The sequence below is a fragment of the Streptacidiphilus sp. MAP12-16 genome, from assembly GCF_041262165.1.
Taxonomy (GTDB): Bacteria; Actinomycetota; Actinomycetes; order Streptomycetales; family Streptomycetaceae; genus Streptacidiphilus.
The window spans coordinates 115343-171834 of sequence record NZ_JBGCBY010000002.1 but is presented as its reverse complement, the minus strand read 5'-3'; the positions used below and the strand labels follow the sequence as shown (position 1 = coordinate 171834).

Annotated in this window: 51 protein-coding genes (1 of these 51 cut by a window edge); 26 read left to right on the top strand and 25 right to left on the bottom strand. The window is 69.4% G+C overall.

Annotated elements, in window-relative coordinates; genetic code table 11:
- Window positions 1-673, bottom strand: the 5' portion of a protein-coding gene (locus ABIA33_RS02800) for a glycoside hydrolase family 19 protein (protein ID WP_370076512.1). The gene continues 410 nt to the left of window position 1, outside the view; the window shows 673 of its 1083 coding nt (coding positions 1-673); the start codon lies at window positions 671-673; its stop codon lies off the left edge, out of view.
- 636 nt (window positions 674-1309) lie between these two features.
- On the opposite strand from ABIA33_RS02800, the gene ABIA33_RS02795 reads away from it, so the two are divergent.
- The 7 genes from ABIA33_RS02795 (at window position 1310) to ABIA33_RS02765 (ending at window position 8316) form a co-directional block, all read left to right on the top strand.
- Window positions 1310-2833 (top strand): sensor histidine kinase, encoded by a 1524-nt coding sequence (locus ABIA33_RS02795; protein WP_370076510.1) that lies wholly within the window; start codon window positions 1310-1312, stop codon window positions 2831-2833.
- Window positions 2830-3237, top strand: coding sequence for a roadblock/LC7 domain-containing protein (locus tag ABIA33_RS02790; protein WP_370076508.1), 408 nt, complete (start codon window positions 2830-2832; stop codon window positions 3235-3237). Before ABIA33_RS02795 ends, ABIA33_RS02790 begins: the two co-directional genes overlap by 4 nt.
- Window positions 3234-3608, top strand: a complete 375-nt coding sequence (locus ABIA33_RS02785) for a DUF742 domain-containing protein (protein WP_370076506.1) — start codon at window positions 3234-3236, stop codon at window positions 3606-3608. The genes ABIA33_RS02790 and ABIA33_RS02785 overlap by 4 nt, the downstream gene beginning before the upstream one ends.
- Window positions 3589-4212: an ATP/GTP-binding protein gene (locus ABIA33_RS02780; protein WP_370076504.1), complete on the top strand. Its 624-nt coding sequence runs from the start codon at window positions 3589-3591 to the stop codon at window positions 4210-4212. The genes ABIA33_RS02785 and ABIA33_RS02780 overlap by 20 nt, the downstream gene beginning before the upstream one ends.
- Window positions 4209-5633, top strand: a complete 1425-nt coding sequence (locus ABIA33_RS02775) for a cytochrome P450 (RefSeq protein ID WP_370076502.1) — start codon at window positions 4209-4211, stop codon at window positions 5631-5633. The genes ABIA33_RS02780 and ABIA33_RS02775 overlap by 4 nt, the downstream gene beginning before the upstream one ends.
- Window positions 5634-5728: 95 nt before the next feature.
- On the top strand, window positions 5729-6868 hold the full coding sequence (locus ABIA33_RS02770) for a selina-4(15),7(11)-diene synthase (protein ID WP_370076500.1): 1140 nt from the start codon (window positions 5729-5731) through the stop codon (window positions 6866-6868).
- 50 nt (window positions 6869-6918) lie between these two features.
- Window positions 6919-8316: a cytochrome P450 gene (locus ABIA33_RS02765; RefSeq protein WP_370076498.1), complete on the top strand. Its 1398-nt coding sequence runs from the start codon at window positions 6919-6921 to the stop codon at window positions 8314-8316.
- Window positions 8317-8395: 79 nt separating this feature from the next.
- Here ABIA33_RS02765 and ABIA33_RS02760 read toward each other — a convergent pair whose 3' ends face one another.
- Window positions 8396-12373 (bottom strand): S8 family serine peptidase, encoded by a 3978-nt coding sequence (locus ABIA33_RS02760; RefSeq protein WP_370076496.1) that lies wholly within the window; start codon window positions 12371-12373, stop codon window positions 8396-8398.
- Window positions 12374-12566: 193 nt separating this feature from the next.
- Between ABIA33_RS02760 and ABIA33_RS02755 the strand changes: the two genes are divergently transcribed.
- From ABIA33_RS02755 to ABIA33_RS02745, 3 genes are all read left to right on the top strand, one after another.
- Entirely contained in the window at window positions 12567-13541 is a 975-nt protein-coding gene (locus tag ABIA33_RS02755) for a helix-turn-helix domain-containing protein (protein ID WP_370076494.1), read from the top strand.
- A gap of 167 nt (window positions 13542-13708) precedes the next feature.
- Window positions 13709-14110, top strand: a complete 402-nt coding sequence (locus ABIA33_RS02750; protein ID WP_370076492.1) for a YciI family protein — start codon at window positions 13709-13711, stop codon at window positions 14108-14110.
- A gap of 18 nt (window positions 14111-14128) precedes the next feature.
- Window positions 14129-15403 (top strand): RNA polymerase sigma factor, encoded by a 1275-nt coding sequence (locus tag ABIA33_RS02745; RefSeq protein ID WP_370076490.1) that lies wholly within the window; start codon window positions 14129-14131, stop codon window positions 15401-15403.
- A gap of 26 nt (window positions 15404-15429) precedes the next feature.
- Here ABIA33_RS02745 and ABIA33_RS02740 read toward each other — a convergent pair whose 3' ends face one another.
- Window positions 15430-15816, bottom strand: coding sequence for an SgcJ/EcaC family oxidoreductase (locus tag ABIA33_RS02740; RefSeq protein WP_370076488.1), 387 nt, complete (start codon window positions 15814-15816; stop codon window positions 15430-15432).
- A gap of 142 nt (window positions 15817-15958) precedes the next feature.
- Between ABIA33_RS02740 and ABIA33_RS02735 the strand changes: the two genes are divergently transcribed.
- Entirely contained in the window at window positions 15959-16936 is a 978-nt protein-coding gene (locus ABIA33_RS02735; RefSeq protein WP_370076486.1) for a sigma-70 family RNA polymerase sigma factor, read from the top strand.
- Here ABIA33_RS02735 and ABIA33_RS02730 read toward each other — a convergent pair.
- Window positions 16917-17873, bottom strand: coding sequence for an AraC family transcriptional regulator (locus ABIA33_RS02730; RefSeq protein ID WP_370076484.1), 957 nt, complete (start codon window positions 17871-17873; stop codon window positions 16917-16919). The two genes, ABIA33_RS02735 and ABIA33_RS02730, sit on opposite strands and share 20 nt — an antisense overlap.
- Window positions 17874-17985: 112 nt before the next feature.
- Between ABIA33_RS02730 and ABIA33_RS02725 the strand changes: the two genes are divergently transcribed.
- Window positions 17986-18840 (top strand): NmrA family NAD(P)-binding protein, encoded by an 855-nt coding sequence (locus ABIA33_RS02725; protein ID WP_370076482.1) that lies wholly within the window; start codon window positions 17986-17988, stop codon window positions 18838-18840.
- Window positions 18837-19277, top strand: a complete 441-nt coding sequence (locus tag ABIA33_RS02720; RefSeq protein ID WP_370076480.1) for a nuclear transport factor 2 family protein — start codon at window positions 18837-18839, stop codon at window positions 19275-19277. The genes ABIA33_RS02725 and ABIA33_RS02720 overlap by 4 nt, the downstream gene beginning before the upstream one ends.
- A gap of 254 nt (window positions 19278-19531) precedes the next feature.
- Here ABIA33_RS02720 and ABIA33_RS02715 read toward each other — a convergent pair whose 3' ends face one another.
- Complete coding sequence (locus tag ABIA33_RS02715) at window positions 19532-21238, bottom strand: carbohydrate binding domain-containing protein (protein WP_370076478.1); 1707 nt, start codon at window positions 21236-21238, stop codon at window positions 19532-19534.
- A 278-nt stretch (window positions 21239-21516) separates the two neighbouring features.
- Between ABIA33_RS02715 and ABIA33_RS02710 the strand changes: the two genes are divergently transcribed.
- Window positions 21517-22368 (top strand): DUF72 domain-containing protein, encoded by an 852-nt coding sequence (locus ABIA33_RS02710; protein ID WP_370076476.1) that lies wholly within the window; start codon window positions 21517-21519, stop codon window positions 22366-22368.
- Between the two features lie 267 nt (window positions 22369-22635).
- Here ABIA33_RS02710 and ABIA33_RS02705 read toward each other — a convergent pair whose 3' ends face one another.
- Entirely contained in the window at window positions 22636-23571 is a 936-nt protein-coding gene (locus tag ABIA33_RS02705) for an SDR family oxidoreductase (RefSeq protein ID WP_370076474.1), read from the bottom strand.
- Between the two features lie 164 nt (window positions 23572-23735).
- Between ABIA33_RS02705 and ABIA33_RS02700 the strand changes: the two genes are divergently transcribed.
- Complete coding sequence (locus tag ABIA33_RS02700; protein ID WP_370076472.1) at window positions 23736-24302, top strand: TetR/AcrR family transcriptional regulator; 567 nt, start codon at window positions 23736-23738, stop codon at window positions 24300-24302.
- Between the two features lie 278 nt (window positions 24303-24580).
- On the opposite strand, the gene ABIA33_RS02695 is transcribed toward ABIA33_RS02700, so the two are convergent.
- Window positions 24581-24811, bottom strand: coding sequence for a hypothetical protein (locus tag ABIA33_RS02695; protein WP_370076470.1), 231 nt, complete (start codon window positions 24809-24811; stop codon window positions 24581-24583).
- A gap of 156 nt (window positions 24812-24967) precedes the next feature.
- Here ABIA33_RS02695 and ABIA33_RS02690 point away from each other — a divergent pair, with 156 nt between their 5' ends.
- The gene (locus tag ABIA33_RS02690; RefSeq protein WP_370076468.1) at window positions 24968-25261 is read left to right on the top strand and encodes a hypothetical protein; all 294 of its coding nucleotides are present in this window, start codon (window positions 24968-24970) and stop codon (window positions 25259-25261) included.
- A gap of 127 nt (window positions 25262-25388) precedes the next feature.
- On the opposite strand, the gene ABIA33_RS02685 is transcribed toward ABIA33_RS02690, so the two are convergent.
- Complete coding sequence (locus ABIA33_RS02685) at window positions 25389-26180, bottom strand: hypothetical protein (RefSeq protein WP_370076466.1); 792 nt, start codon at window positions 26178-26180, stop codon at window positions 25389-25391.
- 211 nt (window positions 26181-26391) lie between these two features.
- On the opposite strand from ABIA33_RS02685, the gene ABIA33_RS02680 reads away from it, so the two are divergent.
- Window positions 26392-27330 carry a MerR family transcriptional regulator gene (locus ABIA33_RS02680; protein ID WP_370076464.1) on the top strand — a complete coding sequence of 313 codons (939 nt, stop codon included), beginning with the start codon at window positions 26392-26394 and terminating at the stop codon, window positions 27328-27330.
- A 152-nt stretch (window positions 27331-27482) separates the two neighbouring features.
- On the opposite strand, the gene ABIA33_RS02675 is transcribed toward ABIA33_RS02680, so the two are convergent.
- From ABIA33_RS02675 to ABIA33_RS02665, 3 genes are all read right to left on the bottom strand, one after another.
- Window positions 27483-27881 (bottom strand): hypothetical protein, encoded by a 399-nt coding sequence (locus tag ABIA33_RS02675; RefSeq protein WP_370076462.1) that lies wholly within the window; start codon window positions 27879-27881, stop codon window positions 27483-27485.
- Between the two features lie 486 nt (window positions 27882-28367).
- Window positions 28368-29972, bottom strand: coding sequence for a D-alanyl-D-alanine carboxypeptidase/D-alanyl-D-alanine-endopeptidase (gene dacB / locus ABIA33_RS02670; protein WP_370076460.1), 1605 nt, complete (start codon window positions 29970-29972; stop codon window positions 28368-28370).
- Window positions 29973-30098: 126 nt separating this feature from the next.
- Window positions 30099-30308, bottom strand: a complete 210-nt coding sequence (locus tag ABIA33_RS02665) for a hypothetical protein (protein ID WP_370076458.1) — start codon at window positions 30306-30308, stop codon at window positions 30099-30101.
- A 333-nt stretch (window positions 30309-30641) separates the two neighbouring features.
- Here ABIA33_RS02665 and dacB (ABIA33_RS02660) point away from each other — a divergent pair, with 333 nt between their 5' ends.
- Complete coding sequence (gene dacB, locus ABIA33_RS02660; protein ID WP_370076456.1) at window positions 30642-32189, top strand: D-alanyl-D-alanine carboxypeptidase/D-alanyl-D-alanine-endopeptidase; 1548 nt, start codon at window positions 30642-30644, stop codon at window positions 32187-32189.
- Window positions 32190-32299: 110 nt separating this feature from the next.
- On the opposite strand, the gene ABIA33_RS02655 is transcribed toward dacB (ABIA33_RS02660), so the two are convergent.
- The 12 genes from ABIA33_RS02655 to ABIA33_RS02600 form a co-directional block, all read right to left on the bottom strand.
- Window positions 32300-32458: a thiazolylpeptide-type bacteriocin gene (locus ABIA33_RS02655; protein ID WP_370076454.1), complete on the bottom strand. Its 159-nt coding sequence runs from the start codon at window positions 32456-32458 to the stop codon at window positions 32300-32302.
- 192 nt (window positions 32459-32650) lie between these two features.
- Window positions 32651-32806: a thiazolylpeptide-type bacteriocin gene (locus ABIA33_RS02650; protein ID WP_370076452.1), complete on the bottom strand. Its 156-nt coding sequence runs from the start codon at window positions 32804-32806 to the stop codon at window positions 32651-32653.
- A 134-nt stretch (window positions 32807-32940) separates the two neighbouring features.
- Window positions 32941-33750 (bottom strand): ABC transporter permease, encoded by an 810-nt coding sequence (locus ABIA33_RS02645; protein ID WP_370076450.1) that lies wholly within the window; start codon window positions 33748-33750, stop codon window positions 32941-32943.
- Window positions 33747-34709, bottom strand: coding sequence for an ABC transporter ATP-binding protein (locus ABIA33_RS02640; protein ID WP_370076448.1), 963 nt, complete (start codon window positions 34707-34709; stop codon window positions 33747-33749). The genes ABIA33_RS02645 and ABIA33_RS02640 overlap by 4 nt, the downstream gene beginning before the upstream one ends.
- Window positions 34710-35000: 291 nt before the next feature.
- Window positions 35001-36974 carry a TOMM precursor leader peptide-binding protein gene (locus tag ABIA33_RS02635; protein WP_370076446.1) on the bottom strand — a complete coding sequence of 658 codons (1974 nt, stop codon included), beginning with the start codon at window positions 36972-36974 and terminating at the stop codon, window positions 35001-35003.
- The gene (locus tag ABIA33_RS02630) at window positions 36971-38203 is read right to left on the bottom strand and encodes a metalloprotease (RefSeq protein WP_370076444.1); all 1233 of its coding nucleotides are present in this window, start codon (window positions 38201-38203) and stop codon (window positions 36971-36973) included. Before ABIA33_RS02630 ends, ABIA33_RS02635 begins: the two co-directional genes overlap by 4 nt.
- The gene (locus tag ABIA33_RS02625) at window positions 38200-39258 is read right to left on the bottom strand and encodes a lantibiotic dehydratase C-terminal domain-containing protein (protein ID WP_370076442.1); all 1059 of its coding nucleotides are present in this window, start codon (window positions 39256-39258) and stop codon (window positions 38200-38202) included. The genes ABIA33_RS02630 and ABIA33_RS02625 overlap by 4 nt, the downstream gene beginning before the upstream one ends.
- A complete protein-coding gene (locus tag ABIA33_RS02620) occupies window positions 39255-42035 on the bottom strand; it encodes a lantibiotic dehydratase (protein ID WP_370076440.1) in 2781 nt (926 codons plus the stop codon). Before ABIA33_RS02620 ends, ABIA33_RS02625 begins: the two co-directional genes overlap by 4 nt.
- Before the next feature lie 37 nt (window positions 42036-42072).
- Window positions 42073-43665 carry a SagB family peptide dehydrogenase gene (locus ABIA33_RS02615; RefSeq protein WP_370076438.1) on the bottom strand — a complete coding sequence of 531 codons (1593 nt, stop codon included), beginning with the start codon at window positions 43663-43665 and terminating at the stop codon, window positions 42073-42075.
- 87 nt (window positions 43666-43752) lie between these two features.
- Entirely contained in the window at window positions 43753-45765 is a 2013-nt protein-coding gene (locus ABIA33_RS02610; RefSeq protein WP_370076436.1) for a TOMM precursor leader peptide-binding protein, read from the bottom strand.
- Window positions 45755-48067, bottom strand: a complete 2313-nt coding sequence (locus ABIA33_RS02605) for a TOMM precursor leader peptide-binding protein (protein WP_370076434.1) — start codon at window positions 48065-48067, stop codon at window positions 45755-45757. The genes ABIA33_RS02610 and ABIA33_RS02605 overlap by 11 nt, the downstream gene beginning before the upstream one ends.
- 5 nt (window positions 48068-48072) lie before the next feature.
- Window positions 48073-49104, bottom strand: coding sequence for a BTAD domain-containing putative transcriptional regulator (locus ABIA33_RS02600; RefSeq protein WP_370076432.1), 1032 nt, complete (start codon window positions 49102-49104; stop codon window positions 48073-48075).
- 149 nt (window positions 49105-49253) lie between these two features.
- Here ABIA33_RS02600 and ABIA33_RS02595 point away from each other — a divergent pair, with 149 nt between their 5' ends.
- The 7 genes from ABIA33_RS02595 (at window position 49254) to ABIA33_RS02565 (ending at window position 53254) form a co-directional block, all read left to right on the top strand.
- Window positions 49254-49697 (top strand): XRE family transcriptional regulator, encoded by a 444-nt coding sequence (locus ABIA33_RS02595; RefSeq protein ID WP_370076430.1) that lies wholly within the window; start codon window positions 49254-49256, stop codon window positions 49695-49697.
- Between the two features lie 16 nt (window positions 49698-49713).
- Window positions 49714-50244, top strand: coding sequence for a ParH-like protein (locus ABIA33_RS02590; protein ID WP_370076428.1), 531 nt, complete (start codon window positions 49714-49716; stop codon window positions 50242-50244).
- Window positions 50237-51472, top strand: a complete 1236-nt coding sequence (locus ABIA33_RS02585) for an MAB_1171c family putative transporter (protein ID WP_370076426.1) — start codon at window positions 50237-50239, stop codon at window positions 51470-51472. The genes ABIA33_RS02590 and ABIA33_RS02585 overlap by 8 nt, the downstream gene beginning before the upstream one ends.
- Before the next feature lie 565 nt (window positions 51473-52037).
- The gene (locus ABIA33_RS02580; RefSeq protein ID WP_370076424.1) at window positions 52038-52265 is read left to right on the top strand and encodes an AbrB/MazE/SpoVT family DNA-binding domain-containing protein; all 228 of its coding nucleotides are present in this window, start codon (window positions 52038-52040) and stop codon (window positions 52263-52265) included.
- 25 nt (window positions 52266-52290) lie between these two features.
- Window positions 52291-52701 (top strand): type II toxin-antitoxin system VapC family toxin, encoded by a 411-nt coding sequence (locus ABIA33_RS02575; protein ID WP_370076422.1) that lies wholly within the window; start codon window positions 52291-52293, stop codon window positions 52699-52701.
- 35 nt (window positions 52702-52736) lie between these two features.
- Window positions 52737-52934 carry a hypothetical protein gene (locus tag ABIA33_RS02570; RefSeq protein ID WP_370076420.1) on the top strand — a complete coding sequence of 66 codons (198 nt, stop codon included), beginning with the start codon at window positions 52737-52739 and terminating at the stop codon, window positions 52932-52934.
- Window positions 52931-53254: a hypothetical protein gene (locus tag ABIA33_RS02565; RefSeq protein WP_370076418.1), complete on the top strand. Its 324-nt coding sequence runs from the start codon at window positions 52931-52933 to the stop codon at window positions 53252-53254. Before ABIA33_RS02570 ends, ABIA33_RS02565 begins: the two co-directional genes overlap by 4 nt.
- Before the next feature lie 348 nt (window positions 53255-53602).
- Here ABIA33_RS02565 and ABIA33_RS02560 read toward each other — a convergent pair whose 3' ends face one another.
- Entirely contained in the window at window positions 53603-53878 is a 276-nt protein-coding gene (locus ABIA33_RS02560; RefSeq protein ID WP_370076416.1) for a hypothetical protein, read from the bottom strand.
- On the bottom strand, window positions 53875-54366 hold the full coding sequence (locus ABIA33_RS02555; RefSeq protein ID WP_370076414.1) for a thioredoxin family protein: 492 nt from the start codon (window positions 54364-54366) through the stop codon (window positions 53875-53877). Before ABIA33_RS02555 ends, ABIA33_RS02560 begins: the two co-directional genes overlap by 4 nt.
- A 932-nt stretch (window positions 54367-55298) precedes the next feature.
- On the opposite strand from ABIA33_RS02555, the gene ABIA33_RS02550 reads away from it, so the two are divergent.
- Window positions 55299-56423, top strand: coding sequence for an MFS transporter (locus tag ABIA33_RS02550; protein WP_370076913.1), 1125 nt, complete (start codon window positions 55299-55301; stop codon window positions 56421-56423).
- Window positions 56424-56492: the final 69 nt, after the last annotated feature.

The window sequence follows — 56492 nt, the reverse complement described above, 5'->3', positions numbered from 1 at the left end:
TGTTCTGCTCGACGATGTAGACCAGGCCGCCGGTCTCATGGCCGACGTTCGCCAGGAAGGCTGCTGCCTCCTGCGCCTGCACGGTGGCGCTGCCGGTCGTCGCGAACCCGGGGTACGCGCTGAGCGCGGCGGTCAGCCCCGCGTACGTGTAGAACGAGTTCCGATTCGGGAACATCTGGTCGAACTGGGCCTGGCTCACTACGAATCCACCCGATGAACCGCCGCCGCCCGTGCCACCAGCACAGGTGTAAGGGTCCCAGTACCAGGTGCTGATCGTCGGGTCGTAACCCGGGTTGTCGTGCGAGGCACGGTACAGATTGCCGTTCGAGTACTGGACGATGTCCCCGGCCACATAGGCATGGCCCGCGACCCAGGCGGGATACGTGCAGCCCGAACCCGTGCCGCCGCCACTGCCGCCGCCACTGCCGCCCGTGCAGGAGCCCTCGTCGGCCCAGACACCCACGGAGCCGCCCGGGGTGTCGCCCTGGGTCCACCATTTCGCCTGCCACTCATGCCCGTTGTACGAGGCGTCCATGCCGCCCGTGTACACCGCACCCGAGCTCCAACTCGCCGAGCAGGTCGTGGCCGACGCGGAGGCGACCGGCAGCGTCACGGCCAGCGCGCCGAAGAGCACCGCGACGGCCATGAGGGCGACGATGCGTAATCTGGACATGGATCACTCCTTTGTACGGCGTGGGGACCGCAACTCGGGGCAGTGGAGGGCTCGGCCGGGCGTGGACTCACCGTCCGGTCGCGGCGACTCGCGTAGGCGATGTCGCGATTGACATGTACCAGAACACAATCCGGACGATTGGTCTATACCAAGCCGGAATCCGAACCGGCGTCCGGTGCGCGGCGACAGCCAGGCCTGCGACTTAGACCGACCGGCAAATGGAGGGCGGCGTCGCGGGCCGATGGCTCTCGCCCAGACGGCTTCTCCTCAGTCGCCAGGGCTCCGCCATGGCTCCTTCGTCGGCACCGCCTGGACTCGGCCCTCGACCCGCTCCTTCTTCCACCCTCCATTTGCCGGTCGGTCTTAGGAGTTCTTGACCAACGGAACGTTAGGGCGGCATTTCCGGCACATGAACGGATCCGACGAGACGAAGCGCGCGCACTGAAGCGTTGTCGGGACACCGTCAGCGTGATCCGAAAAACCGCTATGCTGCTTCCGTCCAAGCGTGCTGCATCCATGACGCCAGGTCGGCTTGTCGCGCCCAGAACCCGGCTGCGTGGCACTGCCGGTCGGCCCATCAAGGCTGCCCTGATTCCGCTGGTCGTTCCACAACCATTCGATCGTTTGAGGACGCTGATGCTTCGTGCTGGATCGCCACCCGGAGGCCGGGGCTTGGCTCCCGTTCTCGTGTGGCTGCTTCCCACGGCAGTGATGGCGGGGGCTGCAGCCACCGCCGCATCGATGGTCGCCCCTGGGGCACGAACGGCGGTCGCCTGGTGCGGTGTTGCGGCGACCGCGCTGGTCGCCGTCGTCGCGGCCGAGGCTGCCAGGCGCGGGCGGGTGCTCGCGGGTCTGCGCAGCAGGACCGCGCAGCAGGAGGCCGACCTGGGGCTCCGTCTGGCCCAACAGGAGGCCCAGATGGTGCAGTTGGCCAAGGCTCTGCTACCCGAGGCGGTGGCACGGCTCCAGCAGGGTGAGTTCGTCGAGGACCTCCTGAAGGAGGCCGAGGCGGGTGCCGGCACGCTCACCCTCACCTCCGAGTTCCTGGCCGCCCGCCACGCGGTGCTGCGCTCGGTGCTGGAGGCCGTCGACGCGGAGGAGGGCATGCGCGAGTCCGCGCAGCGGGCGTTCGTGAACATCGCACGCCGCGTGCAGGCCATCGTCCACCGGCAGGCCCAAGACCTCCGGGAGATGGAGGACCGACACGGGAACGACCCCGCCGTCTTCGACGACCTGCTGCGCCTCGACCACGGCAACGCGCTCGTGGGCCGGCTCGCCGACAGCATCGCCGTCCTCGGGGGCGCCCGTCCTGGTCGGCAGTGGAGCAAGCCGGTTCCGCTGTACAGCGCGCTGCGCGGCGCCGTCTCGCGCATCCTGGACTACCAGCGCGTCGAGCTGCACCCGGTGTCCGAGGTCGCCGTCGTCGGACCTGCCGTCGAACCGTTGATCCACGCGCTTGCCGAGCTGCTCGACAACGCCACCCGCTACTCGCCGCCGCAGACCCGCGTCCACCTCACCGCCGTCGAGGTGCAGACCGGCATCGCCATCGAGATCGAGGACGGCGGCCTGAGCCTGAGCGAGGAGGGTCGGGCCAGGGCCGAGCGGATGCTGAAGGAGGCCCAGGCCGGGATCGACCTCAACGACCTCGGGGAGACGCCGCGGCTCGGTCTGGCCGTAGTCGGGCGCCTCGCGCAGTCGTACGGCTTCCAGGTATCGCTGCGGCCCTCCGCATACGGCGGCGTGCGCGCCGTGCTGATCGTGCCGCAGGACCTGATCACCACGGAGCCCGCGATCGGGCGGGCACATGGCATCGGCGCTTCCTCCGGTCCCCGCCTGGCCGCCCCCGCCGTCCCGGCGGCCGCTCGGTCGGCTGTCGGTCCGCGGCCGCCGGCAGCGGGGAAGGACGAGGATGCGGTGGCGAATGAGCGGGCCTCGAACGGGCTGCCGCAGCGCCGCCGCCACAACGTGGCCGCGGCCGCGCCGACGGGCTCCGTCCGGCCGGGTGCCGTCGCCGCTGCGAAGACCCCCGAGCCGGCCGAGGGGTCGGTGCAGCCCGGCCTGTGGTTGGCCGCCTTCCAGGGCGGTGTGAACGGCCAGGCGCCGAACACCGCTCCAGCCGGTCCCGGAAGTGACGAGTCGTCAGGTAAGGGTGAGCAGTGATTCAGCAGCGGGCCAACATGGACTGGATGCTCAAGGATCTGGCGGACAGCGTCCCGCAGACGCGCCATGTGGTGGTGCTGTCCTCCGACGGCCTGCGCATCGCCCAGTACGGAACCGACACCGACACCGCCGACCGCCTCGCCGCGGCCTGCGCGGGACTGCAGAGCCTGGCGGGCGCGGTCGCGACCGAATTCCCGCACGGCGACGGGCGAATGCGGCTGGTCGTGATCGAGATGGGTGGCGGCTTCTTCTACCTGATGGCGGCCGGTGCTCGGGCCTACCTGGCGGTGCTGGCCGACGAAGGAGTCGACGCCGGGCTGATGGGCCAGCGGATGCGGGATCTGGTGGCTCGCATCGGTGAGCATCTCAGCACGCCTCCGCGCCAGGGCGAGCAGGACGCATGAGTGGAACGGACCAGCAGTGGGACGAGGGCTACCCCGAGCGGCTCTATGTGATCACTCGCGGCCGCAGCGCGTTACGCGGGTCCACCGCATCCGAGCGGGCTGCTCTCGATCTGGTCACCCTCGTGGTCGCCCGCGCGGAGCCGGAACCGTCGATGCAGCCTGAGGATGCCGCGATCCTGCGGATGTGCCGCTCTCCGCTCTCGGTCGCCGAGATCTCCGCCTACTTGGGGCTGCCGATGAGTGTGACCACGGTCCTGCTCGCCGACCTGCTGGCCGACAAGCGGGTGGAGACACGCGCCCCCGTCCCCAAGGCTCTTCTTCCTGACCGTGCCCTGATTGAGGCGGTGATGCATGGACTTCAGAAGCTCTGACACGGCCGTCGGGCCGCGCAGCGAGGACCTACTGCCGTTGTCGGCCACCACCGCGGTCAAGGTGGTGATCGTGGGCGGCTTCGGGGTCGGCAAGACGACCCTGGTCGGTGCCGTAAGCGAGATCCGGCCGCTGACCACCGAAGAGACGATGACTCAGGCCGGGGCCGGCGTGGACGACATCGCCGGGGTCGAGGGCAAGACCGAGACCACAGTGGCCATGGACTTCGGCCGGATCAGTCTCAGCGACGAACTGGTGCTCTACCTCTTCGGCACGCCCGGTCAGCAACGCTTCTGGTTCCTGTGGAACGGCCTGTTCGACGGCGCGCTCGGCGCCGTGGTGCTGGTCGACACCCGCCGCCTTGAAGTCAGCTTCGATGTGATCGGCCGACTGGAGGAAAGCAGCGTGCCTTTCGTGGTCGCCGTCAACACCTTCCCGGAGTCTCCCTCCCACCCCATCGAGGAACTGCGGGCCGCACTGGACCTGCCCGACCAGGTGCCGATCGTGGCGTGTGACGCCCGCAGGCGCGAGTCCAGCCGGGACGTCCTGATGTCGCTGATGCGGTACCTCTACTCCCTCACCATGACCCCGCCGGAGAGACTGTGACCACCCCTCCACCTGCTGACGAAGCTCTCACTCCGCCGCCGGGTTGCCCTGCGCACGGCCTCGGCCCCGACGGCGTTCGCCGGCTGTACGGGCCGGAGGCCGAGGCAGATCCGAAGGGTCTGTACGAGAAGCTGCGCGCCGAGCACGGCGCGGTGGCGCCCGTCCTGCTGCACGGTGACCTGCCGGCCTGGCTGGTCCTGGGGCATCGGGAGAACCTGGACGTCGCTCGCACCCCCTCGCGGTTCTCCCGGGACTCCCGCCGCTGGACCGCGTTCCAGCAGAACCAGGTCTCGCCGGACTCGCCGCTGATGCCGATGGTTGCCTGGCAGCCCCTGTGCGTGTTCGCGGACGGCGAGGAGCACAAGCGGCTCCGCGGGGCCGTCACCGACAGCCTGGAGCTCTTTGACCGCCGTGGCCTCCGACGCCATGTCACCCGCTTCACCGACCAGCTGATCGACAACTTCGCCGCAGCCGGGACGGCCGACCTGGTCAGCCAGTTCGCGGAGCACCTGCCCATGCTCGTCATGACGCAGTTGCTGGGGATGCCCGAGGAGTACGGCCCCCGCCTGGTCGAGGCCGCCCGCGACCTGATGAAGGGCACCGAGACCGCCATCGCCAGCAACGACTTCGTCGTGGCGACCATGCGCCAGCTGGTGGAGCGCAAGCGCGCCGCGCCCGGTTCCGATCTGCCGTCGTGGCTGTTGCAGGCCGGACTCACCGACGACGAGGTGCTGGAGCATCTGCGGCTCATCCTCGTTGCCGCGAACGAGACCACCGTCAATCTGATCGCGGACACGCTGAGGATGGTGCTCACCGATCGCCGGTTCCGCGCGAATCTGTCCGGTGGGCACATGACCCTTCCCGATGCCCTGGACCAGGTGCTGTGGGATTCGCCGCCGCTCTCGGCGGTCCCGGGTCGATGGGCCACCGGCGACACCGAACTCGCCGGCCGCACGATCAAGGCGGGCGACATGCTGCTGCTCGGCCTGGCGGCGGGCAATGTCGACCCGCAGATCCGCCCAGACCTGACCGAGCCCCTGTACGGCAATCGCTCCCATCTTGCGTTCAGCAGCGGCCCGCACGAGTGCCCCGGCCAGGATGTCGGACGGGCCATCGCCGAAGCCGGCATCGACACGCTGCTGATGCGGCTCCCCGATCTGCAGTTGGCCGTCGAGGAGGACCAGTTGCGCTGGACCTCCGCGTGGCTGTCCCGTCATCTCGCTGAACTGCCAGTCGAGTTCACTCCGCGTCGGCCAAAGCCGAAGGGGATGTCAGCAGTTGCCGGTGTCTCCCACCAGGATCCGGTTCGGCCGCCCCGGCCGGAGTACGTCACGGCCGTCGAGCAGGTCGGCTCCCAACCCCGACGGCCCTGGTGGAACGCGCTCACGGCGAGGCTGCGGCGGCGGAAGTCCCCCACCTGATCGTCGCGCGGCCGCGGCTCCGGGGACGTGAGGCGTGTGACGCAACAGCTCGCCATTCCAGGCAGATTGAGCGCTGCTAGCTGACCGAGGTGACGATGGTGCATCAACTGACGACGGTTCCGCCGATATTCTCCCCCTTTCCTCCTGCCATTCACCCTTGCCATGAGGTGATCGACCGGCGGACTGCCGAGTGGGCAGCCATGTTCGGCATAGGTTCGGCTGAGCTGCGTAGTCAGCTCGTCACGCACAACATAGGGACGTTCGCCGCGCGGATCCTCCCCGGCGGGCGGGAGGAAGTCGTCGGGATACTCGCCGACTTCGTCCTGTGGCTTTTTGGCGTTGATGACGGCTGGTGCGAGGAAGGCGAGTTGGGGAGACGTCCGGGAGAACTCCTCGGTGTTCTCTCCAGGCTGCTTCGGGTGGCACAGAACCCGGAAGTGCCCATGCTTCTGGAGGATTCCCTTGCTCTGGGCCTGCGCGATCTGAGGCGCCGGATCTCCGAGTTCGGGACCGTCGGCCAGGTGGCACGATGGGTGGATGCCCTGCGTGAGTACTTCCTCTCCGTGGTGTGGGAAGCAGAGCATCGCGCTCGTGGAACCCTTCCTGACCTGAACGACTACACCCTCATGCGCATCTACGACGGCGCAACCTCGGTTGTCCCACCTCTGCTGGAAATGGGACACGGATACGAACTCCAGCCTCACGAACGGGATCAGACTCCGGTTCGCGCCGCGGCCGAGATGGCCTATTTCGTCATCTGCTGGGACAACGACCTGTTCTCCTACCACAAGGAGAGCAGGACCGGCCGGTACTTCCTCAACGTGATCCGGGTGCTGGAGAACTCACTCGGCATCACACCCGAGCAGGCCCTCTCCATGGCGATCGCCCAGCGCGACCGCGTCCTCTGCCTCTTCGTCCGCCTGTGCGACAGCCTGCGGACTCATGGCAGCCCGCAATTGCGGCAGTACCTCGACAGCCTCGAAACGTTCATCCGCGGCGCTCAGGACTGGGGCATCAGCTCTCTGCGCTACACCACCCCGGACGATCCGGCGGACCTCCCCGCGGCCTTCCGCGCGACACCCACCGACGACAGCCAGGAACCCTTGGGTATCCCGGCGATCTCCTGGTGGTGGGACCTCCTTCCCAAGGAGGACGGAACCCGCCCAACCCGGGAACCGGAGCACCGCTCAGCCCTCTACGCCCTGCCCGACGCCGCAGCGCTTCGCAGCGCCTAGTGGCTGCTCACGGGATAGCACCAGGTCCAGCAGAAGGAAAGGAGCACGGGGTGGCAGCTGTGCCGCAGTCGATCCCGCGCGCACTCGGAGGGCTCCCGTTCCTCGGCCATGTCTGGCCGTTGTGGCGCGATCCGCTGGGGTTCGTGAAATCCCTCAGAGACACGGGCGATCTGGTCCGGGTCGACCTGGGCACCCTGCCGGTCGTCTTCGTCAACAGCGCCGAACTGGCCCACGCGGTGATGGTCACCCACGGGCCCAGTTTCGAAAAGGGCAGGTTGTTCGACCGCATGCGCCCTCTGGTGGGCGATGGTCTGGCCACTGCCGGCGGCAAGGTCCACCGTCGGCACCGCAGACTGATGCAGCCTGCGTTCCACCAGGCGCGCATCGCCGGCTACTGCGACATCATGAGCGACCGGGCCAGGGACCTGGTCGACTCATGGGAGCCGGGGCAGCTCATCGCCGTGGAGCAGGTGATGGGCGAGTTCGCGGTCGGCACGCTGGCGGCGACCATGTTCTCGGCCGAGATCGGCCGTCCGGCCGTGGAAGCGGTCCGCCGGGACGTCCCGATCATCCTCAAGAACATGCTGCTTCGTGCGGTCTCTCCACAGATCCTGGACCGGCTGCCGATCCCTCCCAACCGCCGGTTCGACGCCGCCGCCGCGCGACTGCGTCAGGTCATCGACGATGTCATCGCTGCGACACGCCACGCCGGCGACACCGACCAGCCCGACTTGCTGTCGACGCTGCTGGCCGCCCGTGACGCGGACACCGGCGAGGCGCTGAGCGACACCGAGGTCAGGGATGAACTCGTCACGATTCTGTTCGCCGGAACCGAGACCACAGCCTCGACGCTGAGCTGGGCGTTCCACGAAATCGGGCGGCACCCCGAGGTCGAGGCGCGCCTGCTCGCCGAGGTCGACGCTGTGGTGGGCGATGAGCCCGTGCGCTTCGAGCATGTGGCCCAACTCGCCTACCTCCGCCGCGTGCTCGACGAGGTGATCCGTCTGCACGGAGTGACCCTGCTGATGCGCCGGGCAACCGAGCCCGTGGAACTGGGTGGGGTCACCCTCCCGGCGGGCACGGAAGTCGCCTTCAGTCTCTACGCTCTGCACCAGGACCCACGCCTCTACACGGAGCCGGAGCGCTTTGATCCCGACAGGTGGCTTCCGGAGCGGCGCGACGGCCTGCCCAGAGAGGCATTCGTCCCGTTCGGCTCAGGTGCCCGCAAGTGCATTGGCGACGCCTTCTCCTGGGCGGAGATCACCATCACGCTGGCCACTGTCCTGGCCCGATGGCGGCTGCGTCCCGTTCCCGGTCACACCACCCGGGAAGCCACCGCCGCCATGCCCCATCCCGACCACCTCCCTATGACGGTTGTCCCGCGAGACGGCCAGGATCCAGGTGTCGTCGCGGGCACGGGTGGGTCAGGGGTTCGCCGGAGAGGGTGAAGGGTCGCGCCGTGGTACGGGCAGGCAACCGCGGCGGGCAGCTGAACGGCCACCGGCGCAACCGCCGGTGGCCGAACAGTCAGTAGCTGAACTGCTGGATCTGCGCGTCGTTCGGGCCGTAGGTCCAGCCGGTCCGGGTCGACGGATCGAGCTGAATGGCGTTCTCCGACCCGCCGTGGCCGCCGATGGTGAAGCCGGTCAGGGTGCGGAGCACCGTGCCCGTCGTCAGGTCCACGATCACCAGCTGGCCGGTGGAGTTGTTGTCCGGGACCCACATCCCCGCGCCGAAGTACGCGGTGCCCTTGGGCGTCGCGTACGAGACCACGGCGATCTTGTGTGCGCCGTCCACGGCGAGGCCGACCGGCTTGCCAAGCCGTACGGTAATCCCGGCGCCTGCGGCGCCAGTGGTTTCGTCGAGCGAAGCGATGACGCCGGTGGGGACGATGTTCACGCTGATCGCCGTGGCCGAGAGGTTGTAGAGGGTGCCGGCGCCGTCCGAAGCGATGCCGTGGCTGCACTGCGAGGTGGAGCCGGCGGCCGTCACAGCCCTGGTGGCGAGGTCGATCCGGGCCACGGTGACGCTGCCGAGGCAGTTGAACGGTCCGGCGGCCTTGGCCAGGAGGACCTCGCCCGAGGAGGGGTCGACGCTGAGCAGGTCGTACATTCCGGCCGACACACCGGTCAGGTCGGCGGGGATGGGCTGCCCGGTGCTTCCGGTGCCGAGGTCGACCGGCAGCACCAGGTCCGCGCGGCCGGCGCCGCGCAGGAGCAGGGCGCCCCGGTCGTGGATGGTGTCCACCCGTCCGGTGATGTAGGTGTAGTCGGCCGCGGGCAGTGTGCTGGCGCCGACGAGCGTGTCGGTGGCGGTGTTCCAGGTCTCCACCCGTACGTCGCCGCCGGCGGTGGAGCGGTGCACCAGCAGGACCCGGCCGGCGGCGACGCCCAGTACCTTGTAGTCGGAACCGGCGCCCGGGTCCGAGGTGATGACGGCCCCGTAGCGGCCGGACGCGGTCGAGTAGTGCCGCACCTCGGTACCGCCGGAGGTCGTGGCGAGGGCCGCCACGGAGTCACTCCCGGCCGTGGCGAAGCTCAGCACCGTCGAACCGCCGGGGGCGAGCCCGTCGTCGAAGATCAGCGTGGACAGCGGGGACGCCTGGCCGACGACGTGCCCGTTCCGGTCCAGGGCGAGCACCCGCACCCCGTAGCTGTCCGAGCTGATCAGGCCCAGTGCCACCGGGTCCAGCCGCACCGATCCCGACCTGCCGGTCAGCACGCGGTGGACAACCGAGGAGCCGTCCACCCCGTCGTCGTCCAGGGCGGTGCCGTTGGCGTTGGTGAACGTGTTGAGCGAGCCGTGGAGGGTGGGGGCGGGCGCGGAGATCTCCACCTCGGCGGCGCGCACCCCGCGCACGGACCGTACGTCGTAGCGTAGTTCGAAGGTGGGGGCAGCGCGGGTGACCTCGATCGTGTGGCCCTCGACGCCGTTCGCCCCAGTGAGGGTCGGCGCGGCCGGGCGGTCCGCGGCGGTGCTGCCGGCCACCCGGATCGGCGCGAACTCCCCGTACGCCACTCGCGTCGGGATGCCGCCGAAGCCGGCCTGGGCGACGCCGATTCCGTAGATCCCGCCGCCGCCGTCGAAGGCGTCGGCCGGGATGGTGACGGTGCCCTTCGGCGAGGTCAGCGCCTGGTGCCAGGCAGGTGTGAAGATTGGCGCGAGCAGCGGGTTCCAGTGGCCGACGGTGGAGAGGACGAGCTGCGGCGACGAGGTACTCGCCACTCCGGTCAGGTCATAGGACACGGTGACGGGCTGCCCGGCCGCGACGGCTGCCGGGGCCTTGGGCGCGGCAGCCTCGGCATACGTGCCGTCGGTGGGACCGACCGCGAGGGTACGGGTGGCGGTGGCGCGGGTGCGGCCGTCGATTACGACCCGGTAGGTGACGGTGAGGCTCCGGTCGGCGGTGGCGATGACCGGGAGCCCGGCGGCGGTGAGGAGCTGAGTCGGCGTCACCCGTATCGCGGGCATGGTGGATCGGAACACCGTGGAGCCGATGGTGAGGGTGTACTCGGCATGGCCGGTGACACCGGTGACGTCCCCGGCGAAGGTGACCGGGCCGACCAGGCCCTCGCCGGTGCCGCCCGAGGCGCGGTTACCGAGGTCGATGCGGCCCGGGTCGGTGGTCTCCAGGAAGGCGCCGCCGAGGCCGCCGATGGTGACGCGGTGGGCGACGGACAGCCGGACGAGCGCGGGTCCCCCGGTGTCCCGGCCGAGCGCCTTCTGCACGGCGGCCGTGACGTCGATCTGAGGGCCGACGTGCAGGGCCCGGTCGATCTGCGCCGGGGTGGACACGCTGCGGCCGGTCTGCTCCAGGACGTCCCGGACCCGGGCGGGGGTCAGGTGGTGGCCGCCGAGTCGTCCGGCCTGGAGCACCACGGCCGCGGCGGCGGCGATCTCGGGTGCGGCGGCGGACGTACCGCCGTTGAGGGACACGTTCACGTCCTGCGGGGTGCCGTGGCCTGCGTGGGAGAAGGCGATGATGTTGTCACTTGGTGCGGAGAGGTCCACACGGCTGCCGAAGCCGGAAGAGAAGCCGCTGATCCTGGTCTCGGCGGTGGTGGCGTCGCCGCCCGGGCCGGCGGCCAGCGTGTCGTCCAGGGTGCTGCCGCCCGCGGCTATGGCGCCGCTGTCCGGCACCAGGGAGGGCGTGGTGGACTCCGCGTCGTCGTCGATGACGGTGGCCCGGCGGGAGTCGGTCGCGAGGTCGGTCGGGGTGCTGCCGCCGTCGGGGCCCACGGACGCCGGGGTGTAGAGGCGGGTGCCGTCGTTGGAGGAGATCGACACCACGATGCCGTCCCGCACGATGGACGCGACGACCGAGCGGATGAACGGATCGTCCTCCAGGTAGCGGCCCGGGAAGCCCGCGCTGTCGGTACCGAAGCCGAGGCTGGCGGTGATCACGTCGGGCCGGGGTGACTGCTGGGCGGCGGCCAGCAGCGCGCCCGCGATCTGGTCGGTGGTCGGCTGCTGCGGAACGACCAGACGGTAGTTCGAGCCCGGAGCTATGCCGAGCAGGTCGGTGTAGCCGCTACCGGTCGCCTCGGGACGTTGCCGGTCGTGGGTGAGCGGCGCCATCACGCTGAAGTCCAGCATGACTTCGCCGAGGGAGGCGTCCTGGTTCTCGGTGGAAGCGGCGCCGTCGAGACCGCCGGAGTCCTTCGCCACGTAGGTGGGGATCAGCGGCATCGACGGCAGGTCGAGGTAGCGCTGCCCGCCCTGGAGCACGGTCGTGGGGCCGTTGCCCTGCACGTACGTGTCGCCGGCGTCGGCCATCGACTGGTCGGTGAGGTCGCCGATCGACACGTTGGTGATGGTCTCGCCGGCACCGGGCTGCTGACCGTAGCGGCCCTGCAGCAGCGAGAACGCGCCGACCGCGTCCACGCCGCCCGCGTTGAGGAAGGCCTGCGAGGAATTGGTGAGGGCGTCGTTGGTGGGCACGGCACCCGACGGCGTCCCTACCGTGCGGGCCGTCTTCTTCGGGTACGCGCTCTGCGCCGTCGCCGGCAGCGGCATGGCCCCGGTGTTCATGGTGTTCACATAGCGGTCGGGCTCGGCGTAGGCGATGCCCGGCGTGCCCTGCAGGGCACGGGCCACGGCCGCCGAGTCCCGCTGGGTGGTCTGCACGACGTAGCTGCGGTCCAGTCCGGGGGCGGACTGCCGTACCAGCGGGTGCAGTGAAGTGGCGCCCACCGTACGGAACTTGGCATCGAGGGCGGGGCTGCTGGTGTGCGGAGCGCGGGCCGCCAGGCGGGTACCGGGCAGGAGCCGGCCGGTGACGGAGGTGCCCTGATCGAGGGTGACGAGGACCTGGCCGGGGATCACACCCTGGCGTTCCTTGGGCGGTACGGGCGACGCCTGCCCGGCCGAGGTCGTGTCCAGGGGCGTACGGACGGATGGGGGCGCACCGCTCGCGGGCACTGCGACCGCGGCGGACGCGGCGGCGAGGGTCAGGACGACGGCGACGCGGACGAGACTGCTGCCCGAGGGGTGGGCACGCGGCATGGGATACCTTCCGGGGAGGAGCAATCGCACACAGACGACAGGGCCGTGGGCCCGCCGGGATCGTGTGGATCGCCGCAGGACAACGCCCCTTTCTCCAGGCGAAGATGTCAACCGCTGCGGATGGGGCACAAGATGCGAGAGTGGCTGACTTGCGCCAAGTGGCGGCTGGTGGCTAGGAACGACCGGAGCGGAAATGGAACTTGACGTCCTAGGACTCAGCGAGGAAACACAAGTCGTCTACACAGCCCTGGTCGGGCTGCCCCGCAGCACCGCCTCGGCGCTCGCTGAAGCCTGCGCACTGTCCGTGAGCACGGCGGGGCGGCTGCTGTCCGGCCTGGTGAAGGACGGCCTGGCGACCCGGTCTGCGGGCCGGCCGCCGCACTTCACCGCGGCCGCCCCGGACGTCGCGGTCACCGCCCTGATCCAGGAGCGTGAGCACCGGCTCGACGCGGCCCGCTCCCTGGTGCAGCAGCTCGTCGAGACACACCGCGAGGCCCACCGGATCAGCAGGCCGGACATCGCGGTGGAACTCCTGACTGACTGGAAGGACATCAGCGCAGCAGTCCACCGGCTCACCACCGGCTCCCAGCAGCAGGTCCGCGCCTTCGACCGGCCGCCGTACATCGACCGCCCGGGCAGCAACCTGGAGGACCAGGTCCGGCGCCGGCGCACCGGAGTGACGCACCGGGTGATCTACGACCGGGCGGCGGTGGCCTGGCCCGGGCGGCTGGCCGCGGACATCCTGCCGAGCATACGGACCGGTGAACAGGCCCGGGTGCGGAGCGAGTTGCCGCTCAAACTGGTGATCCGGGACAGCCAGACGGCGATCATCCCGTTCAGCCTCGCTCCCGGCGGCCACTCGGCGGCGTACCTCATCCACCACTCACCGATGCTCGCCGCCCTGGAGGCCCTGTTCGAGGCGGAGTGGGAGCGCGCGGTGCCCCTGAAGGACACCAGCCCGCTCGGCGAGCGCTCCGGGCAGCCGGACGCCGAAACCCGCGCGCTGCTGGCGCTGCTCACCTCCGGCAGTACGGACGCGGCGATCGCCCGCACCCAGGGCTGGAGCCAGCGCACCACGCAACGCCGAATCCACCGGCTGATGACCGAACTCGGCGCGTCCACCCGCTTCCAGGCCGCGGCACTGGCGGCCCAGCGGGGCTGGCTCTAGGCCGGCCGGCTTGCGGGCTGAGCTGGTGACTGGTGCGCCACGGTGTCACGCGCCTTCCCGCTAACGTTTTCAGGGAATCCTTGCCCAGGATGTCGAAATCGTCGCGCGTGCTTCTACCTATCACTGAGAACGCCTGACCAGGGCGTGGAAGCTTTGAGGAGCCGGCCATGAAGTACATGCTGTTGATGCAGTTCAGCGAGAAGACGGCGGACTTCCCGGGAATCGGGACCTGGACCGCGGAGGAGGTCAAGGCGCACATCGCCTTCATGATGGACACCAACAGGAAGCTCACCGATGCCGGGGAGCTGGTCGACGCCCAGGGGCTGGCGATGCCGGAGACGGCCCGGATCGTCCGCTCCCACGTCGGCGGCACGCCCGTAGTCACCGAGGGCCCCTTCCCCGAAACCAAGGAGTTCCTGGCCGGCTACTGGATCGTCGACTGCGACAAGCCCGAGCGGGCGGTGGAGATCGCCGCGTCCATCTCGGCCGCGCCCGGCCCCGGCGGCGCCCCGCTGAACATGCCGATCGAGGTGCGCCAGGTGATGTCGGCACCACCCGAGGAGATGTGAGCCCTGGCTGACGCGGGCGTGAGCGCCGAGGACCTGCTGCGCGAGCTGGCGCCGCAGGTCGTCGGCGTGCTCACGCGGCGTTTCAGGGACTTCGACGCCGCCGAGGATGCCGTCCAGGAGGCATTGCTGGCCGCGGCGACCCAATGGCGGGACGAGGGTCTGCCGAGCAATCCGCGTGGATGGCTGGTCCAGGTCGCGAGCCGCCGCATGATCGAGCAGGTGCGCAGCGAGCAGGCACGGCGCCGCCGGGAGGAACTCGCCGCCAACCAGGTGCCCGTGGACCGGCAGTGGGCGCCGGCAGCGGACGACGACGAATCCCCTGACCGGGACGACACGCTGATCGTGCTGTTCATGTGCTGCCATCCCGCGCTGTCACCGGCGTCCGCGATCGCGCTGACCCTGCGGTCGGTGGGAGGCCTGACCACGACCGAGATCGCCCGCGCCTTCCTGGTGCCCGAAGCGACCATGGCGCAGCGGATCAGCCGGGCCAAGCAGCGCATCAGGACCTCCGGAATCCCCTTCGGTATGCCCGGCCATGACGACTGGGCGCCTCGACTCGAAGCGGCGTTGCACGTCCTGTATCTGATCTTCACCGAGGGATCCACCAGTAGTGGCGGCCCCCACGTGCAACGCGTCGAGCTCTCGAAGGAGGCGATCCGGCTGGCCAGGGCCGTGCACGAGCTGCTCCCCGACGACAGCGAGGTCACCGGACTGCTCGCGCTGATGCTGCTGACCGATGCCCGGAGCCCGGCGCGCACCGGCCCAGGCGGCGAGCTGATCCCGCTGGCCGAACAGGACCGCGACCTGTGGGACGGCAACGCCATCGCCGAGGGAGTCGCGCTCATCACCGCTGCCCTGCCCAAGGGCCCCGTGGGCCCTTACCAGGTTCAAGCGGCGGTAGCCGCAGTCCACGACGAGGCGGCGACGGTCGAGGAGACCGACTGGCCCCAGATCCTCGCACTGTACGGAGTACTGGAACGCATCTCTCCCACTCCCGTGGTGTCGCTCAACCGCGCCGTCGCCGCCGCCATGGTGCACGGCCCGGCCGTGGGCCTCGACATCCTCAGGGCCTTGGAGTCGGACCGACGCCTGGCGGGGAACCACCACCTGTACGCCGCCAGGGCCCACCTCCTCGAGATGGCCGGCGACTTCGGGGCCGCGATCGAGAGCTACCGCGCAGCCGCGAACCGCACGACCAGCCTGCCGGAACGGCACTACCTCACCATCCGGGCCGCCAAGCTCGCCGCGCCGCCCACCCCGACCCCGACCGGCCATGGCACGCAGACCCCATGACCGCCGCCGTGATCGAGGCGCCGGGGTCAGGCGGGGCAGTTGTGGTAGGCGGCCAGAAGCCACCTGCCGTTCTGGCGGGTGAGGGTCCAGGTGGCGACCACCCAGCGGTCGTCGGGGGCTTCGGTCTCGCCGGCCATCACGACAGCGCTCCTGGTGACGACGATGGCGGCGTCGGCGCCGAGATGGCGGACGCTCTGCACTTCGTCCCGGACCTGGCTGCCCTTGAGCGGGCCGGCGAAGGCCGCCGCCATGCGGTCGCGGGTCGCTGCTCGGCCGGTGCTGTAGGAGCCGGGCAGGATCGAGGTCGCGTCCTCGGTGTAGGAAGCAACCAAGCCATCGGCGTCGTTGTCCGCCCAGGCCTGGTAGAGGTTGTCGAGCACGGCGAGGACCTCGCGGTCCTTGGTGTCGGTCATGGTCTTTCCTTCCGTCGGTGTGCTGCCTTCACCGGTACATACCTGGCGGCACGCCGCGGCTCATCGCTCGCGCGGCGATGACTTTCGGGGAACCTGCCGGTATGTATGGGCGCCGGGACCTACGCGAGTGATGGAGGACAGGATGGCGACATCGACCAGCGAGGCCTTCACGGTCGAGACCAATCCGTTCCGGCGGGAGCTGCTGGCGCACTGCTACCGGATGCTCGGCTCGGTGCACGACGCCGAGGATCTGCTGCAGGAGACCTTGCTGCGTGCCTGGCGGGCGTACGACCAGTACGACCCGAGCCGCGCGGCACTGCGCACCTGGCTCTACCGCATCGCCACCAACGCCTGCCTGACCGCGCTCGAGCAGCGCAGCCGACGCCCGCTGCCCTCCGGGCTCGGCGCGCCGCCGGGCGACGATCCCGAGCAACCCCTGATGCGGGGCGAGGAGGTGCCGTGGCTCCAGCCGATCCCCGACGCGATGCTCGGCGACCCGGCGGGCGTGCTGCTCTCGCGGGGTTCGTTGCGGCTGGCCTTCGTCGCCGCGATGCAGTTCCTGCCGGCCCGGCAGCGGGCCGTGCTCATCCTGCGCGAGGTGCTGGACTGGCCCGCGGCCGACGTGGCCGCGACGCTGAACATGACGACCGCCGCGGTGAACAGTGCCCTGCAACGGGCCAGGGCCCGGCTCGGCGAGGCCGGGCTGGGCGAGGACCAGATCGACGAGCCCGCCGATCCCGGCCACCGCGCCCAGATCGAACGCTATGTCGTCGCCTTCGAGAACGCCGACCTCGCGGCTCTGGAGAAGCTGCTGACCGATGACGCCGTACTGGAGATGCCACCGTTCCTCAACTGGTACGTCGGCCGCGAGCCGTACATCCGCTTCATCGCACGCGTCTTCACACTCCGGGGCACGGACTGGCGCATGGTGCCGGCGCACGCGAACGGACAACCCGCGCTGGCCGCCTACACCCGCGCCGGGGATGGCGGGTATGTCCTGCACACCCTCCAGGTCTTCACCGTCACGGAGTCGGGAATCAGCCGCAACACCACCTTTCAGGACCAGGACCTGTTCGCCTACTTCGGCCTGCCCGAGCGGATCACCGGCGCCGAGGACTGAGGTGGAGGCGTTCGCCGGCCACCGGACTGCTGGTGCGGGTCAACTCCCTTTGCCGCCATGCTCCGGGAGGGTCTCCGTGATGGCGCCGGAAGGCTGCGGCGAACGCGTAGGGCGAGCCGTAGCCGATCACGGTGGCGATTTTCGCCAGGCCCAACTCGCCGTTGCGTAGGTAGTCGCGAGCCAGGGTCATTCGCCAATCGGTCAGGTACTGCATCGGAGTCTGGCCGAGCGCGTCTCGGAAGGTTCGTGCGAATGCCGCCCGGGACAGTCCGCTGATCTCGGCGAGCTCGGGGACCGACCAAGGGTGCCCGGCATCCTCGTGGATGGCTTGCAACGCTGCGTTCAGCCGGGGATCTGCCGACGCCCGGTACCAGCGAGGTGCGGTGGTGCTCTGACGGAAACTGGTACGGATGGCAAGAACCAGAAGTATGTCGAGGAGCCGGTCCAGCACAGTGGGCTGACCTGGCTCCGGGGAAGCAAGCTCGCGGGACAGCAGGCCGATCACGTCGCGCAGGGGATCGCCGACGCCTGCCGAGAGTGGCAGCACCTGGGGCAGCGCATCAAGCAGGCCGCTGCCGATGTCCCCCGAAAACCGGTAGGCGCCGCACAGGAACACCGTCGCCTGTGGGTCCTCCGAGCGTCCCTCGCGACCGTGACGGGCCCGGAACTCCTCCGGTTCGAGGCAGTCGGCGCCGGGTTCATGGCCGATGTAGTGATCGGGGCCCCCGCGGACAAGCGTCACGTCGCCCGGCGAGAGCTCCATCGGGATGTGGGAGTCGTCGTCGAACCACAGCCACCCCCGCCCCCGCACGACAGCATGCACCGCGAGCTGCACAGAGCCCCCCAGTCGCAACCCCCAGGGGGGCGCGGCCACCGTTCGAGCAAAAACAGCGCCGGAAGCGCGCGCTCTCGCGAGGTGGTCGTACAGCAGATCCATGCGCCAAGTATTAAGCAGGACAATCACAGCGGTCAATTCTGTGAGTGTTTGAAACAAAGAATGGAGAGGATCACGCATTGATTCGCTCGACAGGTGCTCTCACCATGGATTCATGAATGATTCGCAGCAGACGACACTCGTACTCGGCGGTACCGGACGAACCGGATCGCTGGTGGCGCAGAACCTCATCGAGCGGGGCCTGAATGCGCGTACGGCCTCGCGCCACGACGCCGAGGTGCTGTTCGACTGGGACGACCCGACTACGCATGCCCGTGCCCTGGAAGGCGTCGACCGCGTCTACCTCGTCACGCCCGTCATGCGGATCACGTACGCGGGCCTGGTGTCCGACTTCCTCGATCGTGCCGCAGGAGCCGGGGTACGGCACGTTACGTACCTCAGCACCTACGGCAGCAACCAGGCACCACCGGAGGTGGACATCCGGGCCGTCGAGCTCGACCTCGCGGGCCGAGGATCCTTCACGCACTCCATCCTGCGTCCCGCATGGGTCATGCAGAACTTCAGCGACGAACACCTGCCGGTCATCGAAGGCGCCATCACCGTACCGACCCGCGGCGGCGCGGAAGCCTTCGTCGATGCCGCCGACATCGCGGCGGTCGCGGTCGAGACGCTGGTCGACCCTGACGCCCATGCCGGCGCGCAGTACGCGCCGACCGGCCCTCAAGCGCTCACGGTCAGCGACGTCGCCGACATCATCGCCGACGTGATCGGCGGACCCGTCATCCACAACGACATCGACGCTGACGCATGGATCGGCGGTGCGATCGCAGCCGGCCTCGTACCCGCCGACTACGCCGTGATGCTCCGCTGGCTGACGGGGACCATCATCTCCGGCAACGGTTCCCGGCCGAATGACGACATCGAGAAGGTCACTGGCCGGCCGCCGACCACCTTCCATGACTTCGCCCGGCGGAATGCACACGCATGGACCCTCCAGGAGGCCAAGTGACCACGCCCATCCACGAGTTCGGCGACTACGCGGCGCTGTACCCGTTCTTCCGAATCATCGAGGAAGGACTGGCAGGCCTCGTTGACGAGGGGCACTTCTTCGATCTCCTGGCCGAAGACGTCATCTTCGACTACGTGATTTCCGTGCCCGGATACCCGCGACGGGTTGTGGGCCGCCGGGCCGTGGCCGAGCTCTACCGGGGCTACGGCAGCAACATCGTCCTGCGGAGCGCGGACGAACTGGCCGTTCACCGGGATCGTGAGGCGTCGGTGACCGTGCTTGAGTACGCGGTGCACGGGCAGGCAGTCCAAACCGGGCGGACCTACGACAACCGCTTCGTCTCTGTGATCACCATCAAGGATCGCAAAGTGACGCACTGGCGGGACTACCTGGACCCCGTCGCAGTCTTCAACGCGATCGGATGGCCTGCACGGTAACGGTGAACGCGCGGCGGCTCCGAGCTCGACGCTCTCGCCGAGGAACCCTGCGGGCCCCTCGCCGGGCGGGGCCCTACCTCTCGCGCCACGTGCTCACCATGCCCGGCGCGTACCGGATGTTCCCGACCACTGCGAACGGCCCCTTCGGCTTCCCGAGCCTGCTCCCTGCGGTCAACTGACCCTGCGCCTTCCGAAACGAGTCCGGCCCCGCCACTCACGCAGCGGGGCCAGAACCCAACACCTTCACGGCTCTTCTAGCTGAGGGTGAAGTCGTCCGCGTAGACGTCTGCCTGCCCGTACCAGCCGTGGACGTAGACGGTGACGGTTCCGCTGCTGCCGGTGGTGAAGGGGACCGTCAGCTTGTTCCAGCTCGTGCTGTTCGACCAGGTGCTGGCGCTCGCGCCGCCACTGACGCCGATGTAGGCGTAGGGACCCTGGACCCAACCGGTCAACGTGTAGCTGTGGTTGGGAGAGAGGGTGACCGTCTGGTCGCATTCGCCGGTGCTGCTCGCGCTGGGGGTGACCTGGAGGGCGTGGCTGCCGGAGTGGACCGGGCTGGAGACCACGCTGCTGCCGCCCGTGCAGGTCCAGGGGCTGAGGCTGCCGGTTTCGAAGCCGGCATTGGTCAGCGAGCCCCCACCGCCTCCGCCCCCGCCACCGCTGGTGGTGACGGTGAGCGTGTAGGTCGCGCTGTGGCTGCCGGTGGAGGCGGTGCCGGACACGGTGATCGGGTAGGAGCCCGCGGGTACGGACGAGCCGACCGTCGCCGTCAGCGTCGAACTGCCGCCGGAGCTGACGGAGGCGGGGTTGAGGGAGACGCTGACGCCGGAGGGCGCTCCGGAAGCCGAGAGGCTGACGGACTCGGCGCTGCCGGAGGTGACGGCCGTGGAGACGGACGCGGTGGTGGAGCCGCCCTGGGCGACCGACGCGGAGCCCGGTGACAGGGAAAGCGAGAAGTCACTGGTGCCGCCGCCCCCGCCGCCCGAGCTGCCCTCGTACGGCACAAACGCGTTCGTGAACGCGAGGCTGCTCTGGCTGATCTCGCTACACGTGGACAGGGAGTTTGCGCTGCCACTGCACGGCTGGTCCCGGTTGGCCGACCAGAACGCCAGCCGCCCGACACCGTGCTGCGCGGCGAAGCTCTCCACCGTCTGGGCGTCCGCCAGGGTGAACGTGGACCCGTCGTCGTTCTTGCCGATCATCGGGGTGATCCCGAGGTTGGCGTAGGTGTAGCCGGAGTCGACGGACTGCATTTGCGCCAGCGTGGCCTGGGCGGCGGAGACCGCGCCCTGGCCCATCTCGGTGCCGGTGCCCGCGTAGTAGTCCATGGTCATGATGTTGACCACGTCGATCCTGATGCCCGCGTTCTTGGCGGCCTTGAGGATGTTGACGCCGTCGTTGGTCAAACCGCTCGTCAGTACCGGCAGGGTCATCGAGAACTGCAGGCCGGGGTTGGTGGCCTTGAGGTCCTTCATTGCCTGCATCTGGCGGGCCGCGGAGGCGGTGTCGGCGATGGCGGCGCCCTCGATGTCGAAATCGAGCTGGTTGACGCCGTAGTCATTGATGATGGCCTGGTACCCGGCGTCGATGCTGCTCTGCGTGGAGCAGGTCCAGGCGAGCGCATTGCCGCTCGCGCCACCGGAGGAGATGATGACTGAGGCGCCCTCGGACTTCGCCTTGGCGATCTCGGGGTCGGTGAAGGAGTCGGCGCCGATGGGGAGGGTGTCGCCCCAGATCTGGTTGCAGCCTTCGCCGAGGACGAAGGCCGCTGTGTACGCCTTGAGTCCGTGTCCGGTGATGGCGGTGTCCAACAGGCCTTCCTGGCCGTTCGACATGTCGACGTAGGGAGCCACGGAGTAGACGCTGGTCGCGGCGCTGCTGGTGGGGGCCAGAGCGACGACCGCGCCGGCGGTCGCGAGTGCGAGAGCGCAGGCGGAAGCGACTGTTCTTGCCAGGTGCATGACAGAACCCCTTTCGGGGATGCCCATCGGGCGTGGGGGTGTGGGGTGGTGTGGGGGAAGTCGTGCCGCCCAGGCCTGGCGTTGGTACATACCAAACAACCTGTGCGCGTCCACGTCAATAGGACTAGACCAAATAGTGCGGGCTGGTGACGATCGCCTTGAGCTGGTCCAGTGCGTCACCGAGCAGTGAGCATCACATCAGAAACTGCCGCACCGGCCGTACAGAGAACACGATGCAGCCCTCTTGCAGGGTCGGGCCGTCCGTTACGCTCGGGGACATGAAACTCCACGTCGGATGCGCGATGTGGGCACACACCGCCTGGCAGGGCCGCTTGCTTCCGCACCCCCTTGCGCCCCGGGAGCGCTTGCGCGCCTACGCGAGCTGGTGCAACGCGGTCGAGGGCAACACGACCTTCTACGCGACGCCGTCCGCCGACACGGTGAGGTCCTGGGCCGAGCAGACCGCACCGGACTTCCGGCTCCTGGTCAAGCTTCCCAAGCAAATCACCCACGAGCGTCGCCTGACCGACACCGACGGCCCGCTGCGCGCCTTCCTCGACGTGATCGAGCCGCTCGGCCCGCGCGTGCACGCCCTGTGGGTCCAGCTGCCGGCGTCTTTCGGCCCCTCGGGCCTCGGCACGCTGGCCGCCTTCCTGCACCGGGCACCGCGCGGGCTCCGCTGCACCGTCGAAGTCCGCCACCCCGCGTTCTTTGCGGACCCGCGCTGGGAGCGCCGATTGGAGGGAGTCCTGGACGGCGTCGGCGCCGAGTGGACGTCCTTCGACACGACCGACCTGTTCTCCGCCCCGCCGACCAGCGCGGCGGAGCGGGAGGCTTGGGCGAAGAAACCCCAACTGCCGCGCAGGTCGCGGGCGCTCACCGCCCATCCGGTCGTCCGCTACATCGGCCGGGACGACTCACAGCGCACTGCTGCGGGCTGGCGCCACTGGACGGAAACGGTCGCCGACTGGCTGCGCGAGGGCCGCTCCCCCACCGTGTTCATCCACACGCCGGACAACGACGAGGCCCTCGCCCTCGCGCGGCGCTTCCACGACGATGTCAGGGCTCTCGTTCCCGGGCTCGAGCGGCTACCCGAGCCGGTCCCCGCCGGCCCGCCAACGCTCTTTTGACGGGTGGGCCGACCGGTGTCGAGCCGGTCGGCGTACCAGCCTGTCAGCAAGCGGCCGGGATCGGGGCCGGCAGGCGACGAGCCGCCAGGCGTGGCCCTCGTCGGCCCGGACGGCGAGCGCGAGTTGATGTGCCGTCAGCTCGGCCGAGGAGCGCGACCACGCCCAGCAGGTCGAGATCCTGACCCTGCGTCACCAGATCATCCCTGACGAGGCCGGCCACCTGCGCGGGGCCGGCCGCCGGCGGCGGGGCAGTCGGTACGGATGTGGTCAGGTGGACGGGGTGGCGAAGTAGTGGCCCTTGTCGAGGTCGTCGATGAGCCCGGGCCCGGTCGGCTGCCAGTCCAGCAGTTCGCGGGTGTGCGCGCTGGAGGCGGGGCTGTCGATGCCGAGGAAGCCCGCCAGCCAGCTGAAGTGCCCGGCTGCGTCGTCGGGGGAGATCGAGGCCACGGGCAGGCCAAGGTGCCGCCCGATCACCTCGGCGACGCTACGGATCGGCACGCCCTCGTCCGCGACCGCGTGCAGCGTGGAGCCGGCCGGAGCACTCTCCAGCGCCAGGCGGAAGAGGTGCGCGGCGTCGGACCGGTGCACGGCGGGCCAGCGGTTGGCACCGTCGCCGATATAGCCGCTGACGCCCTTCTCGCGGGCGATGGCGACGATGGTGGCCACGAAGCCGTTGTCCCCGTCGCCGTGCACGGTCGGCGGAAGCCGTACGACCGAGGAGCGAACGCCGCGGTCCGCGAGGGCGACCGTCGCATGCGCGTTGGCGAGCCGCTTGGCCGGGCCGCCGGCAAAGTGGGCCCCGACCGGGTCGGACGGCCGGCCGTCCTGCTCGGTCGCGACCCGCCCCGGCGCCAACCCGAGAGTCCCGGAGGCGATGAGGAACGGGCGGTCGGATCCGGCGAGCGCCTCGCCGAACGTGTCGATGGCACGCCGGTCCGCGTCGGCGGCGTCCTCGAAGCCGCCGCTGAACGCGACGTCGTGCTTGAAGGCGAGGTGGATCACACCGTCGGACTCGGCAGCCGCGCTGCGCAGCACGTCGAGATCGTCGAGCGTGCCGCGGCGCACCTCGGCACCGGCCTCGGCGAGGGCAGCGGCCGAGGTGTCCGAGCGGGCGAGCCCGAGGACCTGATGGCCCGCGCCGATGAGCTCCGGAACAACAGCTGAACCGATCCAGCCGGACGCGCCGGTGATGAACACACGCATGAGAAGAACCTCCGGGTAGGCCTACCGTCCTGGCCGCGCGGTACCGGGGTACCGGGGGTTCCGGGGTACCGGAACACGGTTGTGCTGCGAACGGGACGATGTCAGTTACTGTCATCAACGGTAGCACCCGATGACAGTTACTGCCATCACGTATGATCGGGGGCATGGGTCGATGGGAGCCGAACGCGCGCGGGCGACTTGAACAGGCTGCGCTGGCCCTCTACAGCGAGCACGGGTTCGAGCAGACCACCGCCGCGCAGATCGCCGAACGCGCCGGGCTCACCGAGCGGACGTTCTTCCGGCACTACGCCGACAAGCGCGAGGTGCTGTTCGGAGGTGCCCACGCGCTGGAGGAGATCTTCGTGCAAACCCTCGCCGGCACCCCGGACACGGCCACGCCGATCGACGCCATGGCCTCGACGCTGGAGACCGTCGCCGCCTTCTTCCTTGAGCGCCACGAGTTCGCCCGACAACGCCAGGCCGTCATCATGGCGAACACGGAGCTGCGCGAGCGGGAGCTGATCAAGCTCGCGTCACTGGCCTCAGCGCTGGCCGCCACGCTACGCCGACGCGGCGTCAAAGACCCGGCCGCGAGCCTCACCGCGGAGGCGGGCATCGCCGTCTTCAAGGTCGGGTTCGAGCGCTGGGTCGGCGAGAGCGGGGAACGCACCCTGGCCGACTTCTTGCGGGAGGCGCTCGACGGACTCAAAGCGGTGGCCGCGGGCGAGTGACCGCAGGCCCGCCCGGGGGCGGCAGACCTGCCCCGCCGACGTCGGCGCCCGGAGTCCGTGATCCGGATCCTGCGCCGCGTCACCTCCACCTGACACCTCAGCCGGAGCCATCTTTCTGAGCGCGCTGCGCACGATGCGGGGGATGCGAAAGGACCAGGTGAAGAGGGTGGAGAGGTCGCCGCCAGAGAGACACTGACCTGCTCGACCCCCCGTAGGTTGATTCCGGAGCCCACGCCGCGATCCTCCCGTCGGCGAGGGCTCCACCATTCCCACCCGGTCTACTCGGGTTCCCACCGGTGCGGGCCGCCGCCGATCCACAGCACGTCGCCGGACGTTTCGACGTCGAGGTCCTCTATGCCGGCGCGGCGGCACAACTCGACCACGTCCGCAGGGAACTGGCCGGCGGAGTCACACCTTTTCACGGCGCAGGTCTCGACCGGCAGCGCCTTCACCACGACAGACCGCCGCCACCACCGGGCCGAGCCGGTACCCAGCATTTCTGACCGCATGGCCACCTGCGACACTTCCGTCCCATGCATCCAGCCTCTGCAGCCATCGGCATGCTCCTGCTGCTCGCAGGAGTGAGCTCATGTTCCAACACCCCTCAGGCCAGCACCTCTGCCGGCACACGGCCCGATATCTCAGCAAGCGCGGGGAACGCGGCGGTGCCGGCCACCCATGCCCGTCCCTTCGACCGGTCCGGCGACCCACAGTGCGCAATCACCTACTACAGCGTCGGTGCCAACATGACGACCTGGACCGCGACGACGACCATCGCCGGGGAGCTCGTCACCCAGGCCACCCACACCGGAGGTCAGCCCGACCGCAACGATGTGACCATCCCCGCCGGGCACCACACCTTCATCGCTTGGGCTGCGCTCGCGAAGATCACCGACCTGAACGGCACCCTGCACGCCGGCGGAACCCAGTACCACTGCTCGGTTGCACCGGCGCGCTGATCAAACGGTCGGCCGTGGCCACCACGCACTCCGGGATCCGACCGCCTACCGCCTGACGCTGCCGCCCTCGCTGTTCACCGATGACTCAGGTCCGTTGAGAGGGGCGCATGACCGACTGCGACCGCGACTAGCTGGTGGTGTAGTCGCCAACGGCACAATGCGGAAGGGTCCCGGCGTCGTTGCCGTAGCCCATGAACGAGGCGTACATCCATGCGGAGTTGGGCGTGTAGATGCCCGTCACGCTGTTGTACTGGCCCTGGGCGTGGATCCACAGGTTGCCGTAGCCGGCGATGCCGTCACTGCGGATATAGCAGTCCGCGAAGGCGTAGGAGCTGGAGCTGATCGGCAGAACGTCACCGCTGTTCTTGGCACAGCTCGGAGAGGCGCAGGCGTACTCGCCGATGTGGTTGGACCCGTAGTTGGCCCACTTCTCCCCCAAGTAGCGACACTGCCCCAGGCCCTGGTTGATGGCGGCCTCGTTGTCGAAGAACGGGGCGTACACCCACCCGGCGAAGGAGTGGGTGCTGCGGCCGTCGCCGTAGTAGACGCCCGAGATGTGGTACCACGTGCTGCTGAAGCCAGGGATGTAGCCGCCGATGCCCCAGCAGTCGGCTGAGACGGACGAGCCGCTGTTGGCGTGGATGTCGGTGGCGTTGCCGCCGCCCCAACTGCCGTTCTTGGGGCTGTTGACGTCCGGGGTGACGTAGATGCCCGCGCCGTAGCCGGTTTGGCCTTGCGGGATCCACTGGTTCCCGCCTTGGGTGGTGGCGTGCGCGGCGCTGGCCGGCAGCACTATCGTGCCGAAGAGCAGCGCGATGGCCGCTATGGCCTGACCGAACCGCTTGAGGTGTTTCACCGGCGCGAAGGCAAGGCCGAGGGCTGCAGCTATGCCGTCCAGGCGGCGCAGGAGCTCCTTCATCAGGTGGTTCCCTTTCGTCTACGCGGTGCCAAGGGCCGATCGGCCCATCGGCTACCACCATGACGAACGAGTGCCACCGAATCGGACAGTCAGCTGATCCACCACCCCACGCAGGCGCTGAGGGGTGGTCAGGAGTGGTGATGAGGAGTGGTTGGCTACTGGGCGCGAATGGGCTTGAGTCTCCAGTAGGGGGAGGCGAGAGAGTGAGGGCATGGACGGCGACACGCTCTACTCGATCGGTGATCTGGCCCGGCGGACCGGGCTGACGGTCAAGGCCATTCGGTTCTACTCCGACTGCGGGATCGTGCCGCCGACTGACCGCAGCCCGGCCGGCTACCGCCTCTACGGCATAGACGCCGTTGCCCGCTTGGCCCTTGTGCGGACGCTGCGCGACTTGGGGCTGGACCTTCCCACGATCCGGAAGGTCGTGGACCGGGAGATATCGCTTCCCGAGGTCGCCGCAGCGCACGCCGAAGCCTTGGCGGTGCAGATCCGGATGCTGCGCCTGCGGCGCGCAGTGCTGACGGCGGTGGCCAAGCGCGGGTCCACACCTGAGGAGATGGATCTCATGCACAAGCTGGCCAAGCTCTCCGAGGACGAACGCCGACGTCTGGTCGGCGATTTCCTCGACACCGCCTTCGGCGGCCTGGACGCCAACGCCGAATTCGTGGGGATCATGCGGTCGATGACCCCCGAGCTTCCCGACAGCCCCGAGCCCGAGCAGGTCGAGGCGTGGGTGGAGTTGGCCGAGCTGTCCCAGGATCCGGATTTCCGCGCCGGCATGCGGCGCATGGCTGAGCACTATGTGGCCGATCGGGCCCATGGCCGCACCGCGGGCCTGCGCCGCGATCCTGCCACAGCAGTCCGCGACCAGGTCGGGCCGGCCCTGGTAGCCGGCATCGACCCCGTCTCGCCCCAGGCCGATCCGGTCATCGCGGCGGTCATGGCCCAGTACGCGCACGTCTTGAGAAGCCCCGACGACGTCGACCTTCGGCGCCGGCTGTTGACCCGGCTGGAGACCGCAAACGACCCTCGCCGGGAGCGATACCTTCAGCTGCTCGCAGTGATCAACGGCTGGTCGGCTCCGGAATGCCTGACGCCGGTCTTCGACTGGTTCATCCAGGCCTTGCGTGCCCGGATACCGGGCTAGCTTGCTGAGGATGCGCCCCTGACGCGGAGCCAGTCTGCGGTATGACCATGTGCGCGGCCTGCGCAGACGCCTTCGAGACCCAGCACCCCCGGAGCGAAATGGGACGGCCCCCGGCGAGGAACCCCACCGGGGGCCGTTCGTGATGCTGAGCCCTAGAAGAGTTCGATCGGACCGCCGGACCGGTTCCCGGACTCCGTGGAGTACGACGAGGCCCAGAAGCCGCCCGACGAGCAGTACGCCGAAGCGCTGCTGGAGTCGGGGCCCTGGTAGTCGTTCACGCTCCAGGTCCAGCTGCGGCAGTTGCTGTGCAGCGTGAAGTACATCCGCTCATCGGTGCGCGAGCCCGAGGTGTTGATGTTCCAGGAGATGTATCCGCTGGTCGAGCCGCTGCCGCTGAAGCACACGCCGACAGATGCGCCGTAGCTGGTGCTGTAGCCGCCACAGCTGTCGGCGTGCGCCGCGCCTGCGGTGGCGATCGTCGCTCCGCCGGCGAGGGCGAGGGTGGCGGCGGTGAGGGCAATGGTGCGGCGGGTCTTTCGGAGCTTGAGCATGGGTGGCTTGTCTCCTAACTCGTGCTGGGCGGGCGCTTGTCGCGGTCCCGACAGACATCCTTCTGGCACGGAGGAGTGTCCAACCATGAGCTCGGACGATCCCGGACGACCCCGGTCGGGGCCTTGGACAACCCCGGACGGGCCTTGGACGAACCCGGACGGGGGCGCAGTTGCCGATCCCCCGGACACAGCCCCTCGACGGCGCACCCCCATCCACCGATCGCAGCATTCCGTCATCGTCCTGGCCGCGCTGCGGATGATCCGCGGGGCGCGCAAGGAGCAGGCGGCCGCGGGGAACGGCGGCGAGGCAGAAGCGGCGCTGATCTGCTCCCTACTCGGCCCGCCGTACGCTCGAGGTGAGGGCCCCGCTGCATCCCCCGCAGCGGGGCCCTCACCGTGCCCGGACTGTTCACGCCCACAGGTCGGGGCCTCCGCCCTCCCCTATCACTCTGCCGGCGGTCAGAGCGAGCCGTCGCTGGGGGCGGGTCAGTGCGTGGTGGCCGCCGCCGCTGCTGCCTGTTCCTGGAGGAGGCCGGCGATGCGGGCCAGGTCGTCGCCGCCGTCGATGACGCCCTGGATGTCCGGGACGGAGGCTCCGTTCATGGCGAGGTAGAAGGTGTAGAAGCGCCCGGGGCAGACCTCCATATAGCCGCCGATGGTCAGGGCGCCCTCGGCGATGCGTTGGTTGACCGCGTCCTCGCCGGCGACCGTGCCGGTCTTGGCCCAGACCTTGCCCTTGCCGGGGCAGTCGGAGCTGCTCGGGCAGACGAAGGCCAGCAAGCCGTCCACGCCCATCAGCGGCTGAGCCTCGCGGAACCGTGCGGCGTCGGGGGTGTGCGCCCAGTACCGAAGCAACTGGTTCTCCACTTGCGGCGTGACGCGATCGTTCGGGTCACCGCCGCGGCCGTCGAGCAGGTTGACCTGAGTGGGGTCGATCCCTGCGTGCACCAGGAAGGAGCGCAGCACCGGGAACCCGTCCCCGCACTGGTGGCTGTGGGCTGTCACCGCCATCAGGCAGACGGTGAGGTTGGCGCCGAGGTTGTGGCTGACCTTGAAGATCAGCCGCGCGTACTGCCAGAACTGCGGGGAAACATACGCGGCCACGCGCTTTGTGCCCCTGTAGGAACCCGGCAGCAGCGAGACGGGGTTGGCGCCGGTCGGCGACGCGGTGACCTTGACCCCGGCCCGGGCCAGTGCCTCGATCAGTGCGGTGCGGCCGAAGGACTCCGGGTCCTGGACGGACGAGACCCGGAGCTGCGGTTGTGAGCCGGCGGCGATCGTGCCGGACAGGTTGATCCGGGTGCCGTCGGGGGACGTCGACACGGCGATGGCGGTCGTCCCGCCCGCGGCGACGGTCCGCACGCTGGAGGTGACCTGGTACGGCGCGACCTGCGGGCGCCACATCAGTTTGGCCGCGTGTCCGGGTGTGGTCGCGGTGGTCAGCAGGTCGATGAGGTTGTCGTTGATGATCAGCGGGTTGGGGGCGGGGTTCAGCGGCGGGAACGTGGTGAAGAGCCGGGCGTCGACGACGACGTTCCCCTTCACCTCGGTGATCCCCGCGGCGCGGACCTGATGCGCGATCTGGTCAAGCCCCGCGAGCGGGTTCTCCGGGGTCAGCGTGGCGCCCGGGGCGTCGTTGGCGTAGGTGTGGTCGATCGGGACGAAGTCCACCGACCCGTTCGGCTTGGTGCGTCCGCCCATGGTGAGGTCGCCCTGGGCGACCAGGGACAGCGCGCCGGTCAGCACCGACCCCTTGCGCGTGCCGAGCGCCCGCACGGGCGTGGTGAAGCGGTGGTCGCCGCCGAGCGCGTGCCAGGCCCCGGAGACGGCGAACAGCTTGGCGGTCGAGCCGGGGAGGAAGAACTGGTCCGGGAAGTCGGAGTGGACGACGTTGCCCTGGTCGTCCAGCTCCAGCAGGCCCCATTGGGCGTGCACATAGGCGGGCTTCTGCATGATCGCCGCGATCTCGGACCCGAGATCCTCCCGGGGCATGATCGATGACGGCGGAGCCATGGCCGTCGTCAGCGCGGCGACCAGCGCCGCCGTGACGGCGGCAGTCCAGCGGCGCCAAGGTCGAGCGGTCGTGCCCATGCATCCACCGTTCCGGCCGTACCCCGGCCATACCCTCGTAGCTGTGTCACAGCGGTGCCGAATGTTCTGTGCGGCATGGCACGCGTACCCCGGTCGCCGCCGGCGTGCACGGTCCGACTCGGCGTTTCACCCACGCGGGCCCACGCCGGGGGCCAACGCGGAGGACCGACGGCGCGTCAGTGCCAGGCCGACCGCGAGGAGCGGCGGCGCGACGAGCATTCCGGCGACGTCACTGAGCTCGCCGGTCACCATGCCGGGCCATTCCCGTTTCAGCAGGTGGTCGTTGACCGCCAGGAGCAGCAGCCCGAACAGCGCTCCTCTACGCCCCGACGACAACGACGCGGCCGCCGGCAGGTATCAAGATCCTGGCCGGTGAGATGTCAACGGATGCCAGGCGGCATCTGATGATGGCGCTGCGCCAGGAGAGGGCCGGGCACGTTGCCATCGGCTGAAGGGATGATCTGTGCCTGATATGCCGTCATTCTGCTGCGGGACCGCCGGATGTGCGTGGGTCCGGGCCGTACGATGCTGCCGCAACAGTCTGGACATTTCAGGATCTTTCCGGCATTGGTCGGTCTTCCAGAAGCGGCGGTATGCATGAAACCGATGTTCCGTAGTCGGCTGCGGCCCTGGGCCGCTGCCTGCGTGACGCTCGTGACCCTTACGGCCGTGGCCGCCACCGCTCCCACGGCGCTGGCGACCGCGCCCCCGCGCGTACTCGCAGCGGAGCACGGCTACGACCTCCCGCCGGCCGTCGAGGCGATCATGCACAAGCCCGGTTACCAGACCGCACAGTGGGGCGTGTACGAGGTCGACCCCTCGAACGGGGAGGTGATCCACTCCCAGTTCGCGCGCCAGTCCTTCGTCCCCGGGTCGGACACCAAGCTCGTCACCCTCTCGGCCGCCTGGCACAGCCTGGGCCCCGACCACCGCTTCACCACACCCGTCTACGCGACGGGCACACGCCGCGGGTCGGCCCTGAACGGGAACCTTGCGTTGGTGGCCCAGGGCGACCTGACGATGGGTGGCCGGACCAAGCCTGACGGTTCGGTGGACTACACCAACGTCGACCACACGTCCGCCAACGACCTGCCAGGCGCAACCCTCACCCCGGAGGACCCGCTCGCGGGCCTGAACCAGATCGCCCGGCAGGTGCGCAACGCCGGCATCACCCGCGTCAACGGCGACGTGATCATCGATCCCAAGATCTTCACGCCCCCGGATCTGGACCCGCAGCCCACCCCGTTGATCATCAACGACAATCTCATCGACCTGCTCACCACTCCGACCACGGCCGGGCACCCGGCCAAGCTGTTCTGGCGCCCGCAGGTCAAGCCGTACAGCGTCGCCTTCGACGTGAAGACGGTGGCAGCCGGCGGCGCGACGGACATCACCGTCAAGGCCTCCCGTGACGGCACCAGGATCACCGTGTCAGGCACCATCGCGGCCGGGACGCAGCCCCTCCTGCGGACGTCCGCCATCCAGGACCCCAACGCCTACGGCCGCACCGCGCTGATCGAGGCACTCGGCCGCGCGGGCGTCACCGTCACCGCGAAGCCGACCGGTCCCAACCCGGAGCGCGCGCTGCCGAGGTCCTACGCTCACGATCCGCGGGTGGCCGCCTTCGTCTCCCCGCCCTACCGGCAGTACGCCAAGCTGATCCTGAAGGTCAGCCACAACCTCGGCGCCAACCTGGCCCTGTGCAACATGGCCGTCCTGCGGGGCAGCAAGGACTGCTTCGCCGGCGGATTCGCGGTCGAGCACGACTTCCTGACCAGGGTCGCGCACATCGACCCGACGCAGTTCCAGCTCGACGACGGGCGCGGCGGCGATGCGACCGAAAAGGCCACTCCGGTCGGTCTCGCCCAGATCCTCGACTACTGGCTGCACACCCCTGACGCGGCCGCGTTCCGGCTGTCCCTCCCCATCCTGGGGGTCAACGGCTCGAACGCGATCTCCTGCCCCCACTGCCCGGCCAAGGGCAAGGTCTTTGCCAAGCCCGGCACCATCATCGGCCTCGACCGGCTCAACGGGCAGCTCGACGTCGCGGATCAGAGCCAGGCCGGCTACCTGCAGACCGACGACGGCCACCTGCTCATCTTCGTCGTCCTCGTCAACTCCGCCACCGCCCCTGACATCCAGGGCGTCCTCCGTATCTTCGACGACAGCAACCAGATCTCCGCCCTGCTGCAGGAGGAGGCCTCGGCACACCTGTGACAGCAGGCGACACTGGCTGACCTCATCCCTACGCGCGCCTGCAGCACGAGGCTGGGCACAAAGAGCAGCAGCCCTCGCCGGGAGGATCCCTGGCGAGGGCTGCTGTTCGATCAGGTTTTTGAGGTCCAGCAGCAGGAGCTGGTGGTGCTGGAGCAGGTGCCGTTCATGACCTCGCTCGCGTCCGCGAAGTCGGTGATCTCGAAAGTGTCCGACTCCAGTTCCAGGATCTCCTGGGTCAGGGACGCGAGTGCCGTGTCGTTGCTGGGCATGATGACTCCTCGGGGTGTTCAGGCTGTTCTCTCGAACAGACGGTCTCTCTTGCAGTTCATTTCTATCGGGCTCCACTTGCATACCGCCCTCCTGGCACTGTCACTTCACTGACGCCAAAAGGCCGCACCGGATGCGTTTCACAAAAGCAGCAGCCCTCGCCGGGTGGATCCCCGGCGAGGGCTGCTGTTCGATCAGGCCTTCTTCCAGCAGCAGGAGCTGGTGGTGCTGGAGCAAGTACCGTTCATGACCTCGCTCGCGTCCGCGAAGTCGGTGATCTCAAAGGTGTCCGACTCCAGTTCCAGGATCTCCTGGGTCAGGGACGCGAGTGCCGTGTCGTTGCTGGGCATGATGACTCCTCAGGGTATTCAGGCTGTTCTCTCGAACAGACGGTCTCTCTTGCAGTTCATTTCTATCGGGCTCCACTTGCATACCGCCCTCCTGGCACTGTCACTTCACTGACGCCAAAAGGCCGCACCGGCCGCTATTCAGGACGGGGATCCCAGCGGAAACGGCGGACGGCGATCAGCGTGCCGATGGTCCCCCAAGCCAGCAGGACGCCGAGCTGGTGCCACTGGAATCCGGTGTGCTGGGCGAACGGCCCGAGCAGGGCCTGGTTGAAGGGCCGCATGGGGAGCAGGCCGGCGATGCTGTTCAGCAGTCCGGAATGGATCGGGAAGTAGTTGCCGGAAATGAAGAGCAGGGGAAACTGGATGAACTGCACCACCGACGACGCGGCCTCGGAGTTGCTGATCAGCGAGGAGACCGCGACTCCGAGAGCGCAGAAGCTCGCGACACCCAGCAGGAGGGTTACCACGATCGCGGCCCAGTGGGTGGGCAGCGCCACCCCGTACAGGGCGCCGGTGCCGATGACCAGAACGACGTCGATGACGCTGACCGCCACGCAGTGCGCCAGCAGGCCCAGGAAGTAGGTCCAGGCTGACACGGGGGTGGCGTGGAGCCGCTTCAGGATCCCGTTCTGGCGCCGGATGGACAGGGTGACCGCGAGCTGTCCGTAGCACGCGCCGAGCACCGAGAGAGCCGCCACGGTGGGGGTGAAGTACTGCATGCCCGAGAGTCCGTAGAAGAAGCTGTCCTGCTGCTCACCGCCGAAGACCGCTCCGAAGATCACGATGACCATCACGGGGAGGGCGAAGGTGAAGGAGACGGACTGCGGGTTTCGCCAGAAGGACAGCTGCTCGTACCTGATCTGGTGGACCACCAGCTTCAGTCTGCCGCGCAGGCCAGTGCGTGGACCCGGACCCAGTACTGCGGTGGTGCTCAGACTGCTCATGATCGGCTCCGGCTCGTCGACTGTAGCTGCGGTGCGCCCGGCGCGGACGCGGCCTGCCCGGTGAGGGGGTCGGCCAGGCTGAGATAGACGTCCTCCAAGCTGGGCTGCTCGATGGTCAACCCGTCCAGCAGGATGTCTCGCCGAAGGGCCCAGCCGGTCAGTTCGTGGAGGGCCCGGGTGGGTTCGTCGACCTCCACGGTGACCATTCGGCCGGCCCTGCCGGTGACGGGCAGGGGCAGGTTCTCGGCATCGACGCCCGGGGGAAGGGCGAAGCGTATGCGCTTGCGCGCACTGTCCCGGCCGCCGATGGTGGCCGGGGTACCGGAGGCGACGATCCGGCCGGAGACGATCACCGCCACCTGGTCGGCGAGCGCTTGGGCCTCGTCCATGTAGTGGGTGGTCAGCAGGATCGTGGTGCCGGTGGCCTGCAGATTCTTCACCACCTCCCATGCACTGTGCCGGGAACTGGGGTCGAAGCCCGTGGTGGGCTCGTCCAGGAACAGCAGCTGCGGGTTGCCGATCACCCCCAGGGCCAGGTCCAGACGGCGTTTCTGACCCCCTGACAGGTCCTTGACCTTCGCCCGCTCCTTGCCGGCCAAGCCGGTGAGTTCGATGACCTCGTCGACGCCGCGCGGGTTCGGGTAGTACCCGGCGTTGCGCGAGATGGTCTCGCGCACGGTGAGGTACGGCTCGACCGCGATGTCCTGCAGGACCAGCCCGATCCGCTCGCGGAGCCAGCGGCCTTCGGCCCGGTCGCCCGGATCGCGCCCCAGTACTTCCACACGGCCGCTGTCCCGCGCACGAAAGCCTTCGAGGATCTCAAGAGTGGTGGTCTTGCCCGCACCGTTGGGGCCGAGGAGCGCGAAGATCTCACCGCGCGTGACCGTGAAGCTCGCGCCGCGAACGGCCTCGTTCCCGCGATAGTTCTTGCGCAGGTCGTCCACAACCACCGCGCTCATCGTGCCCACCCCGCCCACGATGTGAGCCGTGCCTTGACGGAGTATTCCGTCCTCGGTCGACAGAGCAACATTGCTTCTCCTTCATATTGGCTGGTCATCGGTGCTCGGACAGGCGCTGGCACCCTCTTAGGGTCTGTCCGGCCGATCTTCGCGGATCAGCGCACGCCGTCTGGTGCGGTGCCTCGCAAGGCGGCGGAGCGCCCTTCGTAGCGGAGCTACCAGGGCGGTGCGCCAACGCGGCGAGGTGCCGTGCCAGGCGGTGGGCGCCCGCGAAGATCGGCCGGACAGACCCTAGGAGAAGGGGTGCGGGACCAGACGCAACGCGTCGTCCCGAAGGCCCGGGGCGCGCAGCCGGGGCATCCGAATGGCGCGCTGCCGGGACCAGCCGAAGTCCATGGGCAGTAGTCCGGGCACCAGCGTGCGAACGGTCCGTAGCCCCAGCAACTCCTGCTCCGGCGAGGTCTGGTCCACGACGATCACGTCGAAGCCGGCCTTGACCAGCTCGTCCCGGCAGAAGAGCACGTCCTCCAGGAGATCCTGAGAGCGGGGGCGTTGCCGCTGCCAGTCGGCATAGATCTGCTCCAACGAGCCGGTCGCGACCGGCTCCAGGTAGCTCCTGGCATGCTGTGCCATCTGTGGCAGACCGAAGAGCGCGGAGTGATCGGGGAGGTTTCTGACCAGATCGAAGTTCCGTGCCATGGCCTCGAGTTCGGGCAGTTGCTCGCGTACACGTCCGGGCAGCTGCGGGATGTAGGTGAGCGTCTCGGAGACGGCGGCCTCGATCGCGGAGGCCGGGTCGAATCCCGCTCCCGCAGCGAAGGAGAGCAGGCCGGGTCCGCCGTCACGGCGCACCGCGAGGCTGGTCACCACCGGGACAGCGAGATCAGCCCGGGTGTCGAAGGCGTGGATGTCGTAGCCCGCGAGGGCGGCGCGGTCGACCATGTCCCGGATCGGCCGGCTGTCGCACGAACCAAGGTCGATCTCGGTCACCGGGGTGTCGCGGTACCAGGCAAGTAGGAAGGAGTCCCGTTCGATCACCTCCAGCAGTCCGAACAGCACGGCCTCCTCCAGGCAGCTGCCGATGGCACAGCCGTTGGAGCACTCGTCCACGAAGTCGTCGGCCGCGGTGCCCTCGCAGTAGTAGGCCGACCGGAGCGGAACCAGGATCGGGTGCCGGTCGCGGAGCGAGTAGCCCTGCACCCAGGGGATCGGCCTGGCCGGGTCGAAGGGGCTGAGCGAAGGATTGCCGGCATAGGTCTCGGGCGCGTAGTCGCCGCAGTCGCGCGGGTCGAGGGCGGCCTCCCGGAGGTTGTCGTACGCCTCCACCAGCAGCGGGCTGCCGGATCGGCGGTGGGTGCTCGCGTACCGCTCCAGCCCCTCAAGGAAGCCCAGGTCCCGGCTGCCGCGAAAGGAGTTGGCCTTGCCGCTCCAGGTCATGTCACCCAGCCCGGCCTGAGTTCGCATGAGGATCTTGCCCGCCACCGGCGCCGTGGTGGGGGATGAGACGTCGGGCCAGGCACGTGGGCCGAGCACCCCGCAGACCGGGTTCACCAGTGCGCCGCCCGGCAGCCCGTAGGAAGCCGGGGAGCGCAGCCGGTAGACGTTCTCAGCAGGTCTGAGCCGGGGGACCAACCGCAGCGCGGGGGGCTGCGACCGGCCGTCGTCGGTCGCGGTCGCGTTCTCCGCCAGGACCCCGGCGCAGTAGGGGCACAGCGGCTCGGCGAGGAGGGCGACGGTGGAGGTCCGCAGGGTCGTCAGGTCCACCCTGGTGACCTGCGGCAGACCCGCGTCCGCCGCCTCCCTTGAGGCCCGGGCCGTCTGCCCGGCGTGGTTCGTGACCAACTGGTGGACTGCCCAAACCGCGGCCGCGCTGAAGTCCGTGATCAGCGGCCACTGAGACGGCGCGGTGGTGGCGGCGCCGGTCTCCAGCGCGTCGCGCTCGGCGCTGCCACGCAGCCGCTGCCAGCGTACGGCCAGGCAGTTGCCGCAGGCCTTTCTTTCCGTCTCGCCGCCCCAAGGGCCGATCAGCACGGCTTCGGAGGTCACATGGATGGTGGCCCGGGCCCGCTGCTCGACCCTGGCGGCCGGCTCCGGCCGCAGCGCGTCGGCGTCCCCGAGGGCGGAGACGCGCGGAGGCGGGGGCAGAGGCACCCCGGGCCCGGACTGCGGCGTAGCCCAGCGGGTGAGCCGTCGTTGCAGCTCGTCCCGTGCGGTGTCCAGCGGCCCGGCGGACATGTGGAGTTCCAGAGGGGTCACGTTGCTCATTTCTTACCGGACTTACGAGTCCCACCGGTCGTGGTGGTCCTGGTGGTGCGCCAGGTCCGGAACGCCAAGATGCCGGTGAGAACGAGGAGTGGCAGGATGCCGGCGAACCAGGCGTACCCGCCCGGCACGAGCTGCCGGCAGAACAGCCCGAGCACCGCCAGCAGCGCGCCGGTCAGCACGGTCGATCCGAGCGCGTAGCCGCCGTAGACCAGCCGCAATCGGGCGGGGTATGTGCCGACGCCGGGCCCCCTCCGGACCAGGCGGCTTGCGGCCAGAACGGCGAACCTGCGGCTCTCCGTCGCGAGTTGGGCTGTGCCGAGCAGAAACTCCAGGATCTTGTACCCGTCCAGTGGCGAGAGGGGGAGCAGGTTGACCAACCCCGCCCCGGCACCGATCAGCAGCAGCGCGCCCAGCACAGGGTGGGTCCTGGTGGGTTCGCCGAGGAGCAGCCAGACGAAGTAGACCGGCAGCAGGAGGGCGAGGTTTGCCAGCACCCCGGCCCCGGCCGTGGCCACCTGGTGCCGACGGCGCGGGAAGAAGCGGACGTTCTCCACCTCGCAGTACAGGTACGCCATCGGGAGCCGCCAGCGCACACCTATCTCGGTGACCCTCCCGCCGGCAGCTCGGCCGACCAGCCCGTGCGCGAGCTCGTGCAGCGCCATGCTGACCCAGACCGCGGCCGCCACTGCCAGGAGCGCCGGCGGTTCGTGCCGAAGCGAGGCTGCGCTGGCTGCCAGCGCAGGCAGGTGGGCGGCGATTCCGGCCAGCTGCGCGACCAGCAGGAGCAGCAGGAGGGCCAGGAAGAGCGGACGGCGGGCGAAGCCCGTGGCCCGATGCAGCCGGTCGATCAGCGCGGGGGTGTCCGGGACCAGCTCGATCCGACCTTCGAGCAGTGAGGATCGTGGCCGTTCGGTCTGCTCCGGCATCGTCCCGTGTGCGGTGCCGACCAGCAGTCGCCGGCCGTACAGCAGCCCCAGCAGCTGGCGCCACTGCGGCTCGCCCAGCCGGACCCCGTACTGGGCGGCGTAGTCGTCCCCGATCTCGTCCAGGGTCCGGACCCCGTCCAGCCGGTCCATGACGAAGTGGACCTTCGCCGCGACCTCCATCCGCGCGCCGGTCTGCGGATCCAGCAGCAGATGGATCCGCGCCGGTCCTCGCGTCAACGGGCGACTGACCAGGATGTCGGGGCGCAGCTGAGGGCGGCCCTGCAGCATCTCGGGAACGCTCACGACGCCGACATCCGGGACTCACGCAGGGACCGGGCCAGTATGAAGGCGAGGTAGGCCTCGTCCTGGATGGTCATCGAGAGCCGGTTGTTGGTCATGTGCATATAGGGGACGAGCAGCCGGGGCAGGGTCAGCTCGGGGGCGGTGACCCTCACGCCTCCCTGTCCTTCCGATCCGTCGAAGAGCAGTTCACCGCGGCGGGTGAGGTCGAGGACCCGCTCGCGCAATTCCCGGCAGTGCTCAGCCCACAGGCGCAAGGTGCCCGGCATGCTGGCGAAGTCGTCCCGCCCGACGGCCTCGAGGATCCGCCGGAAACGCGATGCCGGCGACGCGTCGGCAGTCTCGTAGACCCGGTCGAAACCTGCCCTGTCGGTGGCTTCGGGGGACGCGGAGGCCCCGTCCCAGTAGGCGTAGTAGCGCTCGAAGAAATCCAGCAGCAGGTCGTCGTCCGCGAGCAGGCACCCGGACATGACCATCATCAGCTGCGCGGAGAAGCCGAGGGCGACCGTGCGCAGATGCAGGTTCAGCGTGCGGTTGGCGGTGAGGACCAGGCCGCTGGAGTGCCGGAAGTGCCACTCGGCCAACGCGACCCCGGCCGGACCACCGTACTTGGCGTACTCCGGCTCGTACTCCTCGGTGCTGAAGGTGTTGTTCGCCCGGAGCCGCATCCTGCCGTCCGAGCCCGTCATGCGTTCACGCTGGTCCGGCGAGTACTCCAGGTCGAAGAGCTTGTCGTAGTACTCGTCGAGGTAGCCGGGCGGCATCTCGTACAGCGCGGGGCGCTTGCGCAGGAACTCGGCGATGGCCTGCTCGGCCCGTTCCCGTACCGGCGCGGCGGCGTCGGGAGAGGAGGGCCGCAGGCGCAGTCGGACGTGCGGGCCCTCCATCCAGTAGTTGATGAAGAAGTGGCCGGCCAGCAGCCCCTCGGCGGTCAGCTCGTCGATCAGCGGTTCGACACACTGCAGCAGCAGCGGGCGCGGGCTGGCCGCGTAGAAGATGTGGAACGCCTGCCACGCCCCGGCGGTGTCGTCGGGCTCGGATCCGAAGTCGGTCGTCATGCCAGTCCTTCCTTCTCGATCGGGATCGGTACGATCTCCACCGCGAGTTCGGCCACGTGATTGCCGCGTTCGGAGCGCACGGAGAGGCTGTCCTCGGCGGGCAGCATCTCCTCCAGGACGACCTGCGCCTGCCTGCCGCCGATGACACCGTCCAGCGCGAGCAGCGACAGGGGGCTGTCGAAGTCGACGTACTGAGGTTTGCTGCGGCCCCGTTCCGCAGCGACCCCAACCGCAGCGACCCCAACCGCGCCGGCCCCGTCCGCACCGTCTTCCCCGTCCTGGTACACCCTGGCGAAGACCTGGTCGGGCAGCCCGAGGCGCTGCCGCAGGCGCTGCCAGCGCAGATACCACTCCGCTTCGGTGTCACCGGGCTCGCGGACCGGAAGCGCGCCCGCCGCTGCGGTCCAGCTGCGCCGGTGCAGGACCACGCTGCCGTAGCGGACCCGGGGCCGGCTGGTGACACCGTCGACGGCCGGGCTGTCGGGTACGCCGCGCCAGACGTCCAGAGCCACGTGGAAGGTCGGTGAGAGCAGCAGCAGGGTGCGCGGGATCTCGGGCAGCGCGTTGGGAATCATGTAGCCGAAGTAGAACGGCACCACTTCGCGGTTCAGCTGACGGGAACGCAGGACCAGCCGGTCTTCTGACGTGTCGTGTTCGACGTAGAGGTCGTCCAGGTGGAGCTGGGCCTGCGGAGCGGCGGTGCTGGTCTCACCGGGGCAGACGATCTCGTAGTCGGTCAACCGGCCGTGCAGGTTGAGGTTGGTGGTGGCGGACCCGGCGGTGATCTCGGCGAAGACCACGCCGTCGGGCTGCCATGACCGCAGAGTCTCCCGGAGGTCCGCGGAGAGCCCAACGGTCCCACCCGGTCCGTCGAAGCAGTGCGTGAACCGGGTGAACGGGAAGCAGAGACCGCCGTAGGCGTTGTTGAGGACCACCAGCGGGTCGCCCTCCCGCCTGGCCAACTGAAGGAAGTAGCTCTGCGGTTCGAACCCGCGTGGGATCGCTGCCAGATGGGCCGAGGCGGCTTCGACTGTGGCCGGGTCGATCAGGAACTCCTCGGCGCCCAAGGGGTGTTCGGCCCACTTCCGGCGAATCCGGGCGGTGAACTCCTGCCGGGTAAGGTCCAGTGCGGTGATCCCGGGCTGGCCCAGCCAGTTCACCTCGGCCGGGTGGCTGCCGTCATGGGCGCGCTGCGGGTTGCGTTCGGTGTGCTCCAGGTACCGGTCGAACAGGTCCTCATGGAAGTCGTGGACGAGGGTGAGCAGGTCCTCGCAGCGGCCGCCGCGCCCGTAGCGGGTGACGAAGAAGCCCTTGAGGGTGAGCCGCTGGGCCAGCATCACGTCGTAGGCGGGGAAGAGGGCCGACAGCGCGTTGAGCGGCTCGGCGGCCAGCCGCTCCCAGGTCCGGAGGTCGGCCTGGATCGGTGCCGAGGTGACGTCCTCGTAGAGCAGGATCTGCGGCAGTGAGGCCGGATCGGCGCCCAGTTCGGTCTGGATGTCGAGCAGTTCTCGGCGAAGCCGGGCAAGGATGGCACGCCGATCTGCGGTGTCGGCATCCGGGTACCGGGCGATCCAAGCGGCGGCCACCTCCAGGCGCTCGGCGACCTCGTGGGCCCAGGGGCGGTCGAGTGCGCGCAGCGCGGCCTGGAACGAGCGCAACGGGTCGTGGTCGTGCGCATCCGTTGCCAGGGCGGGCAGTTGGAGCAGGCCGAGGTCCAGCAGCGCGGCGAGATAGCGCTCGGTCTCCTCCGGCTCGGCGTTCGCGTTGGCGCCGAGCCAGGCCAGCACCTCGCCGCAGCGAATGTCCGGGCGCTGCTGGAAGAGTTCCAGCAGCCGCTCCAGTATTCCGCTGCGGCGCAGGAAGAAGACCCGGTCCTGAGCGGTGTCGAAGGTCACCGATCTGCTGTCGTCGCCGGACGTCAGCGAGCGGCGGACGTAGCGGATCCGACCCTCGCCAAGCACGAGACCGGATGCCGGAGCGACGGGTAGGTCGCTGCGGCGCAGCCCGTCCGCCGCGATGACCTGGGCGAGCCTGGCGAGCACCAGGACGTTGAGCCGGGGATGACTCGACCACTCCGGACTGAACGCCGTCTCCTGTTCGCCGTCCGGCTGGAAGCGTCCCGGCACCACGCTGGTGAATGTGGAGAACGGGCTGGGCTTGCAAGCCGTGCGGTACAGGTAAGCCAGGAGGGAACGCTCCAGCTTGCGTCCGCGCTTGTCCGGCGTGGCGTTCGCGGCGCTGATGAACGCGTCCAGCTGGCTGTCCAAGGTGGGCGATGCCAGCAGCAGTCCCAGCCGCAGCCGGTCTGCCTTCGCCAGCCTGCGCAGTTCGGCGCGGCTGCGGGCGAGATCCTCGTCGAACGCGGCGGCCGCCCTGCTGCGCGACTCCTCGTAGCGCTGCCGATCCGTCAGCCAGCCGGCGGCCAGCTCAGCGGTGGGTCCGCTGAGGAGGTCGGCGAGCTCCAGCGCCGCCGGCAGATCAGCGGGCAGGCGGTTGTTGAACACCTGGCGGCGCAGCGCCAGAACCTTGCGCCGCTGCCCGTCGTCCTCGTTCGCCTTGACCAGCGCGCCGAGCCGGTCGCTCAGGTCGGCACCCAGGGTGCGCAGCCGCGCCTCCTCACACAGAAGTTCGTCGGCCCGCCGACGTGTCTCCGGGCAGCGCAGGCCGTGTAACGCCTCGATCGGCAGCCCGGCGACCCGCATCATGAAGCGGCGGCTCAGCATCCGGGCCTCCGCGCCGCGGCCGGCGTTCACGGGGGTCGAGTGCCCGACCGTCATGGCGCTCCCTTGCTCGTTCAACGGCTCCCCCATCGGCTCAGGCGATCTCATAGCGGAAGTCGGCCGGGTGGGGCCGCTCATGGCCGACCATCATGCTCAGCAGGGGCATCTCAGCGGACCCCGCCAGGGCGAGCTCCTCGACGTAGGAGTCCCCGTCGAAGCCGAGTGCCACCCCGCAGCCGAGATCCATGGCCGCGCAGGCCGTGTAGACGGCCTGCGCGGTAGCGCCGACGGCCGCGGCGGCCAGCCGGTAGCCGCGGTCCCCGAGGGCGTCCAGCACGGCGGACGTACGCACGGTCGGGACGATCACCGCACCCGCCTGCTCCACGTTGTAGTTGTTCAGTGTGTAGGCCCGCTGCACGAAGGAGCCCGGCGCACCGGACCTGACCAGCCGCAGCGAACGGTCCAGCGGGTCATAGAGGTAGCTGCCGGGGGCCACCGACTCGACATGGTTGACGAAGACGTAGAGCCGGGTCAGGGACGGGCCGTCCGGTGGTTCGACGTCGCTGTCCAGGCGTCCCGCTGCCTCGGCGGCGGCGAGGATCGCGGACAGCTGTGCGGGGTCCACCGTGCGGTAGGAGGAGAATCGGCCGAAACTGCTGCGTCGGGCGCGCAGTGAGGTCCGGAGGTCCGAGGGCAGGGTCAGCGGCTCGGGCAGGGGGGTTCGCTCGCCTCCCGCGGCGACAGGTCGAGCGAGGGCAGTGGTCAGCGCACCCGCTGCGGGTCGTTCGGTCGCGCCCTCCAGAGCGGCCGCCTGCATCCGCTCGAGGAGGTCGAAGGTGTAAACCGTGCGGGAACGCTCCTGGTCGGCGTGTCGGACCCGGGCCGCGGCCGGAGTGGTCACGGTGGGGGCGGCCCGCGCGCCCTTCCAGCGGAGGGGGACGACGGCGAACAGGCCCTCCTTCTCCGGGTCGAGCCCGAGCAGCCGACTCAGCCGGGATTCGTCGAACCACAGCGCCGGGCCGATGTGCAGGCCCTGAGCGCGGGCCCACATCCGCCAGGTCTGCAGCACCGCACCCACGTCCATGGCGACGACGTGGTAGCAGAAGCTGTTGTACTTGAATGAGTTCTGCCAGAACTTGACGCCCAGGATCAGGAACTGGTCGGTGTCGCCGAGCCGTTCATCACTGAGGGCCGCTCCGACCTCCGCCGAGACGTCCCCGGCCAGCAGGCGCCGCATCGCGTGGTGCGCGGCGGAGTAGTGGTAGACGCCCGGTGCCAGCGGTCCGCTCGGTCCGGAGACCCAGTGGACGCCCACGGGGTAGAGCCCGCCCCCGGAGGCGCTGCCACGGGACCAGCCGGCGGACTGGTAGGAGGGCATCGTCATCATGCTGACGTTGGCGTGCACCGCCAGCCGTCGGCTGAGCAGGCCGCAGGAGTCCTGGAGCATCGCGCCGAGCAGCGGAAGCGTGAACGGCCGGTCGCCCCGGGGCCCGGTCAGACCGCTCTGCACGGTCGCGCCGGCGGCCTCTGCGACCGGGTCGCGACCAGGCAGAGCGAACCGCTCCGCTCCGGGGAAGTGTCTGCCGTCCCTGGGCTGGTCCGCCCAGTCGGGCTCGAAGTCGACGGGGTCCATGGGGACCCTGCTCCGGTGCAGCACTGCGGCCGCGTATTCATGGGCGAAACCCATGGCCGGTCCTTTCTCGTTCGTCGATGCTCACTGGGAGTCCGAACCGCTGCGCGGAGGCGGGGGGTGCCGGCACAGGGTGAGGAGTGCTCAGGGGAAGGGGTGGGGGGCGGGGTTGAGGTCCTCGGCGAGCAGGGCGCGCTCGCGCAGGCCGGCGTCCCGCAGCGCGGTGCGTACCCGGGGCAGGTGCAGCGCCCGCTGCCGTCCCGAGCCGAAGTCGATCGGCACCAGTCCCGGCACGATCACCTTCACCGCGTGGAAGCCCAGGTCGCGCTGCACGGACGTACTCTGGTCGACCACAATGACGTCGAACCCGGCGTGGTTCAGCACGTCGACGCAGCGCTGCACATCGTCGCGTAGGTCACGGCCAGGGGCGATGGCGTTCTTCGCGAAGGTCTGCGCGAGCGAGTGCCGCTCGCGATCGCCGGCCAGGAGGAAGTCCGCGTGGGCGGCCATCTCGGGCAGCCCGTAGATCAGCGGGTGGTCGTGGAGCCCTTGGACCCTCTCGTGGTCGGCCGCCATGGCACGCAACCGCTCCTGGTCGCGGGTCGCCATGCGGCGCAGCTTGACCGAGTCGGTGGCGATCTCGCACAGTCCGCCGGCGAGCGCCGTTTCCGGGTCCAGGCTCGCGCCGGCGCCAAAACTGAGTGCGCCCATGCCCCCGTCGATGCGCTCGGCGACCGCAGTCACCACCGGGATCGGGAAGCTGATCCTGGTGTCGAAGAACCGGGCTCGGTAGCCGTACATCTCCAGGCGGTCGACCATCGCCCGGGTCTCCGCGCGGCCGCTGCTGTACGGGTCGATCTCCGGCAGACCGGCCCTGCCGTACCAGGCGATCAGGAAGGCATCGCGCTCGACGGCCTCCATCAGACCGAAGTAGACCGCCTCTTCGAGGCAGCCGCCCGAGGCGCAGCCGCTGGAGCTCTCCTGGACGAAGCGCCTCTCCTCCTGGTCGGGGAGGTGGTAGTACGCCATGATCTCCGGTACCAGCACCGGGCGCTGGTCGCGCAGGGAGTACCCCCAGACCCAGGGGATCTCCAGGTCCGGCGTGAACGGCCGGACGCGCGGTTCGCTGCGGTAGTACTCGTCCGAGTACACCCCGCACAGCCGCGGGTCGAGCGCCTGGTCGGCGAGGGAGTCGTAACTCCCGTGCACGGCGGTCCGCTTGAGCCGGGGCTGCATGCCGGCGAACCGCTCGAGCCCTTCGAGCAGGCCGACCTTGACGCTCCTGCCGTACTGGCCGGTATGGCCGCCCCAGAAGCACTCGTTCAGGTAGCCGTCGGCACGCGCGGTGAAGCATCCGAGGGTCGCGGAGGTCGTCACCGAGCACAGGTCGGGCACCAGCGTGCCGCCGAGCATGCCGGCAACCGGGTTGGCGAAGGCCTCCACCGGCAGGTCGTAGTCCTCGATACCGCGCTGCCGGAAATCGTCCGGCGCGGGCTTGGGCACACTGCGCAGCACGATCCGGGCGCCCTCGGCGTCGTCGTCGGACGGTCGGGCGCAGTCCGGGCAGTCCGCGTCAGATATCAGCGGGTACTGGCGGATCCGGAGGTTTTCCAGGTCGACCAGGTAGACCGGAGGGAACCGACTGCTCTGCCCGGTCGCCCGCTTCTGCCCAGTCGCCCGCTTCTGCCCGGTCGCCCGCTCGGGGGTCGTCCGCTCCTGGTGGGCGGCGATCAGGGCTGCGATGGCGTCGGCGGCGAACGGCACGGCCCACGGAGGCATGCCGGTTGCCTTCGTCTCCGTCCCCAGTTCCAGGGCGTCGCGCAGGGACGTGGATCTGACGGCCTGCCAGCGCCTGGCCAGGCAGCGCGGACAGGGGGCGGCGCTGCCGTGGTCGGGAAGCGGGCCGACGACGGCATGGTGCCCGTACAGGTGGACCGGTGTGCGCCGGAGCGACTCCGCCGTGGCCGCCGGTACCGCCAGTTCGTCCCTGACGCCCAGGACCGACACCTCGACGTCGCAGTCCACGGCCTGCCGGGTGAGGCTGTCCGCCAGCAGGCGCGCCAGGTCCTCGCAGGTTTTGGTCCACAGCCCGGCGTAGCCCACGACGGCCCGCTGCGGCCGTGGCGCAGAGGCGGCTCGGGTGACCTCAGCGAGCATGGACCGCTCCCGTACCGAGGAGCACCCGGGCAACGTGGATCCGGCCGACCCGCAGATCCGCCGCAGTCACTGGAGCGAGCAGCACGTCCTGCCCGGCGCGGCGCAGCCGGTCGACCGCGGCATCCCAGGTTTGTACGGAGTGCAGATCGGCCTTCGTCTCGCCGCTGGGCACGATGCTTCCCGCGTCCAGCTCGCGGAACAGCGGATCTCCGGTGTCCACGCCTGCTGCTGCGCCGGGTTCGCGGCCCAGCTGCAGGCGGCCCAGGAGGTCCCGGATGGCCTCGACGGCCCCTTGCTGCCAGCGCAGCGCACTGCCCGCGGCCCAGTGCCATGCGCCGGTTTCCGGGTCGGCGACTCGGGCGAGCAGGACCGGAACCGCCCGATCGGCCGCGGTGCCGAACTCCAGCAGCTCCAGCTCGGCGCCCAGGTTGGCGGCGGAGCGAGCCAGGAAGGTGAGCTCGGCGTCCCGGGTCAACGACTCCGGCGCGACTCTGGCCACGGGGACGGCACCGCGCAGGGCTTGGCGCAGCGCGTCGTACGAGAGTGCGGTGAGCAGGCCGCGGGCCGCCGCCGCGCGTGCGGAACCGCCGGCACCGGTCCCGGCGGAAGTGGCCTCGAACAGGCGCTCCTGGTTGTCGGTACCGAAGGTGCGCAACGCGGCGGCCGGTACCAGCACGGTCTCGCCGCTGAGCAGCGAGACGGCGCCGGCCCAGGCCGGGATCCGGTCGACGGGGCCGCCGGTACCGCTGGCCGTGCTCAGTTGTTCGGGGCTGACCAGGGGCCAATTGGCGCGGGCGGCCTCCAGCTCCGGCCCGCGCAGCACCCCTGAGACCGGGACGACGTGCTCGGCGTAGACCTCGGCTGCCCGCAGCAGGCCGCGCAGCCGCGCGGCGGCGACGTGGTGCAGGTCGAAGGCCGAGATCTGTCGGGGTGCCGGATGACCGACACCCACGGTGAGGGTGGTGACCTTGAGCGGGCTCTGCTCCCATGACTCGTCGGCGAAACCGCCGAATACCCCGACGCCTGTTCCGACCAGGACGTTTCTCGCCTCCAGCTCGGCGAGCGCGGCCTGCGTGACCTGATCGTCCGCCACGTTTTCGACGCCGGGCGGGCCGTACGTCCCGTCCTGGGCGGTGTCGTCGGCTGCAGCGAGGTTCACGGCGGTGTCAGCGGTGTTGGCGGTGTCGGCGGCGTCGGCGGTGTCGGCGGTGTCGGCCAGCGAGCAGTACGGGCAGCGCGGGTGGGCGAGCAATCGCTCGGACACCACGTCCAGCGAGTCGAGGTCCTGAATGATCACTTGACCTGCGGTCTCGGCGGGCAGCGCCCCCGTGGCGAACCGGAAGACCTCGAACCCAAGCAGGTTGCCGAGCATCGCGGCCAGCGGCTTGCTCAGGTGTGGACGGGCAGGTTCACGTGGTGCGCCGGGGGCGATGCTGCTCCAGAGGTCGGCGGCGGCAGCTGCGTCCCCGTTGGCGCTCAGCCGCAGTACGGCGCAGACCCAGCAACCGGTCCTGCCGGGTTCCATCAACGGGCCGATCACGGCGCGATCGCCGAAGGTCCAGGCAGGAAGCACCGTGCGTCCCGCTGGGATGCCGGCCTGCACAAGCCGGGCCAGCTGCCGTTCCCCGGTCGAGCCGCCGGCCACCACGACCAGGTCGTACCCGTCCAGCTCGTCCCAGCCGAGCAGGGCGCTGCCGGAGCCCCCCGGGCTCTCGAGCAGGCTGAGCGAGACCGGGCAGCCGGCCTCGGTCAGAGCGGCCGCCTCGCTACGGACCTCCTCGAAGTCGTTGCCCGCCGAGTCCACGCCCTGCATGACTCCGATCGCGGCGCAGCCGTTGTGGACCAGGCTCAGCGCGCACCAGCGGGCCAGCATGTCGTCGCCGAGCACGGCCACCCGGGACTGGCGGAACCGCTGGAAGCGGCTGCTGTCGTTGTCGGCGTAGTGGTCGACGTAGGCGATCTGGGAGGCGAACCTGGCGGCCACCTCCGGCGCGAGCTCGTCGGCGGGCATGGTCCCCGACGCAGCCGCGTCCCGGGCGAAGCCGTGGTCGTAGAGGGCGCCGACGAGTTGGGCGACCATGTTCCGTTGTGCCTCGCCGAGCCCCTGACCGAGGGCGGAGACGCTGTTCGCACCGTTGAGGTGAGGGACGATCAGTGATGCGAAGCGGTACGCCGACTTGGTGTTGAGGCCGAAGCCGCCCTGGGCGTTGTGGAAGAGCACTCCTGAGGGCGTCTCGGTGAACAGGATGTCCCGCCGGAGGCGCGGCCGGGTTTCGGCGATCTCCTCATATGCAACGGCCACGTTCGTCACTTTCCTGTCGATCGGTGCGGCAGAGCGCTGCCGACTCCGGGTGCGGTCTGCTCGTCGGATGCCGCGCGGGTGATTTCCTGCAGGCGCTCGTTCATCTGGTAGTGCCCTACCGGTCCCTCCTCCAGCAGACCTGCCTGGAGGAGGCGTTCGAGGACCATCACGCCCGAGGAGGAGGGGCCGGTGTGGGTGGCGGGCTGTGCGGCGTGCACGGCTGCCCCCGGGCGGAGGCGGAGCGCTGGTGCGCCCGGCCCCGGTTCCAGCGGATCCCCACGCAGGATGGCGAGTTCGAGGCGTTGCAGGGGCGGTCCGGGGTCGATGCCCAGCTCGTCCAGCAGGTGTTGCTTCACCCTCCGGTACTCCGCGAGGGCCTCCGCCCGGCGGCCGGTGCGGTAGAGCGCCTCGATGAGTTGTTCCCAGAATCGCTCGTGCACCGGGTGGCTGTGAGCCATCGACAGGATCTCGGCCAGGACTCCACGACATCGACCGAGTGCGAGTTCGATGTCGAAGATCCGCTCGACCGTCTGCAGCCACTCCTCGGTCAGCTGCGGGACCGCGTCGCGCTGGAGGAGGGCGGAGTTGACGTTTCCCAGGATCGGCCTGCTCCGCCAGAGCGCCAGCGCCCGGCGCAGCAGTGCTAACTCGGCGTCGGGACTGTCGGCGGCATACGCCCGGTACAGCAGTTCGCGGAACCGGATCAGGTCCAGCGACCGTGCATCCGCGTTGATCCGGTAACCGTCGGAAAGGCTCTCGATCACGCTGGCCGCGATCCCGTACGTGCCGAAGACCCGCCGCAGCCGCAGAACGCACGTCTGCACTGCGGCCTTGGCGGTCTCCGGCGGATCGTCGCCCCAGATGGCCCGCTGCAGGTAGGAGACGGGCACGACCGTGTTGGCGTTCAGCAGGAGCGAAGCCAGCAGCGCGGCAGGCTTGGACGGCTGGAGTATCGCGAACTCGCGGCCGTCCGTGAAGCCCAGCGGTCCGAGGACGACGAACTGGACGCCCTCGGCAGCCTGCCCTGAGTCGGCCACACTTTCCTCCCTGTGTTCACGCATTGGGTGGGGTTGGTCGAAAGTATGAGGACCGGCATCCGCCTGTCAACCAGAATGGTTCCCATGGATGCTAAGATTCATCTCAGCGTAGATGACGCCATCCGATCAGAAGTCAGGAGGACGTCACGGTGACCGAAGAGGACGCGAGCGCCGAGACACTTGCGAGCAAGATCGACAGGTTGTTCCAGATCGTCCGGCGTCCGGGCGACCAACGGGAGCGATACAGCAACGAGGAGGTCGCCAAGGCGTGCCGCGAGGTCACCGGGGAGAGTTTCTCTGCCACCTACCTGTGGCAGCTGCGTACCGGTCGGCGCGACAACCCGACCAAGCGCCATCTGGAGGCGCTGGCGCACTTCTTCCAGGTCCCGCCCGCGTACTTCTTCAACGACGAGCAGGGCGCGGCGATCACGCAGGAGCTGGAACTGCTCGGCGCGCTGCGGGATGCCGGCGTGCGCAACGTCGCGCTTCGGGCGGTGAACCTCTCGCCGGCGTCGCTCGAGACGATCAGCGACGTGATCGACGCGATCGCGCGCAGGGAAGCCGACCGGAAGAACCCACCGCAGCCAGACTGAGAGGGCACCACGTCCCGTGCACTCGTACCTTGAGCACAGACGGCTGTCGAGACGATGCCGTCGACTCGCGCAAAGTCTCACGCTGCCCAGTCCATTCGACGCCGACGCCTTCATCGCCTCGACCGCCGAGCGGCTGGGTCGGCGCATCGAACTGATCCCGGTCGAGACCCGCCCGTCCGCCCCGTGCGGCCTGCTGGTCACCACCGACGACTGCGCGTACATCCTGTACGCCGCGGACACCAGCCCGCTGCACCAGCGTCAGATCCTGCTCCACGAGGCCGCGCACCTCATCTGCAACCACGCCTCCTCCTCCCCCGACCCAGCGGCGCGCCTCGTCCTGCCGCACCTCTCCCCCGCCCTGATCACGCACGTCCTGGGACGCACGGTCTACACCGAACCCCAGGAGCGGGAAGCAGAACTCCTGGCCTCCTTCGTCCTGCGCCGCACCTCGCGGGAGGAACTCACTCCGCACCCGCCCAGCACCAGCCAGCTGCGCCTCGGCGCGGCGTTCGGCACCCCGATACCTCAGAGGCGCGCCCGTGATTGATCCGGCCGTCTACCTGACCGCCGCGCTGGCCCTGGTCTTCGCCCTGTACAAACTGATGGCGGGGCGCGGCTCCCATCAGAGCCCGGAAGCACGCAACCAGATCCTCTTCGCGCTGTGCCTGGGCGCCCATTTCGCGGTGGCCGCCCCCGCCACCCTCACGGCGGCCCACCTCGGTGCGTCCGCCGCCGGACTGCTGAGCATGCTCGACGACGGGTGCAGGGTGGGCGCCATCCACTTTTTCACCCTCCTCGCGCTCGCCCTGCGGCCATCGGCACCCCGGCGACGCGATTCCGAGCTGCGGCAGAACCGCACCACCGCCGCCGCCCTTGCCGCGGCCATCGCCCTGTTCGCCGCGGCCCATGCCGACGCCGCCGGCGGTGCACTCGTCGTCCACCGCGCGAGCATCCCGGCGCTCGCGGCCTACGACACGCTCCTCGCCTGCTACGCGGCCTGGTGCCTCGCCAAGGTCATCCTCCTGATGACCCGCTACGCCTGCGGGATCGAGCCGGGCGCGCTGCGCACCGGGGCCCAACTCATCACCGCAGGCGCTGCCGTCGCTCTGATCTGGGCAGTCTGGAGCCTCCACGAGGTCGTCACCGTGCTGGAGACCGGACGCGGAGAAAGTAGCGCGGACCCAACGGACGCCGTGCTCGGCGGACTCAGCGTCGCCATCGGCCTCATCGGAGCCAGCATCGTCATGTGGGGCGACGCCGCCCGTGCGCCGACCCGCTGGCTCCGCTCGTACCGCCAGTACCGTTCGCTCGGGCACCTCTGGTCGGCCCTGCACGCGGTCGTCCCCGCGATCGTGCTCGATCCCGCCCCGCGGCGGCGCGGTCCCGATCTGCCGCTCGACGCCGAGTTCGCCCTGCACCGCCGCATCATCGAGATCTACGACGGCCGCCTGGCCCTGCGCCCTTATTTCCATCCAAGGGTGCCCGACTGGACTGCCGCTGCGCTTCCCCGCTCCCCCGGCGAGGCGGACGCCGATACCGCCGTGACGACGGAGGCCGCGGTCATCGCCGCCGCGATAGAGGCTGCGCGCACCGGTCTTCCCCGCGGCGAGGCGCCCGTTTTCTCCGCCGGGCACACCGACCTGCGCAATACGGCGGAGGAAACCGCCTGGTTGATCCAGGTGTCCGACGCGTTCAGAGACTCACCGACGGTGGCCAGGATCCGCCAACTCGTGCGCACAGAACTGGCCCAAAGCGCTGCCGATACCCGGCGTTGAATGTCCTGGAATCCAGGTGCACCAACGCCGCACGACCTTACAGGTTCTCCCCGTGCCCAGGCTGAATCAGATTGTCGCAGTACCGATACGCCGCTGAACTGCAGCGATGAATCAATGAGCCCCCACACCTTTGGGAGCAGAGGGATCCCAATCCGCTCCCAATTCCAAAGGTGCCGAGTAGCACTGAAATGACTCAGGGGACGTATCTGACGAATCAGATACAGCCATTGAGCTGCGACTATGGACAATTGTCCGAGTAGGGACGGCAGGATTTTGAACGTGCGACCCCCTGACTCCCAGCAATGGGTCCAGGCCGCTCCTGCACCGCGCGGCTCGGCCCACCTCGGCAACCGCTCCCCATCCTTCGACGCCGCTCGAGGCCAACCGGGCGCAGCCCGGCGCCAGTTGCTCCGGCAAACACGCGGCACACCCACCGTCCGGAAGTGGAGTGCTGGCGGGCGCTGATCCTACGACCGCCGGACCTGGATGGATAGGCGGACCTGGATGGACAGGCTTCATGCAGGTAGGATGTATTACACGGGTTACGTAATACACGGAGGACGCCATGCGACTCAACAGCAAGGGACAGGTCACGATCCCGGCGACACTGCGGGCGAAATACCAGCTGCATGAGGGCGACGAGATTGACGTGGTGGAGGAGGGGAACACCCTACGCATCGTGCGCGCCGAGAACAGCGAGACGCATGGGCAGAGGCTGGCCCGAAGTATGCGCGGACGCGCCACGACCACGATGAGCACCGACGAACTGTTGGGGCTGCTCCGTGACGAGTAGGCACCTGCTCGCGTTCGCTCCTCTCGTGACACTGGTCGACACCTGCGTCCTGCTTGACATCCTCACCGACGACCCGAAGTGGGCGGACTGGTCGGGGCGCGCTCTCGCCGACGCCCGCGACGCCGGGGAGCTGGCGATCAACCCGATCATCTATGCCGAGGTCGCCGCCGGATTCGACACGATCGAAGGACTGGACGAAGCGCTGCCCGTTTCCGACTTTCCCCGGCTCTCACTGCCCTACCCAGCCGGCTTCCTCGCGAGCAAGGCGTTCCTCGCCTACCGCAAGCGTGGCGGCGCCAAGACATCCCCGCTGCCCGACTTCTACATTGGCGCACACGCCGCTGTGAGCGGACACCGCCTGCTCACCCGCGACAGCGCCCGCTACCGCACCTACTTTCCCAAGGTCGTACTCGTGACGCCCGACGGGGAGAATTGAGTCGCGCTGTTGACCTCGGTCGCGCAAGCAAGTGGGTGCCGACAACTGACCAGCCGTCGTACACGACGTACTCGTTCGAGTTCTCCATGTACCAGTTGCGCGCTCAACACCTGCCCCAGCGGGACTTGGCGAACACCATCTACGAGCGGCTCCGGGGAGGCGCCGACGTCGACGAGGTCGCCCACCTGATCAACGATCTCAGCCGGACCACGCGGCGACGGAGTGAGCGATGACGGACGTACTGCAGGCATTGCGTGATTTCACGGTCACCGTCGACTACGGTCGCGAGCACACCACCTTCCTGGTCCGGCCGACCGGGCAGAGCGAGCCGGTCGTCCGCATGCACAAGGACTATGCGCACGACATCGTCGTGCGGCCGTACTACGTGCGCCCGTCGGCCGCCCCGGACGCGCTGCTCGGCTACGTCAAGATGGGCAAGGCGTGGGACGCCGAGCAGAAGGACATCGGCATGGTGGGCGGTGGCAGGAAACCGAGGCACGCGGACCACGCGCAGATCGTCCAGCAGCGCCAACATCACCGAGAATCGCGATGAAGCTCGAAAAGCAGCGTCGCGACTCGATCTAGGCCCGGACGGTTCCCGCACTGAGTGTTGTGGTCGGGTACCTGGCTGTGGGACTTGGGTCCCGACCACGACGCTCGATGAGGATCAGTTGAGGCTGAGGTGGATCACTTCATCGTTGACGGGCGTGAGGCACGTGTTTTCGCTACAGGCTCCGTAACTGACGATCACATCGGCCTGGTGGGCGCTGGTTTGCTGGACGGGAATGGTGAACGTAACGGGGCCATCTGGATAGACGGGGATCTCGGTCGGTAGACCCGTCGGTCGTAGGAGGCGGGTCGCCAGGTTCGCCGTCGGCTTACCGACCGCGGTGAGATCGCCTTAAACGGAAAGCCTGGTGGGGATGCCCAGTCCGTCGATGCCTTGCGTGGGGAGATCGATGCTGTAGATGTGGAAGCCGGGCCGTTGCGGGCTGAAGGTTGCCCGTAGCTCGCGCTGGCCGTTGGCCGTAGGCAGCAGCGTGACGGTGACGGTGACCCCTTGAGCTGTGGCGTGCCCCGTGGGTTGAGGTGGCCGGTTCGAGCCGCAGCCGCCGAGAACGAGGATCGCCAGGGTGGTTGAGCCCAGAACGACACCCCACCAGCGCGGGATTGTCACTGGCTTCCGCTGGGTGCCCAGCGGTTCAGGAACGCGCTGACCTGGCTCGGGTTCATGGTTCGGGCGTTGGAGAAGGAACCGTCGTTGGTGGCGGTCCGCAGAGCGCCGTTGGAACTCACTACGACCAGGGCCGGAATCCCGCTGGTCTGCAGGTTGACGTGCTGGCCGGCGAGGTCGAGGTTGTGGTTGAACTGGCCCACGTCGACGGCGACGACCAGATAGTGCTTCGCCAGCAGCGGTTCGACCTGGGGCGAGCGGAACATCACGTCCAGTGTCCTGCAGTCCGGACACCAGTTGGCGCCGAAGTCGATCAGCACCTCCCGATGTTCCTTCACTGCCGCCGCAAGGGCGGCCTGGATGTCGCCCTTCGCGTTTCGGGTGGCGTCGTATCCGTCAGGCAGTGCTCGAGCGGCCGCTGATGCGTCCGTTGGACTGGGGCTGCTGCTGGGAGACGTTGTCGCGGTGGGCAGAACGGTGGCAGTGGGCATTGTTGCTGTGGCGACCGGAGCCTGCGCGGCGGTGGTGCCGCTCGAAGCACATCCTGCAGTTAGCGCGACGGCTGATACCGCAGCCGCCAGACCAAGACGCATTCGATGGATGGGTTCCCCTCCCGTAAGTGATCAGTCGCAGGAGGATAGCGGTAGCCAGTTGCCGGCTCGCACCCAGGTTGACGCCAGCCCCTGCGTGCGGGTGGGCGATGCGCGACGGGCCTCTTTGGCCCCTGGAGAAGTCGGACCGCAGAGGCCAAGTGATGGCCCGTCACGATATCGGCCTGGGTATCACCGGAGCGCGCCCGTCCGTGCTCGGGGGCGCCCTGATCGACATCCCTCTCCGCGACGGCGGGGACGACCGGCCCACCGCTTGCCGCCCGAGCGATCTGGGAGACCGGGTACCAAGGCGCCCCGCGCACGCCGAACCTGTGGGCCAGCTAAGCTACAACGCAGGGCAGAAGCGCGAGTGGCTGGCCCCGATGCGTCGAGGCCGGCGCACCGAGCGCCCCGACCAGCAAGGCTGATGCGGGCTGGCTGCAGTGTCACTGCCGAGGATGATCAGGTGCGGCTCCCGAGGTCAGGGGCGTAGAGCGGGTTGATCCACCGAAGCACTGCTTCGCCTGCGCGGGCTTCGATCGTGGCGGGTAGACCTGTCCGTAGGCGCGTTCGCCGCAGTGGCGCGTGAAGGGCCCTCCGGGGTCCCAGCCGAGACCGAGCGCTGGGCATCCGCAGAGGTCGATTGCCCCTGTCAGTCGTGGGTGGCTCCAGCTGGCCCGGGACTGTCCGTGTGCCCGCACACCGACCTCAGCGAGCCGTTGACCTCTTGTCAGGCAGGTCCTCGCTAGGTTGCAGGTGTGATCGTTCAAGATGCGCGGGAAGGTCGTGCTCGGGGTTGGTACCTCGCGGCCGCAGGGGTGTTCGCGGTCGGCATGGCGGGGACCACGCTGCCGACGCCGCTGTACGGGCTGTACCGGGAGCAGATCGGGTTCTCCGAACTGATGGTGACGGTGGTCTTCGCGGTCTACGCGCTGGGCGTGATTGCCGCGCTGTTGGTCGCCGGTGACTTCTCCGACATTTTGGGCCGACGCCCGGTGCTGCTCTTCGCTCTGGGACTGGCGGTCCTTAGCGCGGTGTGCTTCCTGTTTGAGGACGGGCTGCCGCTGCTGTTCGTGGGACGGCTGCTCTCGGGATTCTCCGCAGGGCTCTTCAGCGGGGCCGCGACAGCTGCCGTACTGGAGCTCGCACCTCCGGAGCGGCGCGGACGGGCGGGATTTGCCGCCACGGCCGCCAACATGGGCGGCCTGGGATGTGGTGCGCTGTTGTCCGGAATCCTGGCGCAGTATGCCCCGTGGCCTCTTCGGCTGCCCTTCCTGGTACACATCGCGTTGCTCGTGGCGGCCCTCGCCGTCACCCGCGTGCTGCCGGAGACAGTGGCGCGTCGCCCTCCTCGACCGCCGCTGCGTCCTCAGGGAATGGTCGTACCTCCGGAGACGCGCGCAGTGTTCGTGCCGGCTGGGCTGGCCGCGTTCGCCGGCTTCTCCCTACTCGGACTGTTCACCGCTGTGGCGCCCAGCTTCCTCGCCCAGACCCTGGGAGTGCACAATCTGGCCGTGACCGGCGTGGTCGTCTTCTGGGTGTTCGGCTCCTCCACAGCCGGGCAGCTTTTGATGAGCCGGGTGGGCGCGCGGCGCGCGTTGCCCACCGGCTGCCTGGTCCTGACGATCGGCATGGTCCTCGTGGCGTCCTCGCTCCTGGTGGAGTCCCTACCGCTGCTGATCGTCGGCGGAGCGGTCGGGGGCGTCGGCCAAGGCCTGGCGTTCCGCGCGGCCATGACCAGCGTGAGTGCAAGGGCTCCGGACGAGCACCGTGGCGCAACGATCTCGGCTTTCTTCGTCGTCGCGTACGTCGGCATCTCCTTGCCGGTGGTGGGAGTCGGGGCCCTCACCCTGGTTCTGGGACTGCGTGGTGCGGGTCTGGTCTTCGCTGGTTGCGTGGTTCTGCTCTCGTCCGGCGTGGGCGTCCTCCTCCTGCGTCGTCTGTCGCAGACCGACTAGAGTCCCGGACGGACCGGCTCACGGCTGGTGTCGGCGTCGCTCGTCCATCCGGTGGATCGTCCACTTGAG

What these genes read in the sequence shown, in the direction of transcription:
- ABIA33_RS02635 (WP_370076446.1), bottom strand. Translation starts at nt 36,974, where the DNA reads ATGAGCAACGTGACCCCTCTGGAACTCCACATGTCCGCCGGGCCGCTG.
- ABIA33_RS02550 (WP_370076913.1), top strand. Translation starts at nt 55,299, where the DNA reads ATGGCGGGGACCACGCTGCCGACGCCGCTGTACGGGCTGTACCGGGAG.
- ABIA33_RS02795 (WP_370076510.1), top strand. Translation starts at nt 1,310, where the DNA reads ATGCTTCGTGCTGGATCGCCACCCGGAGGCCGGGGCTTGGCTCCCGTT.
- ABIA33_RS02685 (WP_370076466.1), bottom strand. Translation starts at nt 26,180, where the DNA reads ATGAAGGAGCTCCTGCGCCGCCTGGACGGCATAGCTGCAGCCCTCGGC.
- ABIA33_RS02555 (WP_370076414.1), bottom strand. Translation starts at nt 54,366, where the DNA reads ATGCCCACTGCCACCGTTCTGCCCACCGCGACAACGTCTCCCAGCAGC.
- ABIA33_RS02580 (WP_370076424.1), top strand. Translation starts at nt 52,038, where the DNA reads ATGCGACTCAACAGCAAGGGACAGGTCACGATCCCGGCGACACTGCGG.
- ABIA33_RS02705 (WP_370076474.1), bottom strand. Translation starts at nt 23,571, where the DNA reads ATGCGTGTGTTCATCACCGGCGCGTCCGGCTGGATCGGTTCAGCTGTT.
- ABIA33_RS02650 (WP_370076452.1), bottom strand. Translation starts at nt 32,806, where the DNA reads ATGCCCAGCAACGACACGGCACTCGCGTCCCTGACCCAGGAGATCCTG.
- ABIA33_RS02610 (WP_370076436.1), bottom strand. Translation starts at nt 45,765, where the DNA reads ATGCTCGCTGAGGTCACCCGAGCCGCCTCTGCGCCACGGCCGCAGCGG.
- ABIA33_RS02750 (WP_370076492.1), top strand. Translation starts at nt 13,709, where the DNA reads ATGAAGTACATGCTGTTGATGCAGTTCAGCGAGAAGACGGCGGACTTC.
- ABIA33_RS02565 (WP_370076418.1), top strand. Translation starts at nt 52,931, where the DNA reads ATGACGGACGTACTGCAGGCATTGCGTGATTTCACGGTCACCGTCGAC.
- ABIA33_RS02680 (WP_370076464.1), top strand. Translation starts at nt 26,392, where the DNA reads ATGGACGGCGACACGCTCTACTCGATCGGTGATCTGGCCCGGCGGACC.
- ABIA33_RS02655 (WP_370076454.1), bottom strand. Translation starts at nt 32,458, where the DNA reads ATGCCCAGCAACGACACGGCACTCGCGTCCCTGACCCAGGAGATCCTG.
- ABIA33_RS02615 (WP_370076438.1), bottom strand. Translation starts at nt 43,665, where the DNA reads ATGGGTTTCGCCCATGAATACGCGGCCGCAGTGCTGCACCGGAGCAGG.
- ABIA33_RS02740 (WP_370076488.1), bottom strand. Translation starts at nt 15,816, where the DNA reads ATGACCGACACCAAGGACCGCGAGGTCCTCGCCGTGCTCGACAACCTC.
- ABIA33_RS02770 (WP_370076500.1), top strand. Translation starts at nt 5,729, where the DNA reads ATGGTGCATCAACTGACGACGGTTCCGCCGATATTCTCCCCCTTTCCT.
- ABIA33_RS02725 (WP_370076482.1), top strand. Translation starts at nt 17,986, where the DNA reads ATGAATGATTCGCAGCAGACGACACTCGTACTCGGCGGTACCGGACGA.
- ABIA33_RS02760 (WP_370076496.1), bottom strand. Translation starts at nt 12,373, where the DNA reads ATGCCGCGTGCCCACCCCTCGGGCAGCAGTCTCGTCCGCGTCGCCGTC.
- ABIA33_RS02620 (WP_370076440.1), bottom strand. Translation starts at nt 42,035, where the DNA reads ATGACGGTCGGGCACTCGACCCCCGTGAACGCCGGCCGCGGCGCGGAG.
- ABIA33_RS02730 (WP_370076484.1), bottom strand. Translation starts at nt 17,873, where the DNA reads ATGGATCTGCTGTACGACCACCTCGCGAGAGCGCGCGCTTCCGGCGCT.
- ABIA33_RS02755 (WP_370076494.1), top strand. Translation starts at nt 12,567, where the DNA reads ATGGAACTTGACGTCCTAGGACTCAGCGAGGAAACACAAGTCGTCTAC.
- ABIA33_RS02645 (WP_370076450.1), bottom strand. Translation starts at nt 33,750, where the DNA reads ATGAGCAGTCTGAGCACCACCGCAGTACTGGGTCCGGGTCCACGCACT.
- ABIA33_RS02735 (WP_370076486.1), top strand. Translation starts at nt 15,959, where the DNA reads ATGGCGACATCGACCAGCGAGGCCTTCACGGTCGAGACCAATCCGTTC.
- dacB (WP_370076460.1), bottom strand. Translation starts at nt 29,972, where the DNA reads ATGGGCACGACCGCTCGACCTTGGCGCCGCTGGACTGCCGCCGTCACG.
- ABIA33_RS02695 (WP_370076470.1), bottom strand. Translation starts at nt 24,811, where the DNA reads ATGCGGTCAGAAATGCTGGGTACCGGCTCGGCCCGGTGGTGGCGGCGG.
- ABIA33_RS02710 (WP_370076476.1), top strand. Translation starts at nt 21,517, where the DNA reads ATGAAACTCCACGTCGGATGCGCGATGTGGGCACACACCGCCTGGCAG.
- ABIA33_RS02625 (WP_370076442.1), bottom strand. Translation starts at nt 39,258, where the DNA reads ATGACGACCGACTTCGGATCCGAGCCCGACGACACCGCCGGGGCGTGG.
- ABIA33_RS02700 (WP_370076472.1), top strand. Translation starts at nt 23,736, where the DNA reads ATGGGTCGATGGGAGCCGAACGCGCGCGGGCGACTTGAACAGGCTGCG.
- ABIA33_RS02785 (WP_370076506.1), top strand. Translation starts at nt 3,234, where the DNA reads ATGAGTGGAACGGACCAGCAGTGGGACGAGGGCTACCCCGAGCGGCTC.
- ABIA33_RS02780 (WP_370076504.1), top strand. Translation starts at nt 3,589, where the DNA reads ATGGACTTCAGAAGCTCTGACACGGCCGTCGGGCCGCGCAGCGAGGAC.
- ABIA33_RS02715 (WP_370076478.1), bottom strand. Translation starts at nt 21,238, where the DNA reads ATGCACCTGGCAAGAACAGTCGCTTCCGCCTGCGCTCTCGCACTCGCG.
- ABIA33_RS02675 (WP_370076462.1), bottom strand. Translation starts at nt 27,881, where the DNA reads ATGCTCAAGCTCCGAAAGACCCGCCGCACCATTGCCCTCACCGCCGCC.
- ABIA33_RS02640 (WP_370076448.1), bottom strand. Translation starts at nt 34,709, where the DNA reads ATGAGCGCGGTGGTTGTGGACGACCTGCGCAAGAACTATCGCGGGAAC.